Below are 57,671 nucleotides of genomic sequence, written 5' to 3'. Positions count from 1 at the left end.
CGGGGATTATCCCCTTGTAGCAAGGGCCTGTTTTTATCATTGCGAGTGCGTAACCATAACTCATGCACATTGGCGCGCAAATAAATCACGATACCATTTTGTTTGAGGTTTTCCCGGTTTTCAGGCAATAAGACGGCGCCACCACCTGTTGCCAGGACGATATCAGGCATGGCAACAAGCTCTTCAATCACGCCTGCTTCCCGCCTGCGGAAACCATCTTCCTTTTCCACTTCAAAGATGACGGGGATATTCACACCGGTACGACGTTCAATCTCATGATCAGTGTCATAAAATGCTTTATCCAGGTGCTTGGCAATAATACGGCCTATCGTCGTCTTTCCTGCCCCCATCAACCCTACAAAAAAAATATTTCCTGCCATAAAAAATGCCCACCATTCGCATGGTGAGCATTTTAAGTGAATCCAGCGCTTATGTCAGATATGACTAGCGCACTGAAAGATTCTCATCCATTACTTTAGGCGTAATAAAGATCAGCAGTTCAGTTTTATCGCTTTGTTTCGTTCTGCGCTTGAAGACATTTCCAATAAAAGGAAGATCACCAAAAAAGGGCACCTTGTCTACGTCATTCCGCTCTGTCTGCTCATAAATACCACCCAGCACTGCGGTTTCACCATTAGCAACCAACACCTGGGTCTGCACGCGCTGCGTATCAATCGACGGTACATTGGCAAAGATTTGCCCGACTTTATCTTTTTTCACTTCCAGATCCATGATGATTTTTTCATCCGGCGTGATTTGAGGCGTGACTTCAAGACTAAGTGATGCATTCTTGAACTGAACCGCCGTGGCACCACTGCTGGTAGCTTGCTGGAACGGAATTTGTGTCCCTTGCTCAATAATTGCTTTTTGCTGGTTAGCGGTTGTCACGCGTGGGCTTGAAACAATTTTGCCGCGCTGATCGGTTTCCAAGGCCGAGAGCTCGAGGTTAAGCAAGAAGCCAGCGGGCAAGCGAAACAAGCTGAAAGCAAAGTTACCAAATGCATTGGCTACCGGCAGGTTCACGTTCAAGTCCTGCGCGCCATCAGCGCTGACACCCACCCCCACGGTCCCCGGAATAGAGGTGGTTGCCAATGTGGAAGAACCAACTCGATTGGCAATGGTTTCAGTGATCACGCCCGTGGTTGGATCTGTGGTCCGCTGCGTAATGGTATTGCCCAGGGTACCACTACTGCCGTAACGGGTATCGCCACTGGCCTGTTGCTTTTGTACCCCAAAGCGAGCGCCCAGGCTTCTGCCGAATTTTTCATCAGCAATCACCAACCGCGACTCAATCATGACTTGCTTGATGGGAATATCAATCTTGTTGATGATGTGCTGGATTTCTGCCAGATGCTTGACGGTATCCTGTACAAACACGGTGTTGGTTCTGGCATCCACCACTGCACTGCCACGCTTTGAAAGAATCTTTTGTTTGCTATCGCTAATAATGTTCTTGAACACTTCCGCCTTTTGGTAGCGCAAGGTGAACACTTCTGTCCGCATAGGCTCCAGCTCTTCAATTTGCTGACTCGCCTCCAGCATGAGCTTCTCCTTGGCCGCTACTTCATCAGAAGGAGCCACCCAGATGACGTTGCCCGTTTTACGCTGGGTCAGTCCTTTGCTGGACATAATGATATCGAGCGCCTGATCCCAGGGGACATCCTTCAAGCGTAATGTAAGGTTGCCAGTCACGGTATCGCTGGTGACAATATTCAGGCCGGTGAAGTCTGCGATCACCTGAAGCACGGAACGCACATCGATATTCTGGAAATTCAATGACAGCTTCTCACCAGCATATCCAGGTTTTGAGCCCTGCACCAACTTGTTGGGATCTTCAACCACAGGCCTGATATCAATAATAAAGCGTCTGTCAGCCTGATAGGCAGACTGCTCCCACAAGCCCTGCGGCTCAATAATCAAGCGTGTATTGTTGCCCTGCTTCATCGCATCGACATAAAGGACTGGTGTATTGAAGTTGATCACATTGAGGCGACGCTGCAACTTGGCTGGCAACTCAGTGTTGATAAAATCGACCACCACTGTTTTTCCTTGCTGGCGTATATCAATGCCAGCCGAGGCATCAGACAGATCGACCATGATCCGGCCTTCGCCATTTTTGCCACGCACAAAATCAATGTTGTTGAGGGTATGTAACTGTTCACCTGCCCTGGCTTCTGCAAAGCGCGATACTGCCCCGCTCGCAAGTCCATTCACCTCATTGGCCTGCAGGATAATGGTGGTTTCCTTGCCGTGCGTCGTGGTGTTATAGGCCACCATCTTGGCAAGGCTCAGCACCAGTCGTGTTCTATCCTTAGCCTGGGCAAGATTGACTCCCTTCAACACCCCCTGGCCTGCTTGCAGACTGTTCTTGCCCAGACCGTTACCGACAGCAGGAAAGTCGAGCGCTATTCTGGACGGGTTATTCAAGGTGAATCCGGCAGGTGGATTAGGAATGGGGTTTGTAGTCTGAATCTGAACCGCTACGCGCCCCCCAGACATTGCCACGAAGTCGATTTTTTCTATCTTATTGGCAAACTCTGTCTGATCATCCGCATATCCCGTCGACATCGATGTCATCAACGCCAGCACAACGGAAGAGAGGCTTGTGACCCATTTTATGATATTCATTTTTTCACCCTTATTCCTGCAACTCAATGCTGGAAGTACGCTCTGTCCAGTCACCACTTAATTCATCCTGAATGATTTCCTTCAGCGTCACGCCACCTTCGGTGATGTCTGTAACTACGCCGAAATTCTGCCCCATATACCCGCCAATTTTGACCTGCTGTACCGTATTTTCTGGCGTCTGGATCAAGGCATACTTCAACTTCTCCTTTGACAAGGAACCTACAAACTTGAGACTTTCAAGCGGAAAACCTTCTAAGGGCTCGCGCGGCCGATTGATATTGGGCTGCAAGTTGCTACTACGATTCGTCGCTGCTTTTCTTGCCTTGAATGGATCATTCAGCAGGCCATCTTCGTTATAGACCGCTGAAGAATAAGGTTGCACCTCAGGTAAGGGCTCAATGCGCACATTCATCTCCTTGCCAGCTTCCTGAATAAAATGATCCAGATCATCTCCCTGACCATCGCCGCAAGCAGTCAATAACAAGCACACTATCAACATCCCATATCTTGCTTGCGCAAGCACCTGGGTATTCCCTATCAGCTTAAATCCGGCCAGTATCATTTTTTGGCCTCTTTTTTCTCTGCCTGTTTCTTGCTTGCAATTTCATTGGCATCCAGATAACGATAGGTTTTCGCTACCGCCTCGATCACCAGTCGACCATCTTTACTATCCTTGGCTGGGGCATTAATCACAATATCATTGAGGGTCACAATACGTGGCAACCTGGCAATATCCGTCGCAAAGGCTCCCAGATCATGATAAGAACCGGTGACCTTGATAGAGATCGGCATTTCCGCATAGAAGTCGGCAATGACTTCATGCCCAGGCTTGAATAACTCAAACTCCAAGCCTTGCTCTAGGCCTGCCTGATTGATATCTGTCAGCAAGCCATCCATTTGCGAACGATCCGGCAATTGCTTAACAAGCGCACCGAACGTACGCTCAATTTCCACCATCTGCTGTTTATAACCCTCAAGATTAATCGCCTGCCTTTTCTTGGCTAAGAATGTCCCACGCAACTCCACTTCCTTGGCTTTCGCCTGATCCAGTTCATCAAGTGACGGGCTCCAGAAGAACCAGTAGCCTCCAATCACCAGCACCAGCAACAAAATCCCCAGCAATAACGCTTTGACTGGTAACGGCAGACTGCCCGTATTATTGAGGTCAATATTATTTAACTCTTGCAGGTTCATGCTGGCCTGCCTTTCGTGGCAGGGGCTTCATCTTCAAGCGATTTAGGGGCCTTCAACTGTACCGTCAATGTAAAATTATTTTGCTTGAGTCCATTTAGTGCAGTTGACTTGATCTCGACCAAGCTGGGTGTTTCCAGCCATGCAGATCCTGAAAGATTGCGCACCAAAGTAGCAACCCGGGCATTGGTATCTGCCACGCCTTCCAGCGTAATGATTCTACCTTGTTGTTTAACCGCCCGCAGATACATGCCTTCTGGCATTTGCCGGCTCACCTCATCCAGCAGCATCACGGCCTGGCTGCGGTTTAACTGCAGATTCTCAACCACCTGCTTGCGCTCAAGTACGTTGCGTATCTGGCTTTTGAGTTCCTTGATTTCCTCGATCTGCTTGTCGAGGTTTGCACTAGCTGCCTCCAGGCGGGCATTGCGGTTCACCTGCTCGTCAAGCTTGCTACCGATAATGGTAATGCCCATAAAGACAATCGCGACGCCAGCCACGGCTGTCACTGCGAGCATCAAATTAAACTGGCGCTGCCGCTCTGCACGCTTGATCTGGCGATGCGGTAACAGGTTAATGCGGACCATTAATCAAACCTCCTCAATGCCAATCCGCAGGCATTCATCAATGCGGGCGCATCCAGCGCTACCTGTTGTTGCTTCAGCCTGGGATTAATCGACATATGATTGAAGGGGTTGGCCACGACGGTATTGACCTGGGTCTTTTCCTGAATCGCAGCGGCAACGCCAGGAATGGCAGCACAGCCACCAGCCAGTAAAATCTGGTCAACCTTGTTGTACTGGGTGGAGTTGGTAAAAAACTGTAGTCCTCGTGCCACTTCTTGCGCCAGGGACTGGACAAAAGGTTGCAATACTTCTGCCTCATAACTATCCGGCAAGCCGCCATTACGTTTGGCCAACTCTGCCTCTTCAGGTGAAATACCGAAACGACGCTGGATTTCCAGTGACAGCTGATAGCCACCAAACGCCTGCTCACGGCTATGGACTGCCTGATTGTCATGCAATACATGAACGTGCATGATCAAGGCACCCACGTCCACCACCATGACCGTTTGTTCTTTGCCCGCCTTGGGTAAAGCACTGGCAGCAAGCTCATACGCGGCTTCAGTGGCATAGGTTTCCACATCAACAATCACTACCTTGAGACCAGCGCCTTCAGCAGCGGCAACCCTGTCTTCAATTTTTTCTTTACGCGCAGCCGCAATCAGGACTTCAACTTCATTGGGATTATTCGCAGCAGGCCCTAGCTCCTGAAAGTCGATATTCACTTCATCCAGGGAAAAGGGAATGTACTGATTGGCTTCCGCTTCAACCTGGAACTCCATATCCTCTTCACGCAGACCTGCCTGCATCAGCACTTTTTTGCTAATCACGGCCGCAGCTGGCAAAGCGACTGCCACCCGCCGCTCACGTGTCGCCAGCAACTTCCACGCGCGCTTGACTGCATCTGCCACCAGATCCAGCCCCACAATATTGCCATCGACAACAGCATCCTTGGCAATCGGCGCGATAGCATAACCCTGCAGGTGATAAGCCCCTTTGCTCCCCTGCGCCAGTTCGACCATCTTGACCGACGTGGAACTGATATCCACACCAATCAGAGGCGTTGCGCGCTCTGTAAAAAAGTCGAATTTCAAACGAAATTCCCTTTCTATTGCGGTTAGTTACAAACGTTTTTAATAATTTACTTTAGATGCTAACAACAACTATAAATGGAGTAAAGCAGATTATTGTTTTTAAATTAGCGGCAATGCCACTTATAATAACGACGTCTGTTTCCAATACTGAACCCTATCAATGCTCCCTAAAAAATGGTGGCAGTTCCTGATCCTGACCGGCCTGATCCTGGGATTGGTGGCAACTGCACTGGTTGGCCTCGCTGCCACGCTGATTTATCCTGAACTTCCCTCACTAGAAGCCCTCACTGACTACAAGCCCAAAGTCCCCATGCGGGTCTACTCCGAAGAAGGTCAGTTGATCGGTGAGTTCGGCGAAGAACGTCGCGCATTCATCAGCATTGATGCTGTCCCTAAAAAACTAAAAGAAGCCATTCTTGCCGCTGAAGATGAGCGTTTCTACAAGCATGGCGGGGTCGACACCCTGGGCATACTGAGAGCCGCAATCTCCAACGTAACGTCTGGCAGCTTCAAGGAAGGCGCAAGCACCATCACCATGCAGGTTGCGCGTAACTTCTTCCTGTCGAGCGAGAAAACCGCCACACGAAAACTGAGCGAAGCGCTGTTATCCATCAAGATTGAGCACAGCCTGACCAAGGATCAGATTCTTGAGCTGTATATCAACCAGATTTATCTGGGCCAGCGCTCCTACGGCTTTGCCGCTGCCTCGCAAGTCTATTATGGCAAGCCTTTAGATCAGCTAAGTGTGGCCGAAGTAGCCATGCTGGCAGGCTTACCTAAAGCTCCTTCGCGTTACAATCCATTTGCCAATCCAAAACGAGCCGAGGCGCGCCAGCATTATGTATTGCGTCGCATGAAGGACTTGCACTTTATTGAAGACAAGCAATACCAAGCCGCACTTGAAGAACCTCATCGCTTCCGCAAGTCACGCAAAATGCGTGACCTATCCGCAGATTACGTGGCGGAAATCGTACGTCAGGCGATGTACGAACGGTACAAAGATGATATCTACAGTAGCGGTCTCAAAATCTATACCACTATCCGCAAAAGCAACCAGGAAGCCGCCAATCGCGCCGTCCTGCAAGGCATTATCGATTACGACAGACGCCATGGTTATCGTGGGCCTGAAAAACTGGTCAAGCCAGGTAATGTCCCCGCCAATGGCAGTAGCTGGCTGGATAGTGCGCTGGATGACATTGAAGAATTCCAGGGCATGATGCCCGCGGTTGTTACTCAAGCCAGTGCAAAAACTGTCAGCGTTTATGCCAAAAATGGCATCAATCTTGATATCAGCGGAGAGGGATTGGCGCTGGTACAAAAGCTGCTGTCCGAGAAAGATCCGGCAAAACGCAGCATCAAGCCAGGTGCCGTGGTCCGCATCATGCGCCAGGGAGAAAACTGGCATATCGTGCAACTGCCCCAGGTGGAATCAGGCCTGGTATCGATTGATCCTGAAAATGGTGCCGTGCGTGCATTGGTTGGCGGGTTTGACTTCAACCGCAACAAATTCAACCATGTAACCCAGGCGTGGCGACAACCAGGCTCAAGTTTCAAGCCGTTTATTTACTCAGCCTCTCTGGAAAAAGGCTTTACGCCAGCCAGCATGATAGAGGACGAACCTATCTCGATTTCTGCACGGGAAACCGGCAGTGGCTCCGCGTGGGAGCCCAAGAATTATGACCGCAAGTACGATGGTCCAATGCGCATGCGCACCGCCCTGACCAAATCCAAGAACATGGTCTCCATCCGCATTCTGGAAGGCATAGGCGTCAACTACGCGCAGGATTACATCACCCGCTTCGGATTTTCACCCAAGGATCACCCGCCCTATCTGGCAATGGCGCTGGGCTCTGGCTCTGTGACTGCATGGCAAATGGCGGGGGCCTACTCTGTATTGGCCAATGGCGGCTATCGGGTCAAGCCTTACATTATTGCCAAAATTGTTGACAGTCGCGGCAATGTATTAGAACAGTCCAAGCCTCAACTAGCGGGCAAGGATGCGCCTCGAGTGATTGATGGCCGTAATGCCTTCATCATGACCTCCATGCTGCAGGATGTAGTGCGCATAGGGACTGCCACTCGCGCCCGGCAACTTGGCCGCTCCGATCTTGCAGGCAAAACCGGTACCACCAACAATCAGATTGATGCCTGGTTTGCAGGCTACAACCCCAAACAAGTAGCGATTGTCTGGATAGGCTTCGACAAACCGAAGTCACTGGGTAGCGTAGAAACCGGCGGCAAGGCAGCCCTGCCGATCTGGATAGACTATATGAGCTCCGCACTGCGCGGCATCCCGGATGTTCCACTTGAGGTTCCAACGGGTGTGACACCTATACTGATAGACCCGGCCACTGGCATGCGTGCTACCGGTGAACACAGCATGATCGAATATTTCTATCATGAATTCCCACCACCAGAGGTGGAAGAACCAGCTTCCCTGATCCCGGGATTCCCTATTCCAGGACATGGTCAGCCTGCCCCCACAGAGAGACAGGACAATACGCCGCCACGGGCCGACCAGCTGTTCTAACTATTTTAATATTGAAGCCGCTTGCATCATGGCAAAAGAAAATAGCAATCGACAATCCCATTTGCGCCAGCTGATTGCACAGCAGGCTGCGCGCATGATGGCGGAAGAAGGTATTTCAGACTATGCCTATGCCAAGCGCAAGGCCGGACGCCAGCTGGGCGTGACCGATACCCACTGCATGCCTACCAATAGTGAGATTGAGGAGGAAATCCGGCTATATCACGAGATATACAGTAGTGAAGAACAGCCTGAAGCCTTGCTGCAATTACGCAAGGATGCCCTGGTGGTCATGCAGTTATTGCAGCGCTTCAATCCTCACCTGACGGGATCAGTCTTGGATGGCACGGCGGGAAAATATGCTGAAACGCATATTCACCTGTTTGCAGATAGCCTGAAAGAGGTCGAGATTTATCTGCTCAATCAGCAAATCCCGTATGAAACCAACGAGAAATCCTATCGGGTCAGTGACAGGCGCAACACGGATAGAAAGAAAGTGCCGGTATTTTCGCTCGATGGCCCCAACGGTATAATCCGACTCAGCGTGTTCGAGATTGATGATATGCGTACCCCGACCAAAAGCCCGGTCAACGGTAGCAATGCGAGCAAAGCCAATATTGATGCACTACAAAACCTGATCAAGCAATCAGGCATAGATCAAGCGCCGACAATCTCATCACAAGGCGAGTAGTACTAGCTACTCTTCAACCAGCGTGCGATATCCATCGCATAGTAGGTCAGGATGCCATCTGCACCCGCACGCTTGAATCCCAGCATGGCCTCCATGACGACAGCCGGCTCATCAAGCCAGCCATTGAGCACAGCGGCTTTCAGCATGGCATATTCACCACTGACATGATAAGCATAAGTCGGCACGCCAAACTCCTGCTTCACACGCCTGACAATATCAAGATAAGGCATGCCTGGCTTCACCATGACCATATCGGCACCCTGCTCCAGATCCAGCGCGACCTCTCGAATCGCTTCATCGCTATTAGCCGGATCCATCTGGTAATTGTATTTATTGCTCTTACCCAGATTGGCCGAGGAGCCGACAGCATCGCGGAAAGGCCCGTAAAAAGCCGACGCGTATTTAGCTGAGTAAGCCAGAATGCGTGTGTAGATATGTCCTGCTTCTTCTAGCGCATCCCGTATCGCGCCTATGCGCCCATCCATCATGTCCGAGGGCGCCACAACATCTGCGCCGGCATCGGCATGACATAATGCCTGTTTCACCAGTATGGCTACAGTTTCATCATTCAGCACATAGCCGGTTTCATCAATCACGCCATCCTGGCCATGCGTGGTATACGGATCCAGGGCCACATCAGTAATAACGCCCAATTCAGGAAATGCCGCCTTTAGCGCGCGTACGGCACGCGGCACCAAGCCTTGTGGATTCCAAGCCTCACTGGCGTCAAGACTTTTGTATTGCTGATCCACCACAGGGAACAAAGCCAATGCCGGAATCCCCAACTCGACGCACTCACCTGCAGTTTCCAGCAAGTTATCTATGCTTTGCCTTTGCACCCCGGGCATAGAAGCAACATCCTCAATCCGGCTTTCTCCTTCAAGAACAAATACCGGATAGATCAAGTCGTTACTTGTCAGTACATGCTCGCGCATCAAGCGACGCGAGAATTCATCGCGCCTCATCCGGCGCGGGCGGGTAGCAAGAAATTGTCGATTGTGGTCCGTCATGAATCTTCCTTATGCAAATACTTTTGCCAGCTCGGCGCCTGGGTCAGGTTGACGCATGAATGCTTCCCCAACCAGGAAAGTATGCACATCATGGCTGCGCATCAGTGCAACATCTTCCTGCGTAAAAATACCGGATTCAGTGACGATGGTTTTAGTCTGTGGGATACGCGCCAGCAGATCCAAGGTGGTATCCAGCGTCACTTCAAACGTGCGCAGGTTACGGTTATTGATGCCCAGCAAGTCCGTTTCCAGCTGTAGCGCAACATCCAGCTCTTCCCCATTATGCACTTCCACCAGCACGTTCATTCCAAGCTCATGAGCAATACTTTCCAGCTCACGCATGCGGGATAAATCAATGGCGGCTGCGATCAACAAGATGCAATCTGCGCCCATGGCACGCGCCTCAAACACCTGATAGGGATCTATCATAAAATCTTTGCGCAATATGGGAATATCACAGGCAGCCCGTGCCTGTTTCAAATAATCCGCGTTACCCTGGAAAAACTGCTCATCGGTCAATACAGACAAGCAGGCTGCCCCATGCTGGGCATAACTGGCAGCAATCGCTGCCGGCTGGAAGTCTTCGCGAATAACTCCTTTGGAAGGGCTCGCTTTCTTGATTTCAGCAATCACCGCAGATCGACCTGCAGCAATCTTGCGGCGTATGGCCTCAAGAAAAGGGCGTGGCGCAGCATGCTGTGCAATCTCATCCTGCAATTGCGCCAGTGATCGCTTTGCCTTGGCAGCACTCACCTCGGCCTGTTTGACATCAAGTATCTTGTTGAGAATATCGGACATGGTTCTGTTGATGATCCTGATTGATTAAAGCCAGCGGCTTATAACTATTGATAAACCCGCCCATTGTGACGCAACCAACCGCCCGTATGGCGGCCTTGGGGGTCGTGATGGGTCCAGTGAATGACACCGCCTTTGTGGCCCCATTCATATACCCCATAAAAATCGACTTCATCGCCCAGTTTGATCTCCGGGATACGTGGTGCCAGATCAATATTATGGGCGACCAGCAAGGTCATATCGTTATTCAGTTTTAGAATAAACCGCTGGTGGCGTGCGCCTTCCTCATCGTCAGGCAACACCTTGGCGACCAGGCCTCTGGATTGTACTTGCACACCACCCTCATGCTGTTCAAATGCCTGCTTGATACGTGCATCTGCCGCCGAGGACTGTTCCAGCGCAATGACATGCTCGCCCGCAGGCAATGCGGATGCCGTGTCCGGCTGACTGAAATGATAGACGGTATAAAACAGCGCTATCGCAATGATCAAGAGCAAACGCATCATAGCTGCTGGCTCAGTACTTTCAATCGTTCCAGCTTTGCCGCCGCCGCACCAGAATCCAATGACTCTGCCGCTTTATGGATGCCTGTCTGGATATCTGGAGCAAGCCCAGACACATAGATGGCCGCACCAGCGTTCAGCAAGACAATATCCCGTGCCGGACCCTTTGCCCCAGCAAACACACTGAGAATGATTTCGCTGGATTCCTGTGCATTTTCTACATGAATACTATCAATATCATGCAGAGGCATATCAAACTGCTTGGGGTTCAATACAAACTCTCGCACTTCCCCATCCTTGAGCTCAGCAACATAGGTATCCGCCGCAAAGGAAATCTCGTCCATCTCGTCCGCGCTATGGACCACCATCACATGCTGGCTTCCCAGCTGCCTCAGGGTCAATGCCAGCAAAGGCACCAGGTCGCGGTGAAACACACCCATAACCTGCCGCCTGGCGCCAGCAGGGTTGGTCAAAGGCCCCAGTAGATTGAACAGGGTCCGCACCCCGAGCTCACGTCGCACGGGAGCAGCATACTTCATCGCGCTATGGTGATTGGGGGCAAACATAAAACCAATACCAGCCTGGTTTACACATTGCGCAACTTGTTCAGGACTCAGCCCTATATTCACACCCAAGGCTTCAAGCACATCCGCAGAACCGGTTTGGGATGAAGCGGCGCGGCCACCATGCTTAGCAATGGTGGCCCCAGCGCCAGCTGCGACAAAAGCCGATGCAGTGGACACATTAAAGGCCTTATTGGCAGCGCCCCCTGTCCCACAGGTATCTATCAGGTGCAGATCATCAGCGACCACCACTTTCGCTGAAAGCTCACGCATGACATGAGCTGCTGCCGCAATCTCAGTCACGGTTTCGCCCTTCACGCGAAAACCGGCCAGAACCCCGGCGATCTGCACTGGTGTGAAAGCGCCTGCCATAATCTGCTGCATCACATCCAGCATTTCCTCATGCGAAAAATCAACGTGATCTATCAATTTCTGCAAAGCAATTTTCGGCGTGATACTCATCAATACGCCTTCAGGAAATTATTCAGCAGTTCATGTCCATATTGCGTCAATATGGATTCAGGATGAAATTGCACCCCTTCGATCGGCAATGTCTTGTGACGCACGCCCATAATTTCACCGTCCTCAGTCCAGGCGGTAATTTCAAGACAGTCTGGTATGGTTTCACGCTCTATCACCAGCGAGTGATACCGTGTAGCGGTATAAGGGTTGGGCAGATCCCTGAAAACACCAATATTGGCATGATGGATCTGTGAGGTCTTACCGTGCATCAATTGCTTGGCATGGATAATATTGCCGCCAAATGCCTGGCCTATGCTTTGATGGCCGAGGCAGACTCCCAGAATAGGAATCTTGCCGGCAAACTCATGAATCAAGGGAACCGAGATGCCGGCTTCATTCGGTGTACATGGCCCAGGGGAAATCACAATATGGCACGGATTCAGTGCAGCGACCTGCTCCAGGCTGATTTCATCATTGCGGTATACCTGTACCTCTTGCCCCAACTCTCCCAGATATTGCACAAGGTTGTAGGTAAAAGAGTCATAGTTATCGAGCATTAACAGCATGTTCTGCTTCCTTCGTCATCGCGCATCTAAGCCAACCCGTCATTTTGGCTGGAATTTTTTATAAACAAAAGCCCATTAGCTTCCAACACCCGCTCAAATTCATGCATATGCAAGGGCTGGGAAAACAGATAGCCCTGGAAATAGCGGCAGCCATATTGCTCCAGCAGTTCAACCTGCGCTTCAGTTTCCACACCTTCTGCAATCACATTCAGACCCAGGGTATTACTCATGGCGATAATCGCCTGCACAATCGCAGCATCACTCTGATCTTCTGCGATGTCCCGGACAAATGACCGGTCAATTTTAACTTGCGACAAAGGCAATCGCTTGAGATAAGCCAGGGAGGAATACCCGGTGCCAAAATCATCCATGGCAAAGCGCACGCCTGTCGTACGTAATGCATTCATTTTCTCAATGGCATCGGCAATATTATCCAGCACCACGCTTTCGGTCAGCTCAAGCTTGAGCAGTGAGGGGTTAGCCCCCGTGGTTTCCAGAATCTTCAATACATCATCAACAAAATCTGCATGACGGAACTGCCTGGCACTGACATTCACGGCCAGTTGCAAACTGTTCAGACCTGGCCGCGTTTCCCACAGCTTTAGTTGCTGGCAGGCACTGTAAAGCACCCAGCGCCCGATGGAAACAATCAAGCCGCTATCCTCGGCAATGCCGACAAACTCATTGGGTGGCAACAAGCCATGCTCAGGATGTTGCCAGCGTAACAACACTTCCGCACCGAAAGCACGACGGTTGGAATCCACCTGCACCTGGCAATACATCCGCAGTTGGTTCTGTACCAGCGCAAGCCTTAACTGCAGTTCCAGATCAACGCGTTTTTCCAGTGCCGCCTGCATGGCAGGATCAAAAAACCTCAAGGTATTACGTCCACCCGCCTTGGCCTGATACATGGCAGTATCAGAGCGTTTGAGCAATTCTTCCATACTGACAAAATTGCCAGTAAACAGCGCAATGCCCATGCTGGATGAATTATGGTGTTCGATTTCGCCCAAGAGATAAGGCTGATTGACCGTATCCAGTATTTTCTGCGCTATCTGCCTGGTCTGTACCAGCGCATGTTCCATATCCGCACTGAGATCCTCAAGAATGATCACAAACTCGTCGCCCCCCAGGCGGGCTACCGTATCCTCAGCACGCACACATTCACGCAAACGTTTGGCCACCTCAATCAGCAGCAAATCGCCGACATCATGACCACGTGAATCATTCAAGGCTTTGAAATCATCCAGGTCAATAAACATGACCGCACCATGCTTGTATTGCCGCACGCTGGCGGCAATCGCTTGCTGCAAGCGATCCACCAGCAAGCGCCGGTTGGGCAGGCCAGTGAGCACGTCAAAAAAGGCCAGATTACGAATTTCCTGTTCAACCTTCCTGCGCTCAGTGAGATCACGGAAGAAACCGGTAATCAGCGGCACGCCTTTATCCAGTAATGAAGTGATAGTCAGCTCGACGGGAAACTCCGTGCCATCTGCCCGCATCGCCATGAGTTCAAGACGGCGATCAAACATGGTGGCCTGGTTGGTATCCATAAAATGCTGATGCCCTTTTAAGTGGGCAGCGCGCAACGAGGGCGGAATAATTTTATCCACCATGGGCTGGCCAATCACATCGGCTCGACTATAGCCAAACATACGCTCGGCAGCCTGGTTAAACTCAACCAGATTTCCTTTTTCATCAATACTGACAATCCCGTCCTGTGCATTGTCTACTACCGCCCGCAGCTTGGTTTCACTGCTGCGCAGTGCCCTATCTGTAGTTTCACGGGACGACTGCAATGCCGTAATCAGCAGCACGACCATGGACAAGGTACTGGTAAACACCCATAGCGCCCATGCGGGCTGGTAACCAAGCTCCCATTCATCACTTGGCTCAATATTCACCATGGAGAACATGGCAATCAAGGACAACACCAGCACAATAAAGGAGGCACCCGTCACGCCTGTACGCATGGCAACCAGCACCACAAAAGGGATAGCCAGAAATGCCAGCACCATGTATTGATCTGCATAATCAATGACATATCGAAAAACCAACGATTCCAGCACAAACACTACCAGGGCTAATCCGACATAACGCTTGCGCTGCTTCCACAGCACCTTCACTTCATCCCATGAAATATTGAGCAAAAGCGGCAAGAGCACTAGCACACCCACCACGTGGGCTGTCCACCATAAGAACAGGGAGTTCAAAAACAGAGCGGCATCCAGCATACCGGCATAGCGCATGGCTAGTGCAGCAGCCACGGCTGAAACCAGCATGCCGCTGGCAGCCGCGAGGACCATCAGAGGAATATCACGTATTCTGTTCAAAGAAGTGTGGAAAAAGGTACGGCGCAGTATCGACGTCGTCAGCACAGCCGCCAGCGTATCGGCAGCAGCCACAAAGAATGCCAGCGCCAGGCTATCATTGCCATGCAAAGGATAAAGATAGGTCAAACTATCGAGAAAGGCGCCTGCATAAATCGCAGGCCAGTAGCGCATGCCCCAGCGTACCAGGGCGGCAACCGCAATGCCCGCAGGTAACCAGACCAACACCACATGAGATACGAGGAATGGCAAGCATTGACTGACTCTGCCAATGGCAAAGTAGGCAAGTGCAAGAATAATAAGCCGACTTAACTGCCGGCTTGTCTCTATGGTCATGCTCAACCCTCGCTGTTATCGAGCCCTGATTGCACCATTTCAGCAGCACGCAATACCGCTCGCGCCTTGTTTTGAGTTTCTATCCATTCATTTTCAGGCACAGAGTCAGCCACAATACCTGCCCCAGCCTGTGAATAGAGCATACCATCCTTGATCACACCGGTACGGATAGCAATGGCCAGGTCCATATCCCCATTAAAACCGAGATAACCCACCGCACCACCGTAGATGCCGCGCTTGCTCGGTTCCAGCTCATCGATGATCTCCATCGCACGCACTTTGGGGGCCCCGCTCAAGGTACCCGCAGGGAAGGTTGCCTTCAGCACATCAATCGCACTCATGCCTGGCTTAAGCTTGCCTTCGACATTAGACACAATGTGCATGACGTGAGAGTAGCGCTCTATCAGCATATTATCGGTGACACGCACACTGCCAACCTCAGCCACACGGCCCACATCATTACGCCCTAGATCCATCAACTGCACATGCTCCGCGATTTCCTTGGGATCAGCGAGCAACTCTTCCGCCAGGGCGATGTCCTCTTCACGCGTCTTGCCGCGATGACGGGTACCGGCTATGGGACGGGAAGTGACAATATCATCCTCGAGTCGCACCAGAATCTCTGGTGAAGCCCCCACCACGTGGTGATCGCCCATGTCGTAATAAAACATATAGGGTGAGGGATTCAGGCTACGCAATGCACGATACAACGAAAGTGGTGGCGCACTGAAAGGCTGGGCCATGCGCTGTGACAGCACTACCTGCATGATATCGCCATCAAAAATATACTGCTTGGACTGTGCCACCGCCTGTTTGAAGCTGTCTTCACCAAATTCAGATCGCGCCTCAGTCGTATCCATGGCGGATGCTTCTGGAATCTGCACTGGCTGACGCAAGCGACGCACCAGCTCATGCAAGCGCGCAATGCCGTGCGCATAGGCCATGGATTGGGCAGGATCGGCATAGACGATGAAGTAAAGCTTGCCAGACAGATTATCCACCACTGCCAGCTCTTCCGAGACCATCAGCAGGATATCGGGCACCCCCAAGGCATCTGGCTTGACGGTGTGAGCCAGGCGACGCTCTATATAGCGTATGGTGTCATAGCCAAAATAACCCGCCAGACCACCGGTAAAACGTGGCAAGCCTTGATATGGCGGGATGCGGAAGCGGGCCTGATACTGCTGGATAAAATCCAGCGGATTGATATCTGCAACCGACTCGATAACCGCGTTATCTTGCAGTACCTTCAGTGTTCGACCATGGGCTTCGATACGCGTCTTGGCGGGCAGGCCTATGATGGAATAGCGACCAAAACGCTCACCGCCCTGCACCGACTCCAGCAAATAGGAGTAAGGCTGGTTAGCCAATTTCAGATAGAGCGAAAGAGGGGTATCAAGGTCGACAAAGGTTTCTACGACCAGTGGAATACGATTGAAACCCTCACTCGCGAGGGCATCAAACGCTTGTTGATTGATAGTGTGCAACATAAAAACTCCCGAATCCTGAATATAGACGATGACGCTGGCATTGACCTTGCCAGAAGGTGGCTAAATCAGCGCCACCATCGCCAGTTGCTCTGGGGGTTCAGGGTTCGGGGATTCATGTTAATGACTAGACCTTTGCCAATTCAGCACGCAATGCGCTGACGACAGTGTCGTAACGGTTAGGATCGGTGTCCTTGCCAGCGCCAAACAGGGCAGACCCTGCCACGAAAGTATCAGCACCCGCACGGGCAATATCCGCAATATTGGATGGATTAACACCACCGTCGACTTCCAGCCAGATTTCACGGCCAGTTTTCTCAGTGTAGGCATCGATACGGGCACGAGCTTCACGCAGCTTGTCCAGTGTGCCTGGAATGAATTTCTGACCGCCAAAACCCGGGTTGACCGACATCAGCAGGATCATGTCCACTTTGTCCATGACGTAATCCAGGTAGCTCAGTGGAGTCGCGGGATTGAACACCAGGCCTGATTTACAGCCATGCTCGCGTACCAGTGACAGACTGCGATCAATATGATCAGAAGCTTCTGGGTGGAAAGTGATGATGTTGGCGCCAGCCTTGGCAAAGTCAGGAATGATGCGATCGACAGGCTTCACCATCAAATGCACATCAATAATTGCATCAGTCACCGGGCGAATCGCCTCACAGACCAAAGGCCCAATCGTCAGGTTGGGAACATAATGGTTATCCATGACGTCAAAGTGAACAATATCAGCACCAGAAGTGATGACATCGGTAATTTCCTGGCCTAGTTTGGCAAAGTTGGCGGAAAGGATACTAGGTGCAATTCTGAATGGTTTAGCCATGATATGGGTCGTGTTAGCGTAAAAAATGAATATTTTAACCGAAAAAGCGGATAAAGCACTTTGTACAACAGGGATATGTGACAAAAATCCCTGATCAACATCGGATTTATATAGCGGCACCGCTCAGTTGGCAAGATTAAACCCCAAGCTTACGCTTTGGCGCAAACGGAGTATGATAGCGGCCTGCCATGCAGAATCAACGGCTTAATGACTTGAAATTGTTGCTTAAGTTGCCGCGATACAGGAAAATTGCAGGATGCATTTATTTACCGTCGGCGTGAATCACACGACCGCACCGATTTCCATACGTGAGAATGTCGCCTTCCAGAACGAGCATCTCGGCGATGCCTTGCGTGACCTCAACTCATTTGGCATCAATGAAGCCGCAATCCTCTCCACCTGCAATCGCACCGAACTTTACTGCAACACAGATAACCCACAAAAAGCCCTGGATTGGCTGGCGCATTACCACCAATTGCAACCACAGGCGATAGAGCCTTATATGTACACCCTGCCGCAGCAGGATGCGGTCAAACACGCTTTCCGCGTCGCTTCCGGCCTGGATTCCATGGTGCTGGGTGAAGCCCAGATCCTGGGACAGATGAAACAGGCAGTGCGGATTGCTGAAAATGCCGGCACCCTGGGAACGCTATTACACAAACTGTTCCAGCGCACCTTCTCAGTCGCAAAGGAAGTACGTACCAATACCAATATAGGTGCCAATTCAGTCTCTCTGGCTGCCGCTTCAACCCGCCTGGCACAGAGAATTTTCGGCGACCTGTCCTCCCAGCATGTGCTGTTTATCGGCGCGGGTGAAATGATAGAACTATGTGCCGAGTATTTTGCTGCACAGCGCCCCGCTTCGCTCACTGTCGCAAACCGCACACTGGAGCGCGGCGAGGATCTGGCTCTGAGAATAGGCGGCAACAGCATGTTGCTGGCGGATCTGCCTGATCGCCTGGCTGAATTCGATATTGTCATCACCTCTACCGCCAGTCAGTTGCCAATTGTGGGTCTGGGCATGGTGGAACGGGCGATCCGTATTCGCAAACACAAGCCCATGTTCATGGTCGACCTGGCTGTGCCTCGGGATATTGAGGCCGAAGCCAGCGAACTGGATGACGTTTTCCTCTACACCGTGGACGATCTTGCCCAGGTAGTACAGGAAGGCATGGAAAACCGCCAGGAAGCTGCTGCAGAGGCTGAAGCCATTATTGATATTCGCGTGGATAACTTTATGCACTGGCTGAAAACCCGTAGTGCGGTGCCCACTATCCGGGCATTACGCGACCAGGCTGAAAACTACCGCCTGACCGAGCTGGAAAAAGCACAAAAACTCCTCGCTCGCGGCGAAAATCCGGCACTGGTGATGGAGGCCCTCAGCAGCGCATTGACCAATAAACTACTGCACGGCCCCAGCCACGCACTGAACACTGCATCCGGTGAAGACAGGGATCAGCTTGAAGCCATGCTGCGCCAGCTCTACCAGATTCAACATTAACTCCCGTTTTGACGATGTGAAGCAATGAAACCCTCAATGATAAAAAAACTCGCCACCCTGAGCGAGCGCCTAGATGAACTGAACCGCCTGTTAAGCAGCGAAGATGCCACCAGCGACATGGACAACTACCGCAAGATCACGCGTGAGCATGCCGAAATCACCCCCATCGTTGAACAATTCCGCGCCTACGAGCAAGCTGAAGCCGATATCAGGGAAGCCCAGGCCATGCTGGCTGATCCTGAGATGAAGGACTTCGCTCAGGATGAAATCGAGAACGGCAAGGACAAGCTGGAAGTCATTGCCGCAGAACTGCAAAGGCTGCTACTACCCAAAGATCCCAATGATGAACGCAACATCTTCCTGGAAATCCGCGCAGGTACCGGTGGTGACGAATCTGCGCTGTTTGCTGGCGACCTGTTCCGTATGTACTCCCGTTTTGCAGAACGTCAGCGCTGGAGAGTGGAAGTCGTATCCGCCAGTGAGTCCGACATCGGCGGATACAAGGAAATTATTGCCAAGATCGAAGGCTTTGGGGCGTATTCCAAGCTCAAGTTCGAGTCCGGTGGCCATCGAGTACAACGCGTTCCTGACACAGAAACCCAGGGCCGCATTCATACTTCCGCCTGTACAGTTGCCATCCTGCCCGAAGTCGACGAAATCAGCGATATCACGATCAATCCGGCAGATATCCGCCTCGACACTTTCCGTGCATCAGGGGCCGGCGGTCAGCACATTAACAAGACCGACTCGGCTGTGCGTATCACCCACTTCCCAACTGGCATCGTGGTGGAGTGTCAGGATGGCCGCAGCCAACACGCCAACAAGGCACAAGCCATGCAAGTGCTGGTAGCGCGCATCAAGGCCAAACAGGTCAATGAGCAACAAAGCAAGATAGCCAGTGAACGCCGCAGCCTGATTGGCTCCGGTGATCGCTCCGAGCGCATCCGCACCTATAACTATCCACAGGGCCGAATTACTGACCACCGCATCAATCTGACCCTATACAAGATTGATGCCATCACCGAAGGTGACATGGACGAGCTGATCAACACCCTCGCCTCAGAACATCAGGCAGATCTGCTTGCCACGCTGGGTGAAGACAACTAAATCACTTCACGGATGCGCATGAACAGCAGACAAACCAGCCTGCGCAGCATTGCCCTGCTGGAAGCAGCAAAGGGCCTGCTGGTCCTCACTGCTGCCCTTGCCCTGTTCCGGCACCTGAGTGCACACTGGCAAACCAATGTCGAAGCCCTCATCGCCCACTTTCACCTCAACCCTGCCAGCAAGTATCCACGCATACTGCTGGGACTCAGCACTAAGCTCACTGAGCCGCGCGTGCTTGCGCTTGCATTTGGCGCCCTGTTCTACTCCACCATTCGACTGCTGGAAGCCTACGGGCTATGGAAAAACAAATCCTGGGCACTGGTCTTGGGCATGGCCAGTGCAGGCTTGTATCTGCCGGTTGAGATACTGGAAATGATAGATCACTTCAGCTGGCTTGCGGTCGGCGTGTTCTGTTCCAATCTTGTGATCATCACCATCCTCTGGTGCCACCATCGCGGGACAGCATAAGCATGGCAAAAATACGTAATCTCGCCGCCTGCGCACTCAATCGTTTACAGGAAACATCAGAACTGGAGCTGCCCGAAGCACGTATTGAGGTGCGTACCCTGCTGCGCCATGCATTGGGTGACGTATCCTCCGCATGGCTGATTGCGCATGGTGAGGACGCTATAGAAGACGATATGCGCCAGCGTTTTGAATCTTTGCTGGCGCGCCGTATGCAAGGTGAGCCCGTCGCCCACATCCTGGGCCAGCGTGAATTTTACGGACGTGATTTTACAGTCACGCCAGATACGCTGATTCCCCGCCCGGATACTGAAACCCTGGTCGAAGCCGCATTAGAAAAAATTCCGCAGGCAAAAGAATTTCAGGTGCTGGACTTGGGCACCGGCAGTGGTGCCATTGCCATCAGCATTGCGCTAGAGCGACCCCATGCGAACGTCATTGCCGTTGATCGCTCTCTTCCCGCACTGACCTTGGCCCACCACAATGGCACCCGACTCCAGGCTCATAACCTCAGCTTTGTAGAAAGCGACTGGTTTTCAGCGCTGGACCATCAATCATTTGACCTGATCGTCAGCAACCCACCTTATATTGAGCAGGATGATATCCATCTGCAACAGGGCGACCTGCGCTTTGAGCCATATTCTGCGCTAGCTTCCGGTGCCGATGGGCTGGACGATATACGCCAGATATCAGCCTCCGCCCATCAACATCTCCAGCCGCAAGGATGGCTGATGCTGGAACACGGCTACAATCAGGCTAGCCAAGTCACAGAGATATTGCAGCAGCACCAATACCAGCACATAGAGACTATCGCCGATCTGGCTGGCCATGGTCGTGTCACCATCGGCCAAAAACGCTAGTTCTTTTGCTGGCGCAAGCTGATCATCAACACTCCGGCCAAGACCAGCACTGAGCCAGCAAACTGAATAAGTGACAAGGTTTCACCAAGAAACCAGTACGCCAGATAAATAGTCGCTACCGGGCCAATAGCGCCAATCAGCGAGGTTTGCATGGAACCTATCCTGCGCATGGCGGCTGCTAGTGCAAAAGCAGGTAGCACCGTTGAAAACAGCGCCATCGCCAGGCTTAACCCATATACGCGGCCGGACTGCACCATCAAGCCATCCAGAGAGTGGGTCAGCACAAACTGCAGCAAGGCCGCCAGGCAAGCCACGGTCATGGCATAGGCGGTGAATCGCATCGCACCTATCCTGGCAATCGTATGTCCAGCCCCCACAAGATAGACCGCATACGCCAATGCACTTGCAAACACCAGGGAACTGCCCATGAGCACTCCATCCTCTGGCTGCACGTTAAAATCATGTAGAAACACCAGCACAATCCCCGCATAACTCAATAACAGCGCCAATATCACGGTTCTGCCTATGCGCTGCCGGAACACCATGGCGGAAATCAACACCACCATGGTCGGATACAGAAACAGGATGAGCCGCTCAAGACCGGCGCTGATATATTGCAAGCCGAGAAAGTCCAGGAAACTGGCAAGATAATAACCAATAAATCCCAGCACCAGCACCGCCAGCCAATCCCTTTGCTGCATGGGTACCCGCTGACTATTGCGGCTTCCAAACCAGATAGCCAGCACAAAAAAAGGCACAGCAAAAGCCATGCGCAATGCCAGCAAGGTAATGGCATCCACGCTTTCCAGATAGGCCAGCTTGACGAAAATAGCCTTGGCAGAAAATCCGATGGCAGACAGCAATGCGAACATGACGCCATAGACATGTTGGCGCGTAAAGGAAAAACCAGAGAAAAATTGATTCATTGTGAACTTTGATAAGGACTTAAAAAGAGGCCTTATCAGGATGGCAAGCATTCGAGACAAGGCCCGCGCTGCCAGAAGAAACTTCAGACGAGCAAGGGTCGCACTGTGGCAGGTCGCCACAGTCGTTTGCTTGGTAGATTATTCCTGATATTCATGTCTTCAACTTTACGTGATAGAGCCAATAGTGTCTATCCTCAATATGCTTATGCGCCTGCGCAGGCATAGACAACGCCCTCTGGATTTCAGCCCAGATAATGACTCTTCAAGCGCATATAGTGATTGGCTGAATAGATAAAGTGGGCAATTTCCTGCTCGGTCAGTGCGCGCACCTTGCGGGCCGGGCTACCCAGATATAGATGACCACTTTCCAGCACCTTGCCTTCAGGTACCAGACTGCCAGCTCCCAGCAACACATGCTTCTGCACCACCACTTTATCCATGACGATGCTGCCCATACCGATCAGGCACTCATCCTCAAGGGTGCATCCGTGCAGTATGACCTTGTGTCCCACTGTGACGTGATTGCCGATCAATAAGGGGCAACCCTGTGGCTCCCAGCTGGACCGATGACTGACATGCAGGATGGAACCATCCTGGATATTGCTGCCATGCCCAATCCGGATATGATTCACATCGCCACGTATCACGGTCGCAGGCCAGATTGAGGCATCATCACCCAGCACTACATCGCCAATTACCGTGGCAGAGGGATGAATGTAAACCCCTTCCCCCACGCTCGGAGCAATGCCCTGGTAGGCAGCCAGATTACCCGTCATATTGCTCTCCATCCATGCAGTCTGTTGAGAAGAATTATCGCCTTGCATCAGGCATAGTATAATCGCCCCCATGCAAGATTCTCCATCCGTAGGCTTAGTTGCCCCGCAAACTGCGCACTTCAAAGACCCTTTGACGCTCAAGAGCGGCGAGATATTGCCGCAATTCGATATCGTCTATGAAACCTACGGGACATTGAACAGCAGCAAATCCAACGCTGTGCTGATTTGCCATGCCCTGTCTGGCAACCATCATGCTGCCGGCAAACATGCCGACACAGACAAGCATCCGGGCTGGTGGGATAACCTCATCGGTCCCGGAAAACCACTGGATACCAACCGCTTTTTTGTCATCGCCCTGAACAATCTGGGCGGTTGCCATGGCAGCACCGGCCCCGCGAGCATCAACCCGGCAACAGGCAAACCCTGGGGCTCCAAGTTTCCCATGTTAACGGTAGAAGACTGGGTGGCCTCACAGGCAGGCCTTGCCGACCATCTCGGTATCGAGCAATTGGCTGCCGTGGTGGGGGGTAGCCTGGGTGGCATGCAAGCCTTGCAATGGACACTGGCTTATCCGGACCGCGTACGTCATGCCCTGGTGATTGCTTCCGCTCCCAACCTGACAGCACAGAATCTGGCGTTCAACGAGGTCGCCCGCCAGGCCATCATGACGGATCCTGAATTTTATGATGGTGACTATTACGAAAAAGAAACCGTACCGCGCCGAGGCTTGCGTATTGCCCGCATGCTGGGCCATATCACCTACCTTTCAGATGATGCCATGGGCGCAAAATTTGGCCGCAAGCTGCGAGACGGTAATTTCAAATACAACTTTGACGTCGAATTTGAAATGGAGTCCTATCTACGCTATCAGGGTGACAAATTTGCTACAGCTTTCGATGCCAACAGTTACTTGCGCATGACCAAGGCACTGGACTACTTTGATCCGGCATTTACCTATCACGGCGATCTTTCGCTGGCACTCGCCAAGGCAAAAGCCAAATTCCTGGTGGTGTCCTTCACCAGCGACTGGCGCTTTTCACCCGCACGTTCCAAGGAAATCGTCAAAGCTCTGCTGGATAACGAGCTATCCGTCAGCTATGCCGAGGTCACGGCGGCCCATGGCCATGATGCTTTTCTGATGCCGGATGCTCATTATCACCAGATACTGCGCGCCTATATCAACAACATCAGTACCGGAGCTAGCGCATGAGCACAAAATTTGCACGGGCCGCAGAACAGCGCCATGATTTTGCTTTAATTGCAAATTGGATACAACCCAAGTCCAAGGTACTTGATTTAGGTTGCGGCGACGGTGCCTTACTTGGCTACCTGCGTGACAAGCTAGAAATCAAAGCCTATGGCGTGGAAAATGATGATACCAATCTGCTGGACTGCATCAGCAATGGCATCAGTGTGATCCAGATGGACCTGGAGGCTGGACTGGCAGGATTCGACTCCCTGTCTTTCGACTACGTCATCCTGTCGCAAACCTTGCAAGCCATGGTTAACACCGAGGGCGTATTGCGCGAAATGCTGCGCGTTGGTAAACAGGGCATCATCACCTTCCCGAATTTTGGCTACTGGCGCCACCGCATCCAGTTGATGGCAGGCCACATGCCGGTCTCAGACCGCCTGCCCCATCAATGGTACAACACCCCCAACCTGCATCTATGCACCATAGACGACTTTGAGTCACTATGCGACAAGATGGGCATACGCATCACTGACCGCATCATCATCAACGAAGGCAATACGGTCAACTTCATGCCCAACCTGCTGGGCAGCCTCGCCATTTATCGCTTTGAACAGGCCTGGCCGATTACCTACTGAACTCAATAAAGCTGTAACAGGCCGATCAAGCCAAATAACACTACTACTACTCCACTTACACGGCGTATCCAGATATTCTGCAAAAACTGTTTAAGCCTGAGTGCTGCCAAACCCATCACCAACAACGTTGGCAAAGTACCCAGACCAAACGCCAGCATGAGCAAACCACCATGCAGAGGATCGGCTGTCGCAATCGCAGCGACCAATACGCTGTAAACCAGGCCGCAGGGCAACCAGCCCCAAATCGCTCCGAGCATCAACGCCTGCGGTAAGGATCGCACTGGCAACCAATTCTTGCCCAGCGGTTGTAGCATTTTCCAAAACCTGCTGCCCAGGCGCTCCAGATAGACCACGCCGTGCCAGATTCCCGCCAGATACAAGCCCAGGACAATCAGCATGATATTCGCCACGGCATAGAGGATTTTTTCAATGGGGATCACTTGCTGCAGGAAAAAGCTGGTGGCACCCAGTGCACCAGCTACCACCCCCGCCAAGGTATAACTGCCAATACGTCCCAGGTTATATCCCAACAGCAGTGATAGTCTGGGTTTGCTGCCTGGCATGCTCAGGCTAACTGCCCCGACGATACCTCCACACATTCCCGCACAATGGCCACCACCGAGCAAGCCAACCAGAAAGGCCGCCACTAGGCTTAGCTCAGGCATTGCGTTCCCAGCCACGGAAGCGGCGTATCATGAACAAGCCAGGGATGGCCAGCACCGTGCACAGGATAAAAAAGGTAGACCAGCCCATTTGCCCCACCATCCAGCCAGTCGGGGTAGACAGAATCACGCGCGGCACTCCCATCAGGCTGGAAAGCAATGCATATTGGGTGGCGGTGAAGCGACGATCCGTCATTGCCCCCATGAAGCCGACAAACGCCGCCGTCCCCAGGCCACCAGTAAAGTTTTCCACCGCAATCACGCCCGTCAGCATCGGCAGGTTATAGCCAATATTCGCCAGCAAGACAAAACCAAATGTGGACGCCATTTGCAGAAAGCCAAAGATCCAGAGCGAACGATACAGTCCTATCCGCAAGATCCAGATGCCGCCCAATGTGCCACCAATCAGCGTGGCCCAGAAACCAAACAGTTTGGCGATGGCCCCGATCTCACTCTTGCTAAAACCAAGATCCAGGTAAAACGGCACATTGATGGCCGAGGCCAATGTATCCCCCAGCTTGTAAAGCAAAATAAAGGTCAGGATGGAAATGGCCTCTGGCCGCTTGAAAAACTCGATAAATGGCTCGATCACAGCCTGCTGCAAGGTACGAGGACTGCCTCTTGCTTCAACAGGCTCAGGTGAAAATAGGGTAACCAGGATACTGATACCCATGAACATCGCCATCAGCTGGTACATCTGCGGAAATGAAAACAGGTCTGCGAGAATGAGGCCACCGCCGCCTGCCAGCAACATGCCTACCCGGTAGCCATTGACGAACATGGCAGCACCCAGGCCCAACTCCTGGTCGGTCAAGCTTTCACGGCGATAGGCATCCACCACAATATCTTGCGAAGCAGAGAAAAATGTCACCAATAGCGCGGCCAAAGCAACACCCCACAAATTACTCGCAGGATCACTGATACTAAGACCTAGCAGCGCCAGCACCAGTGCCACCTGACTCATTGCCAGCCAACCACGTCGCCTGCCAAGCAAAGGGAAGGTGTACCGATCAAACAATGGTGCCCATAAGAACTTCAGCGTGTAAGGCAGGCCAATCAAGGCGGCAGCCCCGATCAGGGTGAGATCGGCACCGGAATCCTTGAGCCAGGCTTGCAAGGTAGACCCGGTGAGCAATAGAGGCAGTCCTGAAGAAAATCCCATCATCAGGGCCACCAGCATGCGGCCGCTTACAATCGCCTTGAGGGTTTCCACCCAGCCCTGCTTTATCATTTATAGATCCTGCTGTGTAGATTGGTAATCTACGGTCAATGGCGCATGATCGCTAAAGCGCTCATCCTTATAGATCGTGGCTGCCACGGCCTGCGATGCAAAACCAGGGGTGGCAATCTGGTAATCAATCCGCCAGCCCACGTTCTTGGCCCAAGCCTGGCCGCGATTGCTCCACCAAGTGTAACAGGCATCCGTGGTATCAGGATGCAGCAAGCGATACACGTCGACCCAGCCGACACGGCCAAATAAATCAGTCAACCAGGCACGCTCTTCTGGCAGAAAACCAGAGTTCTTGCGATTGCCTTTATAGTTCTTCAGATCCGCCTCCTGGTGCGCAATATTCCAGTCTCCGCAAATCACTACTTCACGCCCATCCCGGATCAACGATTCCAGATGCGGCATAAATCTTTCCATAACGCTGAACTTGAATGCCTGGCGCTCTTCACCACTTGAGCCTGAAGGCAGATAAAGCGAGACCACGCTAAGATTGCCAAAACGCGCTTCGAGGTAACGTCCTTCGCTGTCGATATCCACAATCCCCAAGCCAACAATCACGGCATCTGCCTTTTGACGCGAATAAATACCGACGCCGCTGTAGCCTTTCTTCTCGGCATAATGAAAGTAGCCGTAATAGCCTTCTGGCTGCAGCATTTCGGCGGTCATGTCTGCTTCCTGGGCTTTCAATTCCTGCATACAGACAATATCGGCTTCCTGTTTCTGCAGCCAGGGATAGAAGCCCTTATTGCTTGCAGAGCGGATGCCATTCAAATTCGCGGATATAATACGCAACACATTTACCTTTCTTTTCTCGCCATGTCAGATTCCACGCAAGATTTTATCCAATTCGCCATCCAAAAACAGGTATTACGTTTTGGTGAGTTCAAAACCAAGGCAGGTCGCCTCAGCCCATATTTCTTTAATGCCGGCTTATTCTACGATGGTGAAAGCCTGATGAAGCTGGGTGAGTTCTATGCTGCCGCCATTATCCGCTCTGGCGTGCAATTTGACATGTTATTTGGTCCTGCCTACAAAGGTATCACCTTGGCAGCCAGCATTGTGATTGCCTTGGCCAGGCAGGGTCACAACATTCCATTTGCCTTCAATCGCAAGGAAGCCAAGGATCACGGCGAGGGTGGCACCATCGTCGGCGCACCGCTGCAAGGCCGGGTGCTCATCGTGGATGATGTCATTTCCGCCGGTACCTCAGTGCGTGAATCCGTCAACCTGATCAAAGCTAGTGGCGCTACCCCCTGCGGTGTCGCAATTGCCCTGGATAGGCAAGAGCGCGGCCTCGGGGCACTGTCTGCAGTGCAGGAAGTGCAGGAGCAACACCAGCTTCCAGTGGTCAGTATCGCCAACCTTCATGATCTGATCCAATTCCTGGAAAACAGCGCGGAGCTGGCCGAGTTCAAGCCAGCTATCGCGGCTTATCGCGCCAGTTACGGCGTTTAAATAAACACATTCAGATGGCATGGCAATAGTTCACAGCTTTACGCCGGTAGCAGATCCAGGCTGCCGGGTGCTCATTCTGGGCTCAATGCCAGGCAAGCTTTCACTCGAACAGCAGCAGTATTACGCACATCCGCAAAACCTGTTCTGGCCCTTTATGGGAGAGCTGTTTGGCATCCTCCCATCCCTGCCTTATGAACAAAGACGCTCGCAATTAATCATGCATCAAGTTGCGGTGTGGGATGTTTTACAGGAATGTTTTCGCAGTAGTAGTCTGGATGGGGATATTGAAGAGGCAAGTATTATCGCCAATGATTTCACGCTGTTTTTCAGCGCCCATCCCAATCTCCAATATGTATTTTTCAATGGCAGCAAGGCAGAACAGGCTTATCAACGCCATGTTCTAAAAAAACAACGTATCCCTGCCACCTTGCAATATAAAAAACTACCTTCGACCAGCCCTGCCAACGCCTCGATTCCGCGCGCGATCAAACTGGCACAATGGCAGGCCGTGCGCCAAGCAGTAGACAGCCTGTGAAAACGGCTTGCAGCCTTGGGGCGAGTTGGCGCAGAATTCGTAAAAAAATGTTAACAATACATCGAATGACCGCTACGGGAGAAGTCATGCATCGTTCGCTCCACCTATTCACTCTTGCCTTCGCGCTGGCCATCACCAGCAGCCTCTTATGCGCGGCTGAAAACAAGCCCGCTGGCAAGATCATCAAGTGGGTAGATGAAAATGGCGTCACGCATTATGGCGATACCATTCCACCGCAATATGCAGGCAAACCCAGCACCAATATCAATTCACGGGGCATGCCACAACGTGAGCAGGCAGACAAGTCCACCAATAACGAGCTACCCGCCAACAAGGAAACCGAACAAAGTCGTCGGGACCGCACCCTTCAGTCTGTCTATTCATCTGAACAGGAAATCGATCTCGCACGTGACCGCAATCTACAAATGGACCAAGTCATGCTGGAAGGTCTGGAGCAAAGGAAACTCGGTGCCACCACCCGCCTGCAAGGACTCAAGCAATCAGCAGCCGATCTGGGTAAGCGCAACAAACCAGTGTCTGCCGATCTGAACAAGGATATCAAGGATGCTACCCTGGAGATCGGCAAGATTGATGAGCAGATGGTGGAAAGAAAACAGCACATGGACGCCACCCGTCAGCGTTTTGACAATGACAGGCGACGTTTTACCGAGCTGAAAACCGGGGTACCGGCTGGCGCAGAGAGCCCCAGTCAGCAACACCCGCAAAAAACCAACTAGCTTCCCAGCTTGCGCTTGAGAATCTCGTTGACCTGGGCTGGATTGGCTTTGCCCTTGGAAGCCTTCATGGCCTGGCCCACCAACGCATTGAAAGCTTTTTCCTTACCCGCCTTGAATTCCTCAACCATGGCCGGATTAGCTGCCAGCACTTCATCAACAATGGTCTCGATCGCCCCGCTGTCGGTGACCTGCTTCAGGCCCTTCTTGTCGATAATCTGGTCCGCAGTTCCTTCCCCGGCCCACATCGCCTCAAATACTTCCTTGGCCATCTTGCTGGAAATGGTGTTATCGGCAATGCGCTTGATTAAACCGGCAAGCAATTCAGGTGATACTGGCGAGTCAGCAATATTCTTGTCTTCTTCATTCAACTTGGCACTGACACCCCCCATCACCCAGTTTGCCGCCAGCTTGGCTTCTCCACCAAAAGCCTGCAAAGTGGCAGTGAAGTAATCAGCCACATTGCGTGAAGCCGTAAGCGCAGAGGCATCATAAGCAGACAAGCTGTAAGCCTCTTCAAAGCGAGACTTCATCGCGGCTGGAAGTTCAGGCATTTCGCTTCTGATCGATTCAATTTCTTCTGCTGAAATGGCCAGCGGCAACAAATCCGGATCAGGGAAGTAGCGGTAATCATTGGCCTCTTCCTTGCTCCGCATGGCACGGGTCTCACCCGTATCGGGGTTGAACAGCACCGTAGCCTGCTCTATCTTGCCGCCATCTTCCAGTGTTTCTATCTGCCAGCGAGTTTCATACTCAATCGCCTGCTGCATAAAGCGGAAGGAGTTGAGGTTCTTGATTTCGCGACGCGTACCCAGCTTCTCATCACCCTTGCGCCGCACGGACACATTGACGTCACAGCGGAAGCTGCCTTCCTGCATGTTACCGTCACAGATATTGATCCATTGCACCAGATCATGCAGTTTGCGCGCATAGGCCACAGCCTCTGCAGCAGAGCGCATGTCTGGTTCGGTCACGATTTCCAGCAAAGGCGTACCGGCACGGTTCAAGTCGATGCCTGATTGGCCAGGACTAGCGCCATGCATAGACTTGCCTGCATCTTCCTCAAGGTGCGCACGGGTAATGCGTATGGTTTTTTCCTGCTCCCCCACCTGGATGGTGAGAGCACCCTTGCCCACCACCGGCAGCTCGTATTGGCTGATCTGGTAGCCCTTGGGCAAATCAGGATAAAAATAATTCTTGCGCGCAAACACCGAACGCGAGGCAATTTCAGCATCCACCGCCAAGCCAAAACGGATGGCACAACGCACGGCTTCCTTGTTCAGCACAGGCAACACACCCGGCATAGCAATATCCACCACATTCGCCTGGGTGTTTGGCTCTGCACCAAAGGCAATACTGCTGCCAGAGAAAATCTTGGATTTAGTGTTGAGCTGGGTATGGGTTTCCAGCCCGATGACGACTTCCCAATCGCTCATGATGTAACTCCTTCAGGCATGCGGGTATGCCAATCAGTGACCTGTTGATAGGCATGCCCGGCATTGAGCATGCGTGCTTCATCAAAATAATTGCCTATGATCTGCAAGCCCACCGGCAACTCTTTGCCATCGTCGGCAGGAGCAAATCCAGCGGGGATGCTCATGCCGGGCAAACCTGCCAGATTAACGGCAATGGTGTAGATATCCTGCAAATACATGGCAACCGGATCATCGGCTTTTTCACCTGCCTTGAAAGCGGTGGAAGGTGCGGTAGGGCCGAGGATGATGTCGCACTGCTCGAAAGCACGCTCAAAATCCTGTGCAATCAGACGACGGATCTGCTGTGCCTTGAGGTAATAAGCATCATAGTAACCAGCGCTCAAGACATAAGTGCCAATCAGGATACGGCGTTTCACTTCAGCGCCAAAACCTTCAGCACGGCTCTTGCAATACATCTCCATCAGATCGTCATACTCTGCAGCACGATGACCAAAACGCACACCGTCATAGCGTGAGAGGTTGCTGGATGCTTCAGCTGGTGCCAGCACGTAGTAGACCGGGATGGAAAGCATGGTGTTGGGCAGGCTGATATCGACGATTTCAGCACCCAATTGACGATATTCGTCTATGGCTGCTTCAATCACCTTGGCAACGCCTGCTTCCAGGCCTTCGGCAAAATATTCTTTTGGCAAGCCAACCCTGAGGCCAGCCAATGGCTTGCCCAGATCGCGCGCGTAGTCCTCTTTCTCACGGTTGAGACTGGTGGAGTCACGTTCGTCAAAGCCCGTCATCACATTCATCATCAGCGCCATGTCTTCACAGGACTTGGCCATGGGGCCTGCCTGGTCCAGGCTGGATGCAAAGGCAATCATGCCATAGCGTGAAGCAAGGCCATAGGTAGGCTTGAGGCCAGACAAACCACAGAGGGAAGCAGGCTGACGGATGGACCCACCAGTATCGGTACCAGTGGCCGCCGCACAGAGGCGCGCCGCCACCGCAGCAGCACTGCCACCGGAGCTGCCACCCGGCACACGACTACGATCCCAGGGATTCTGCACCTTGCCGTAATAAGATGTCTCATTGGAAGAACCCATGGCAAACTCATCCATATTGGTCTTGCCCAGATTGACTGAACCTACTGCATTGAAACGTTCAATAACACCCGCGTCATAAGGCGCGATGAAATTCTCCAGCATTTTGGAGCCACAGGTAGTCTGCCAGCCCTTGGCACAGAAAATATCTTTCTGCGCAATCGGAATGCCCGTCAGCGCAGAAGCCTTGCCCTGCGCCAGCATCTGGTCGGCGGCAGTAGCCTGTGCCAGGGTTTTCTCCTGATCCAGTGCAATATAGGCATTGATCTCAGGATTGTAGCGATCGATGCGGTTTAAATATTCCTGCGTCAGTTCAACGCTGGAAATATCCTTGCTGGCAAGCATGGCGGCCAGCTGTTTGAGGCTTTTATTTATCATGATCCAGGGAAACTATTCGATAACTTTGGGAACAAGGTAGAGACCATTTTCCACTGCCGGGGCAATGGACTGCAGCAGCTCGCGCTGGTTTGATTCGGTCACCACATCGGTACGCAGGCGTTGTGTAACATCCTGCGAATGCGACATGGGGGCAATACCGGTGGTGTCTACAGCCTGCATCTGCTCGATCAGACCGAGAATGCCGGAAAGCTTTTGCAAGGTCTGTTCGGCTTCAGCCTCGCTGACTGCGATGCGTGCCAGATGGGCAATCCGTTTCACGTCAGTTGTACTCAGTGACATTTATCAATCCAAATCTTAAATTTCTATGAGATATCGGGTATTATAACTTGATTTTACGCACATCTTCAGCCGCGAACTCATGCCTGCATGACCTGCGGCAGCTCGCTCAGGATACAAACAATGTTCGGTCTTTTAAATAGTTATTTTTCCAACGATCTTGCCATCGACCTTGGCACCGCAAACACCCTCATCTATGTCCGTGGCAAGGGTATTGTCCTAGACGAGCCATCTGTAGTTGCAATCCGCCAGGAAGGCGGCCCCACAGGCAAGAAAACCCTGCTGGCAGTTGGCCTTGAAGCCAAGCGCATGCTGGGCCGCGCACCAGCTAACATCACGGCAATCCGCCCGATGAAGGACGGCGTGATTGCTGACTTCACGATCACCGAGCAGATGCTCAAGTATTTTATCCGCAAGATTCACGAATCTCGCTTGTTCAGCCCCAACCCTCGCATCATCATCTGTGTCCCGGTAGGTTCTACTCAAGTGGAACGCCGTGCGATCAAGGAATCTGCCGAGATGGCGGGTGCAAGACAGGTTTACCTGATTGAAGAACCAATGGCAGCCGCAATTGGCGCCAACCTCCCGGTTGCAGAGGCCACCGGCTCCATGGTGGTCGATATTGGTGGCGGCACCACAGAAGTAGGCGTGATCTCCCTGGGCGGTATCGTCTATGCCAAGTCAGAGCGCGTAGGTGGCGACAAATTTGACCAGGCCATTATCGACTATATCCGCCGTAACTACGGCATGCAGATTTCCGAGCCCACTGCTGAGTTGATCAAGAAACAGATCGGCTCCGCATTCCCAGGTTCAGAAGTCCTGGAAATGGAAGTCACCGGCCGTAATCTGGCTGAAGGCCTGCCACGCAAATTCACCATCTCCAGCAATGAAATTCTCGAAGCACTGACAGAGCCGCTGAATGCTATCGTCGGGGCAGTGAAGTCTGCACTGGAACAAACTCCCCCTGAGCTAGGTGCCGATATTGCCGAAAAAGGCATGGTACTGACTGGCGGCGGCGCATTGCTACGTGATCTTGATCGCTTGCTACTGGAAGAAACCGGTCTGCCTGTGATCGTGGCTGAAGACCCATTGAGCTGTGTTGCGAGAGGCTGTGGTCGCGCGCTGGAAGAAATGGACAAACTGGGCAATGTGTTTGCCTACGAATAAACACAGACACAATTGCTTTAACACAGGCCATGTCACAATGGCCTGTTTTTTATCGGCCGGTTTTTTCATTATCCCAATGGCCACTAGCGAATTGACCGACACACGCGGCAGGAAAAGCGCCTGATGGCACGCGCCTTAGAACATCAACACCATAGTGGATTTTTCATCCGTGGCCCGAGTGCCACTGCTCGGCTGTTTTTCTTTGCCGTACTGTCACTCGTGCTGATCGCCACCGATGCCAGGCTGCATTACCTGGTGGAAGTACGTCAAGGTTTCATCGCGCTGCTACACCCATTGCAAGTGATTGCCAATGCGCCGCTGAGCCTCGCCGAGAATACCGGTGAGTACCTGCACACCCAATCCACGGTAGTGAAGGAAAATATCCAGCTAAAAACACAATCCCTGGAACACGCTGCCGAATTGCAACGTTTTCGGGCACTGGAAACAGAAAATGAGCGTTTGCGCAACTTGCTAGGGGCAGCCCAGAGCTCTAACCAACCGGCACGGCTGGCAGAAATACTGCACATGGGGCGCGACCCTTTTTCGCACAAGGTCGTGGTCAATTTAGGCACGCGCCAAGGCATTATCGCCGGTCAGGCTGCGATTGATGAAACAGGGGTGGTTGGCCAGGTCACTCGCGTCTATCCATTCAGCAGCGAAGTCACGCTGGTCACCGACAAAGATCTGGCGGTACCCGTACAGGTCGAACGCAACGGCCTGCGTGCGATTGCCTTTGGTCAAGGCCGAGACTCCACCATGATGCTGCCATCGTTACCTGCCAATGTAGATATTCGCAAGGGCGACAAACTGATTACCTCAGGAATTGATGGCGTATATCCGCCTGGCCTGGCAGTCGCAGAGGTCGTGTTGATGGATACGACACCTGACTCCCCGTTTGCCCATATCGTGTGTAAACCGCTGGCAGGCATAGAAAAGCACAGGCAGTTGCTGCTGGTCAGCATCCCCAAGACTGAACGTCCGCTCAGCAATAACGCTATGGAAAGTCCAGCAGCCACTCGTACCAAGAAAGTCGCCCCGGCGAAGCGTCATGCGAACCAATAGCCTGAAACCTGTTTATTTCTCCCTCGGAGTCGCATTGCTGCTGCAGATGCTGCCATGGTCTGGGGTAGGCCTGGTGATACGGCCAGAGTTCATTCTCCTAACCTTGCTCTACTGGGCATTACGCGCACCGCATTTATGTAATATTGGTACTGCTTGGTTTGCTGGACTGGTGGTAGACCTGATTACGGGCGGACTGTTTGGTCAATATGCGCTGGCATTCGCCTTGACCGCATTTTTTGCCGTGTCCTACCAACGGCGTCTGGCACTGTTCAATATATGGCAGCAGGCAGGCTACGTTTTCCTGCTGCTGGTCTTCACCCAGATCATCGTGTTGATCCTCAAGTTGTTCTCTGGTGGCGAGATTCCGGGCTGGGAATATTTCTTTCCCAGCATCAGCGGCATCCTGCTGTGGCAGTTTGTCATTTTCTCGCGCATCAATATTGATGGCCGCTCCAATAAAGCCTGAGACTGGCAGTCAGCCGAGATAACCCGCCAGTGATGAACCCGCGCTCAGAACTCAAGAACTACAAAAAAGAACAGTACGACTTTCGTATCCGACTGGCGACTGGTGCCGCTCTGGTCTTGGTCTGCTTTGGCATCCTGGCCAGTCGCTTCGTGTTCCTGCAGTTCTCGAAGTACGACTACTTCCAGACCATGGCGGAGAACAACCGCATCTCGCTGGTGCCTATTGTGCCCAATCGCGGCCTGATCATGGATCGCAACGGCGTGGTGTTGGCCCAGAATTCCTTTGTCTACACACTGGAAATAACCCCGGCCAAAGTGGAACACAATGTCGAGGAAACCATTGATGAGCTGGCCAAGCTGATCGAGGTGAGCAATATAGACCGCAAGCGTTTCAAGAAATTACGCTCGCAGACTCACAGCTTTGAGAGCGTGCCTATCCGCATCCACCTGAACGAGGAAGAGGCCGCCAAAATCGCGGTCAACCGCTATCGTTTCCCTGGGGTGGAAATCCACTCGCGCCTGTTTCGCCAATACCCGCAAGGAGAACTAGGCTCTCACCTGGTGGGCTATATCGGGCGTATCAATGACCGCGATCTGGAGCAGTTGAAAGAGTCGGGCGATCTTTCCAATTACAAAGGCTCAGACCATATTGGCAAAAGCGGACTGGAACAATATTATGAGTCACAGTTACACGGCATCACCGGCTTCCAGCAGGTGGAAATTGATGCTGGCGGCCACGCTGTCCGCGTGCTATCGAGCACCCCCCCGACTCCGGGCAATAACCTGATTCTCTCCATAGACAGCAAGCTGCAACATATAGCCGAAGAGGCCTTTGGCAATTACCGCGGCGCGCTGGTCGCGATTGAGCCCAGCACGGGAGAGGTGCTGGCTTACGTCAGCAAACCTAATTTCGACCCCAACTTGTTTGTTGATGGCATAGACAGCGAAAGCTGGAAAGAACTGAATGAATCACTGGACAAGCCCTTGATCAATCGCCCGCTGCGGGGCATTTATCCACCCGGCTCCACTTTCAAGCCTTTTGTTGCGCTGGCAGGACTGGAAGCAGGCAAGCGCGCGCCCCCTTTCAGCATCAGCGATCCCGGTTATTTCACCCTACCCGGCAATACACATCGCTACCGTGACTGGAAAGCAGGCGGGCATGGCATGGTGGATATTCGCCGAGCGATTGCGGTCTCCTGTGATACCTTCTTCTATGGCCTGGCAGTTGAGCTTGGTATTGAAAAACTGGCGGCCTTTGTGCGTCATTTCGGCTTTGGCAAACCCTCAGGCATAGACCTTAAAGGCGAAATGGGTGGCTTGCTGCCCACTCCGGAATGGAAAGGGCGCCGTTTCAAGCAGAAGTGGTATCCCGGGGAAACCGTGATTGTCGGTATCGGCCAGGGCTACACGCTGGTCACCCCTATGCAGCTGGCGCAAGCCACGGCCATTCTTGCCAACAATGGCAAAGCCATGCGGCCCCATCTGGTGAGCAGCATTCAGGAAAACAAGGGCGGCCGCATACACGCGGTGCCGCTGGTCGTCGCTGACCAGATCGCGCTTAACCCAAAGAACGTGGAGCTGGTCAAACAAGGCATGATGGATGTCACGCTACCAGGCGGCACGGCAGCACGACTGGGAGCAGATGCTGAATACCTGATGGCGTCCAAGACCGGAACAGCACAAGTGATCGGCATCAAGCAGAACGAGAAATACAACGAAAGCAAGGTTGCTGAACGCCACCTGGATCATGCCTTGTTTATTACCTACGCGCCCGCTGAAGACCCCAAGATAGCGATTGCGGTCATCGTGGAAAACGGCAAGCATGGTGGCTCTACCGCAGGCCCGATCGCCCGCCGCGTCATGGATTATTACTTGCTGGGCAAGGAACCCAAACCCACGCAACCACCCATCGAAGCGCCCAGCGCTGAGAGCCCACAGACTACGGAAGAACATGTCCATGTTGAATAAGCTGCTCAAGCGTGTCGTCCGGCATATCGATGGCTTCCTGATGGGCAGCCTCATCGTGACCATTCTGGTGGCCCTGTGTGTGCTTTACAGCGCTTCCGGGCAAAGCATGGACAAGATTATCTCCCAACTCATCAACATCACGGTTGCCCTGAGCCTGATGTGGCTAGCCGCCAATGTACCGCCCAAACACCTGGAGCGCATTGCATTACCCGCCTATATCATAGGTGTGCTGTTACTGGTTGGTGTAGCGCTGTTTGGTGAAATCAGCCATGGCGCACGTCGCTGGCTGCATATCGGCGTGGCCAAGATCCAGCCTTCCGAATTGCTGAAAATTGCCATGCCCATGTTACTGGCATGGTACTTCTCACGCCGTGACTCCATGCCTGCCATGAAGGACCACCTGATAGGCGCCATATTACTGGCAGTCCCGGTCGGGCTTATCATGAAGCAACCAGACCTTGGGACCTCACTCATGATTTGCGCATCCGGTTTTTATGTATTGTTCCTGGCAGGCCTGAGCTGGCGCCTTCTTATTGGCGCTGCGGTCAGTTTTGGCGTGATGGCGCCCATACTCTGGAGCATGCTGCATGATTATCAGCGCAAGCGGATTGAAATCCTGTTTGACCCCTACCAAGATCCGCTTGGCGCAGGCTACCACACCATACAGGCCAGCATTGCATTAGGCTCTGGCGGGCTGGCGGGCAAAGGCTGGCTCAATGGCACACAATCCCAACTGGACTTTCTGCCTGAGCGTACCACCGACTTCATCTTTGCCGTGTTCGGCGAGGAGTTCGGCTTGCTCGGCAATCTGTTGCTGCTGATGCTATTCACCCTCATCATTGCGCGTGGGCTGGTGATTGCCGCGCAGGCACAAAACACCTTCAGTCGCCTGCTGGCTGGCAGCATCACACTGACTTTCTTTACCTATGTGTTTGTTAACATAGGCATGGTCAGCGGCATTTTGCCGGTGGTAGGTGTTCCATTACCCCTGATCAGCTACGGCGGCACCTCATTGGTGACCCTGTTGGTGGGATTTGGTATTTTGATGAGTATTCACACCCACAAGAAACTCGTCACCTCATGACATGAAAGGAGAAACGCAAAATGCGCTTTCTGCATTTTGCATCACATCCATGAATTCAGCTCGTTACGTTTTACCCGCTATCCTGAGTGTGCTACTGGTCGCCTGTGGCGGCGGCACGGCTGTCAAACCTGAAACTGGCAAGGCGCAACCCCCCAGTACCCAGAAAGCCCCTTCAAAAAAAGGAGGCTATTATCTGGATGACGGTCCGGGCGATAACCCGCCTGGCGATATCGACAACATTCCTGATGCAGTGCCACGCGCAGAAACACCTTTGCCCCGTGCCAACCGGCCTTACAGCGCACTAGGCCACCGCTACACCCCCATGACCGAGCACAGCCCATACAAACAACGCGGCGTGGCTTCCTGGTATGGCAAGCGTTATCACGGGCAAAAAACCTCCAGCGGTGAAATTTACGACATGTATGGCATGACAGGCGCGCATACCATATTGCCTCTCCCTAGCTATGTCCGCGTCACCAACCCTGAAAATGGTCGCTCCGTGGTCGTCCGCATCAATGACCGCGGCCCATTTCACGACGACAGACTGATTGATCTCTCTTATGCCGCCGCTTACAAACTACGCCTGATAGAGAAAGGCAGCGGCATTGTGGATGTTGAAGCCCTGGATGCCAACGGCAAGGTGATACCGCTGCCGCAAAGTGCACCACCTGCACAGCAGAGTGCCAAGCCATTGCCTGCACCTCCTGCAGAGCGCAATGCGCCCACCAGCACCAACGCCATGAACGAACCCGCTGTCAACCAGGCAGTGTCTGGCGATTATGTTCAAGTGGGAGCCTTCTCCCTCAAGGCCAATGGCGATCGCCTGGTGGAAACGCTGCAACAGCAAAAGCTGGCAGACAACGTTCAGGTTGAGAATTGGTATAATGCCGGAACTTATCGCGTGCGCCTGGGGCCATATAGCAGCCGTCAGCAGGCCGAAGCCGCTGCGGCAAAAATCAAGCAGGCACTGAATACCAATGCCATTGTGATCCGGCAATAACGTGTATGTTGATGAACAACACCCCCTCCTTAAGTTTGAGTAAAAGAAGATATGTCTGACCTATTTAATTGCTATGCCAGGCCCGTGACGGCCCTGATTTCCTCCGCTATTTTCAGCATGGTATCGCTGAGCGTTCAAGCCGCGGATATTCCACCGCCACCAGCCCTCGCCGTCAAGTCTTACCAGCTCTACGACTTCAACAGTGACCGTGTCATTGCCGAACAAGATGGTAGCTCCCGGGTAGAGCCAGCCTCACTGACAAAAATCATGACGGCCTACCTCGCATTCAAGGCATTGAAGAATGGCCATCTGTCCCCCACGCAAACCCTGCCGGTCAGCGTCAAGGCCTGGAAAGTGGAAGGCTCAAAGATGTTTATCGAGCCCAATAAGCCGGTGACCGTGGATGAACTGCTGCATGGCACCATTATTCAATCAGGCAATGATTCATCGATTGCACTGGCTGAAGGCATTGCTGGCTCTGAAGAAGGCTTTGCCGACCTCATGAACAAGGAAGCTGCAAGACTGGGCATGCGTGATACGCATTACGTCAACTCCACCGGTCTGCCAGACCCCCAACACTACACCACGGCACATGATCTGGCCTTGCTGGCAACGGCACTGATCCGCGATTACCCGGACCAGTACAAACGCCTCTATTCCATGAAGGAATACACCTATAACAAGATCAGCCAGCCTAATCGCAACCGCTTGCTGTGGTTGGATCCATACGTTGACGGCATGAAAACCGGCCATACCAAGTCCGCTGGCTATTGCCTGGTGACCTCCGCCAAGCGCGGTGATACCCGCCTGGTCTCTGTGGTACTGGGCGCGCCTTCCGACTCTGCCCGTGCCACCGAGAGTCAAAAACTGCTCAATTACGGCTTCCAGTTCTATGAATCCAAACTGGTTTACAAACGCGGTACCGTGGTGAGCACGCTTAAAGTCTGGAAAGGCGCAGAAAATACGGTGGTCGCCACCGTGGCGAAGGATGTATCCATCACCCTGCCTAAAGGCGAATATGCCCGTGTAAAAGCCAAGGTCACCAGCCAGCAACCGCTGGTTGCACCTATCAGTGCTGGGCAGCAAGTAGGCAAGATCGAATTCACCCTGGATGACAAAGTGATTGCTGAACAGAAGCTGGTTGCTGCCAAGGGAGTGGAAGTTGCAGGTATCTTTGGTCGCATGCTGGATAGCATTAAATTGCTGTTTGAATAATCCAATGGCTAAGGACAGCAGGCAGGGATGAGCCAGACCGTTTACCTGAACGGCACATTCCTGCCTCTAGACCAAGCCACGATCCCGGTATTGGATCGTGGCTTTATCTTTGGTGACGGTGTGTATGAGGTCATCCCGGTATATTCCGGCCAGCCATTCCGCCTGGATGAACACTTGCAGCGCCTGCAACAAAGCTTGCAGGCTGTGCGCATTCGCAACCCGTTACTCCTGGAACAATGGCACGAAATCACACTCAGCATCGTCAAGGCCAATGCAGAATTGACGGACCAATCCCTCTATCTGCATATCACGCGTGGCGTCGCACCGCGTGATCAGGCATTTCCGCCTGCAGAGCTTGCTCCTACGGTGTTGGTGATGAGCCTGCCACTGGAGACTCCAGCAAAATCCCTGGTAGCACAAGGTGTAGAGGCCATCAGTGCACTTGATATCCGCTGGGACAGGTGCCATATAAAAGCCATATCGCTGCTGGCCAATGTTTTACTCAAGCAGCAAGCCGTGGATGCGGGTGTGGCTGAGACCATCATGTTCCGTGAGGGCATGCTGACAGAAGGCACCAGCAGCAATATTTTCGCTGTGGAACAGGGCGTGCTGCTGGCACCGCCGAAAGATCAGCACATGTTGCCAGGCATTACCTACGATGTGGTGCTGGAACTGGCTGCGACCAACGGCATCGAGGTCAGCATAGGCCCGGTCAGCGAAGCACGAATACGTACTGCAGATGAATTATGGATGACATCATCCACCAAGGAAGTACTTGCCATCATCAGCCTGGATAACCAGCCGATTGGCACCGGACAGCCGGGCCCGCTATTCAAGCGAATGTACACGCTGTACCAGAATTTCAAGAACACAGTAATGAGACAACAGGTGCCCCATGGCTGAAGACATAGAAACACTTTTAGAATTCCCCTGCGACTTTCCGATCAAGATCATGGGCGAAACTCATGATGAATTCGCCAACATCATATTGGTACTGATCCAGCAGCATCTGCCGGCTTTCGACGCCAGCCGCATCGACATGCGCACCAGCAGTGGTGGCAAGTATGTCAGCCTCACCTGCACGGTTGAAGTGCACTCCAAGCCACAACTGGATGATATTTATCGCACGCTGACCTCGCATCCCAAGGTTAAATACGTCCTCTAACCATGCTATCCCGTGCGCTCGCCAATGCATTATTGATAGATCGACTTGCCGCCATGATTGAGCATTCTCCTAGTCATGGCACACCCATAGCCTCTGTCATAAATGCATGTAGGTACGCTGGATAGAACCTCATCCATGTCCCCATCCTTGATCATTCGCCATCTAGGGCGCTCGGATTATGCTGCCACCTGGCATGCCATGCAGGCATTCACCGCCAGCCGTCACGGCCAAACACCGGATGAGATTTGGCTGACAGAGCACGCACCGGTCTATACGCTAGGCCTGAACCGCAAGGATGTGCGGCTGCCCACCCGCAGTGACATCCCACTCGTTCCAGTGGATCGCGGTGGCAAGATCACGTATCACGGCCCCGGCCAAGTCGTGATCTACCTGCTGATAGATCTCAAGCGTCAAGGCATCAATGTACGACAGCTGGTCAGTGCCATGGAAAATGCAATCATTGCATTGCTGGCTGAAGAAGGCGTCATAGCCTTGGCCCGTGCGGATGCACCTGGCGTTTATGTACAAGGCGCCAAGATTGCATCACTGGGCTTACGTTTGAAGAACCAGTGCAGTTACCACGGCCTGGCGCTCAATATCGACATGGATATCACACCTTTCCTCGCAATTGACCCTTGCGGATATCAAGGACTGCAAGTCACCCAGACCATCAATCTGGGCCTGCGGTTAACACTGGCTAGCGCAGGTGAGCGCCTGCTTGAGAAATTGTCACAGCAGTTAGGCTATACTGACTGCTTGCACGAGAAGAATTTATGACAGAAACAGCCGATAGAATTGCCCCCGCCCGCAAGGTAGCCGGAGTCAAGGAAACTAGCGCCGAAAAAATGGCGCGCATCCCGATCAAGATTATTCCTATGCCTGCCATGCGCAAGCCGGAATGGATACGTATGAAGGTGCCCGATAGCGCGCGCTTTCAGGAGATCAAGCAAATTCTCCGCAACAATAACCTGCACACGGTATGTGAAGAAGCCTCCTGCCCCAATATTGGGGAATGTTTTAGCGGTGGCACTGCCACATTCATGATCCTGGGTGACATCTGCACCCGTCGCTGCCCGTTCTGTGATGTCTCTCACGGCAAACCCCTGGCACCAGATGTGAACGAGCCAGAAAACCTGGGCCGCACCATTGCCCAGATGCGACTCAAATATGTAGTGATTACCAGTGTAGACCGGGATGACCTGCGGGATGGTGGTGCCCAGCATTTTGTCGATTGTATTGCATCAGTGCGCACTCACTCGCCCACTATCAAGGTAGAGATTCTGGTGCCGGATTTCCGTGGTCGCCTGGATAGAGCCATAGAAATTCTCACCGCAGCGCCTCCTGATGTGATGAATCACAACCTGGAAACTGTGCCACGCCTGTATAAGGAAGCGCGTCCCGGCTCTGACTATCAGAACTCGTTGACCCTGCTCAAGGAATTCGGTGCCATGCATCCTGATGTTCCCACCAAGTCCGGCCTCATGCTGGGCCTGGGGGAAACCGATGAAGAAATCCTCGAAGTCATGCAGGACTTACGCAGGCACAATGTCACCATGCTGACCCTGGGCCAGTATTTACAGCCCAGCCCTCATCATTTACCGGTCAAGCGCTTCGTCACGCCTGCGGTATTTGCCGAGTTTGAAAAACAAGCACTGGCCATGGGCTTTACCCATGCAGCATGCGGCCCCATGGTACGCTCTTCCTATCATGCCGATAACCAGGCACAACAAGCGGGGATCAAGCTCTGACCGCCTGACCGCGGCTAACCATCATGGAAAGCAACTTTTTACTCATACTTCTCGCATTCTTCCTTGTTCTTCTTAACGGCTTCTTTGTGGCGGCTGAATTTAGCCTGGTCAAGCTCAGGCAAACCCGCGTCAAAGCCATTGCCAAAACTTACGGCTGGCGTGGCCGCATCCTGGCCAAAGTCCATGCCCAACTTGACGCCTATCTTTCTGCCTGTCAATTAGGCATTACCCTGGCCTCACTGGGGCTGGGCTGGGTAGGTGAACCTGCATTTGCAGAATTACTGGAGCCCTTGCTGCATCGCATAGGTGTCGATTCCCCGGAGATTCTGCATGGCGCCTCCTTCATCATTGCGTTTTTCACCATATCCTATCTGCATATCGTGCTGGGCGAACTGGCACCAAAATCCATTGCCATCCGCCAGGCAGAACGCGTGGGCTTATGGACGGGCGCCCCGCTCTATGCGTTTTACTGGATCATGTATCCCGCTATCTGGATGCTGAACACCAGTTCCAACTGGATACTGCAGAAAGCCGGGCTCAGCACTGGCCATGCTGCCGATGCGCAGTATTCCGCTGACGAGCTGAAACTCATCCTGCGCAGCAGTCGCGCTTCAGAAGAGCTGACCAAGGATGAATGGAATATCCTGGCGCACACGCTGGATTTCAGTGATCTTGAAGTCGCTGACCTGATGCGCCCGTTCAATGAAGCGATTTCACTCTCGGCAGATAACACTTTCGAGCAGAATCTGGAGATCATTTCCCAGCATCGTTATAGCCGCTATCCTTTTGTTGAAAAGAACGGCAAGGTCAAAGGCGTGATCCACCTGAAAAGCCTGTTCCTGGCAAAATTTGAAGCAGAGGAACTGCAAGACCTCAGTGGTTTTGTCCATCCTGCTCCATTTGTCCTGCCTGATATGCCCGCCATAGAGCTATTCCGCCGCTTCCGTGAAGGCAAGGCCACACACTTTGCCATTGTAGGACGCAAAGGTCAGGAGCCAGTTGGCTTCATTACCTTAGATAACATGCTGGGCGCATTGGTGGGTGAAATCCGTGATGAATTCCGCCAGAGCCAGAACGACTGGACCAAGCTGGACGATGGCACCCTGATCGGCAAGGGCAGCCTGCCCATCTTCACGCTGGAACGCGCACTGGGTGTGGAAATAGACAATGATGATGAAGTCGACTCCGTAGGCGGCCTGGTGCTTTCCAAGCTGGGCGACATTCCCAATGAAGGTGACAGTATCCATTTCAACGAGTTTGATATCGTCGTCAAGAAAATGAACGGTCCGCGTATCATCCTGGTGCGCATACACCCCAAACCACATCATGACTAAAGTAACAGCTGTCGATATTTTCATCGTAGGTGGTGGCATGGTAGGGAGTGCGCTGGCAGCGAGACTGGCCCCAAGTGGTATGCGCATTGCCCTACTGGAAAACCACGTACCAGCGGATTTTGACCCAAGCAGCACGCCCGATCTGCGTGTGTCTGCCTTGAGTCCAGCCTCCATCGACTTTCTTGAGTCCGCAAATGCCTGGACTGCGATTACCACGATGCGCAGTGCTCCTTTCAAGCGTATGCATGTATGGGAAAACCGACCGGATCAAGGCACCCTGTTTGATGCAGGTGAAATTGGTGCACCATGGCTGGGCCATATCGTGGAAAACCGCCTGGTGCAACTCGCCTGTCTAGAATCACTTAAATCCTACGACAACGCCACCGTACTCTGCCCTGACGACATCAGCCAGATTAGCTATCAGCCTGAAAGCAGTCATATCCAACTGAAAAGCGGACAAACGTTTGAGACAGCCTTATTGATAGGGGCAGACGGAGCAAACTCCCAAGTGCGTAAGGCCGCCAGTATTGCACTCGATAGCCAGCAATACCCCATGCATGCCTTGGTGGCGACAGTCAGCATTCATGGTGGCGAACGCGATATCACCTGGCAGCGCTTCACCCCAGATGGCCCGCAATCCCTGCTGCCACTCCCGGGAGACTATGCCTCATTGGTCTGGTATCACCGCCCGAGTGAGGTGCGACGCCTGCTCGCGCTTGATGATACCGCTTTACTGGATGCATTCCGCCAGCACTTCCCCAAGGCCTTACCTGAGATTACCGGATTGGTGCACCGCGGCAGTTTCGCACTCACACGTAGCCATGCCACCCACTATGTCCGCCAGGGCGTGGCACTGATTGGGGATGCCGCTCACACCATCCATCCGCTGGCTGGCCAGGGAGTCAACCTGGGATTCCAGGATGCTGAGGCACTGAGTCAGTTATTGCTCAACGCTTGGCAGGAACACCATCCCATCAATGCTTTAAGCCTCCTGAGACAATACGAACGGCAGCGCAAACTCGCGAATCATCTGATGCAACGAGCTATGGATGCCTTCAGTTATGGCTTCAGCAATGACATAGCACCCCTGCGATTTGTACGTAACCTTGGGCTGAGACTTGCCAATCATCAGAGCCCAATCAAGCATCAGGTAATTCGTTACGCTTTGGGCTTATTGCCACTACCTGGCAGAAAGTAATTCCCCTTTTTTCAACTGCGGCTCTGCACTAAATCCAGCCGATAAATCCATCGATAGAGGAGTGGCAACACTACCAAGGTCAACAGGGTTGAGGACACAATACCGCCTATCACGACCGTGGCGAGCGGCCGCTGCACCTCAGCACCAGTACCCGTTGCAATGGCCATGGGAATGAAGCCTAGGGAGGCAACGAGTGCGGTCATAAGGACGGGGCGTAATCGGGTGACAGCCCCTTCAATAATCGCCAACTCCAGCGGATTCCCTTCGTCGCGCAATTGCCGGATGAAGCTCAACATGACCAGCCCATTCAGCACTGCCACGCCAGACAGCGCAATAAAACCAACGCCGGCAGAAATAGAAAGCGGGATATCCCTTAGCCAGAGCGAAAGTATGCCGCCGGTGAGAGCGAAAGGTATTCCGGAGAACACCAGCAGACCGTCCTTTAACTTGCCAAACATGGCATACAACAAGATAAACACCAGCATCAGCGCCAGCGGCACCACAACTAGCAGGCGTTTGCTGGCGGATTGCAGTTGTTCGAATATGCCGCCCCAACCTACCCAATATCCAGGCGGCAACTGCACTTGCTGTTCCACCTTGAGTTGAGCCTCTGCCACGAAGGAACCGAGATCACGCCCGCGGATATTGGCTGTCACTACAACACGGCGTTTGCCATTCTCACGACTGAACTGATTGGGACCAGGCGCAATCACTAATGTAGCCAGCTCACCCAGCGGCATAAAGCTGGCCTGCATATTGTTTCCCGCAGGTAACCGCACCGGAATGCGCCGCATGGCATTGAGGTCGGCTCGGACCTCATCCGGCAGGCGCACCACAATGTCAAAGCGCCGGTCACCATTGAACAGCGTGCCAGCGACACGCCCCCCCACCGCAATAGAGATCGCCTCCTGCACGTCATTCACATTCAACCCAAGGCGAGAGATTAATTGACGATCTGGCTGTATCGTCAGCACTGGCAGCCCGGTTACCTGCTCCACCTTGACGTCCTCTCCTCCCTCTACCGTGGACAATATCTGCGCAATCCGTTGTGCAGCCTCCTCCATCACAGCCATATCATCACCAAACACCTTGACTGCCACATCACTGCGCACGCCGGAAATCAACTCGTTAAACCGCATCTGGATTGGCTGGGTGAACTCATAATTATTACCTGGCACTTCGCCAATAGCCTGTTGAATACTATCCACCAGCACGTGCTTGGGCAATGCAGGGTCTGGCCATTCAGACCTGGGTTTCAGCATGATGAAATTATCAGCAACACTGGGTGGCATAGGATCCGTCGCAATTTCAGAGGTACCTATTTTGGAAAAGATGCGTTCCACCTGGGGAAACTCACGCACGGTATGCTCCAGCTCATGTTGCATCTCCACGGCTTGGGTCAGGCTGGTGCCGGGAATACGCAGTGCATGCAATGCAATGTCCCCTTCATCCAGATTGGGAATGAATTCACTACCCATTCTGGTGAGCAGCAACAACCCCAATACCACACTGGTGATGGCTATGGTGAACAGGACAGCGCTATAGTGAAATGCCTGTTGCAGCCATCGCTGGTATAACTTTGCCAAATGCCCCATTACGCCATTCGACTTTTCGTGGATGTTGCCTTTGAGAAACAGTGATATCGCCGCCGGGATAAAGGTCAGCGAGAGCAGCATGGCAGCCAGTAAAGCGGCCACCACAGTAAAGGCCATGGGGTGGAACATTTTGCCTTCGATGCCGCTCAGCGCAAAAATCGGCAAGTACACCACCATGATAATAAGCTGGCCATATAGCAATGGCCGTCTGGCTTCGCTTGCAGCCAATAATATTTCCTGCCGCCTTTCTTCCAGCGTAAGCATCCGCCCATGCCGGGTTTGTGCATGAGCCAGCCTGCGTATGCAGTTTTCCACAATCACCACTGCCCCATCCACGATAATGCCAAAATCCAGTGCCCCCAGACTCATGAGGTTGGCACTCACTTTACTCCCCAGCATGCCGCTAAAGGTGAACAGCATGGATAACGGGATCACCAGCATCGTGATCAGGGCCGCACGTATATTGCCCAGAAAAGCAAACAGGACAGCCACCACCAGCAAAGCACCCTCAAGCAGATTGCCTTTCACCGTGCTCATGACTTTTTCTATGAGCACGGTACGGTCATACACCGTCCGCACTATCACACCTGGCGGCAAGGTCTGGTTAATTGCATGCAGCTTCTGCTCCACAGCCCTGGCGACCTCCCGGCTGTTCTCTCCCATGAGCATGAAGACAGTGCCAAGCACAATTTCTTCGCCATTTTCGGTCGCCGCGCCATTACGCAGTTCCTTGCCGATATACACATCCGCCAGATCTTTCACCCGCAAAGGCACGCCACTTCTGGTGGCCACCACAATCGCGGCAATATCTTCCTCGGAAGATACTTGGCCAGGCACACGTATCAGGTATTGCTCGCCGGATTTTTCAATATAGCCTGCACCTATATTGCTGTTGTTGCGCTCTAGGGCCTCCACCAGATCAGTCAACGCCAACCCATGTGCCACCAGGCGCTCGGGATAGGGCGCTACCTGGTATTCCTTGCTGTATCCGCCAACGGTATTGATTTCGTTGACACCAGGCACCGTCCGCAACTGCGGCTTGATGATCCAGTCCTGGATTTCACGCAGATCCGTCGGGCTATAAGGGCTACCATCAATTTTCAACGCGCCCTCCCTGGCCTCTACCGCCCACATGTAAATTTCACCCAGGCCCGTAGAGGTGGGGCCTAGCATAGGGGTGATACCTGCAGGCAAACGCTCACGCGCCAATTGCATCCGCTCATTGACCAGTTGGCGGGCAAAATAGATATCTGTGCCCTCCTTGAACACCACAGTCACCTGCGACAGGCCATAACGCGAAATGGAACGGGTCTGTTCCAAATGCGGCAACCCGGCCATGACGGTTTCCAGCGGAAAGGTAATGCGCTGCTCCGCTTCCAGTGGCGAATAGCCTGGGGCCTCTGCATTAATCTGCACCTGAACATTGGTAATGTCCGGCACTGCATCTATCGGCAGCTTCTGATAACTGAACAAGCCAATCGCTGCCAATAACAATACCAGCAGCATAATCAACCAGGGCTGGTAAACAGAAAATCGTATCAGCCGATCAAACCATGTGTCATAGGTGGTCATGATCGCTCCTAATGGTCATGCACGGCGCTGGATTTCCCCAGCTCGGCCTTGATGAGAAAGCTGTTTTTGGCTGCGTACTGCTCACCCTCGGACAAACCTTCCAGCACCTCGACATATTTATCATCACTACGCCCCAGCTTCAGCGGCCTTGCCTCAAACAGATCACCATAGCGCCCAAACACCACGGTCCAGTCTCGCAGGGTTTGTAGCCCCTCCAGTGAAACTGCAAGCGGTACCTCAATCTCCTCGGTGACCAGGTCAATATCGGCTGGAACGCCTGGCCGCCATTGCCCATTTGCATTCGGCAAGACAATACGTGCCATGGCCGTACGTGATTGCTCACCAAGCTGCGCCTGGATGTAAGCTACTTTGCCAATAGCTTGCTGCTTGAGTGCGGACGATCTGACCGTGACCTGCTGCCCAGGCAGTATCAGGTTAAGATCACGTGCATATACCGTAGCCTCTACCCAGACAGTAGACAGATCCGCCACCTGGTAAATATTGGTGTCTTCACGCAACACCTGGCCGACCGCAATCTGTTTGTCCGTCACGACACCATCGATAGGAGACCGTATTTCATAGCTAGTCAGATCATGGTTATTGGACACAGGGTTGATGCCCAAGACTGCCAGCTTCTGCTGGGTGCTGCGTAACACAATCTCCTGTTCCTGCATCGATTGTTTGGCCTGGAGGTAATCCTGTTTGGCAGATATCTTGTCCTCCCACAACTGCTTCTCGCGTTCATATGTAATACGAGCCAGCGCCACTCGCTCACGCGCAGCAAGCATTTCACTGCGTTGGTCCGCCAGTTGCTGGCTGGATACGATAGCGAGTAGTTGCCCCTTGCGCACCTGATCCCCGGCATTGGCAGCGACAGACTGCACCACGCCCCCCAGACGTGGCACGATGAGCACTGTGCGGTCAGCATTCAACCTGACTTCTCCAATCAGCTTGAGATTCGCCTTGATACGGGCTGGTGCTGCCGTCAGTATCTCAATGCCATTCATGGCCAGCTGGTGATCGCTGAACTGTACCCGGGCCTCCTGCTGCGCATAGCCAAAGCGGTATTGTTTGCCGGCATATTGGGCTAGCAACTTCACTTCAAATGAATGGGGCTCCACAATCTCGGTATCACTGGTCAAATACCCTTGTTCTGCATGCAGACGGAGGATCTGTACGGGCTGCCCCAATCGCTGAATTTCCATTGTGAGCTGGACTTTGGCCGGATCAAGCGGCTGAGTCCCGTCATAGGCATAGACACGAAAAACGGGTGCATTGCCCTGCTCATAGATAGTGGCCTCCAATGCCAAGCCGTCTTGCTTGAGCCATTTACCCGCATGTGGCCCTTTGGGTGTTTCAGTGTTCGCCTCTTCATGAGAATGAGGATGGCGGCCATGCTCATCTTGCCTATCGCTGTCAGCTTTTCCGCTGCTCAATATCCACACAGCAAGCACGATACCTAGCAGGAGAATGATCAACACGATCAACCACTGGCCTTTATTTACAATAGTCTTATTCATAGTAAGTACTTTCTCACTGACTTTTAATTTGGCTCTGCCGCTGGCAGGAAGTGGCCCAGCAAACGTCCAATTTCGGCATGAGCCCTATGCACGCCAAGCAGGGCGTTCAGGTATTGTGATTGCGCCTGGAACAAGGTCCGCTGGGCATCCAGCACTTCGAGAAAGTTGAATTTCCCCATTTCGAATCCCTTGCTCGCCGCATTAAATGCGCTACGCGCCCCTGGCAATATGTCCTGCTTCAGAGCCTCTGCTTCCTGGCTGCTCGCCAGCCACTGCTCATAAGCAGTTGATAGATTGGTACGGATATTGAGCTGCAAGGCCAGCAGTTCATCACGTGCCTTGTCAGCGCGACTGATAGCCTCATGGATATTGCCCTGATTACGGTCAAATACAGGGATAGGAATGGACAACCCCAGTACGGCCTGATTAATGCCTAGTTCCTGGTTGCGCTGCGCGCCCAAACTGACGGTCAGGTCAGGCACACGTTTACTGGTTTCCAGGCGCGTAATGGCTTCTCGACGCTCTATTTCCAGGCGCGCACGTTTCATCATGGGGGATTGCAGCAGATCATCCTGCAGGCTTGTATTCTCTGGCAGCAAGGGTAAAGACTCAAGATTGCCCTCGGCCTCCCCGATATCCATTGCACTACCACCCCAAAGCGCTGCCAAACGCTGGCGTGCCATGTTCAAAGCACGTCCTGCCTGGTTTTGCTCGATACGCACCGATGATTCTGCGACGCGTGACTTGGTTTCCTCGACTGGTGAGACTTTACCCGCCTCGACGCGCCGCACCGCTATTCGAGTGGCGCCTTCTGCCAGGCTGACAAATGAAGCGGCCAATTGCATGCGTTCCTGTGCCGCCAACACCTCATAAAAAGCCATGGTGACGGCAGCCGCAATCTCTGCCTTACGTGTCACGATATCGCTCTCTGCCGCACTCAACCCAGCACTGGCAGCTTCCATCCTGGCTTGGCGCTTGCCGCCTAACTCCAGTGGCTGGTCTATCTGTATGGTGGTGAGACGGTTAGCATTGCGCGTATCCTCAATGGAAGAGGAAATCAACGGATTGCGCCGCGTTGCCGCCTGCATCTGCATGCCCTCATTGGCCTCACGCTCACGCTCCGCTATTGAGATAGCCGGATTGGCCGCCAATGCCATCATCAGGGCATCATGTAGATTCAATGTATTATTTGTGGCCTTGCTGACGGAAAAGCCGCTGTCAGCAGCCATCACCATCAAAGGCAGAGCCAGCAACATGCTGGTAAAACAATAGATAATTCGCATCACGTTCTCCCAAAAATCCAAGAAGAATCCAGCGGTGCGATCAAGATGACAGGTTCAGGATCTGATGACCCTGAGGTTGGCACAGCGCCGCTGGATCAGGCAGCGGATTGCCAGTTGGGGCGGTCTATGCGTCCGGGAAAGATAAAATGGTAGGCGGGGAAATCAGAAAGAAAAGCCGAACCTGCGTGGATGTCCAACAGCTCCAGCAATTGCCAACTCAACATGTGGATATTACAGTCATGATGAACGCCTGCTGTGAGGGAACTGCCATCAGGACTGTCATTATCAGCGCTATTATCCGCATCCATCTGGTGCGTATGATGGCCAAAGTGTGCCTGGCTATCTGCTGCATCATGCTGACAATAGCCAGCCGCGATCGACCACACAGAGTGTAGTGGCAGCAGCAGAATCATCAATGTCAGCAAAAGTTTTTTCAATTTTCCGGGCTTGGCTGAAACAACAGAAGGCCATATCTTAGCCTTAATTGCCCGCGATTCCAACGTCATGATTGACGATGCCCCGCGCTTGTCACTACCATGTGCTGATAAAAACAATACAACTATCCCTTTCAATAACCCGGTCAATCACCGGTCAACCACACTGGGCAGGAGCGCGAGATGAGTGAGATATTGAGTGAAATCTATGGAGAGCAACATCGTGCATGGCAACGGCATTTTGACAGCGTCAATATGGCAGACCGGGTACGAGACCTGATCGTTACCCCTACCATTGCAGAAGAACATGCAGGCTTTATCAGCAGTCGGGATTTTTTCTTCCTTTCCACCATTGACCATCGTGGCTTCCCTACGTGCTCATACAAGGGCGGGCAACCTGGCTTTGTGAAGATAGTAGACGACAAGACGCTGGCATTCCCCAGCCTTGATGGCAACAGCATGTATCTATCCATGGGCAATATCACCCTCAATCACAAAATAGGCATGTTGTTCATTGATTTTGAAACCCCACACCGCGTCCGTGTACATGGGACAGCCAGCATAGACCAGCACGACCCGCTACTCTCCGAATTTCCGGAAGCGGAATTGGTAGTAAGGGTCAATATAGAAGAAATATTTATCAATTGCCCACGCTACATTCACAAACATGCACGTGTAGCAGCTTCAAAATATGTACCACAATCCGGCTGTGAAACTCCCACACCACAATGGAAACGCCTGGATAGCGTGCAGGATGTGCTGCCCAGCGATGAGAAACAATTGGTGGATGCCATGGGCGGCACCATCACCTTTGAACAATATGCGGAACTCGTCATGAAAGGTGATGCCTGACCCTATCATCAGCCATCCAAAGGAACATCGCTCATGACTACATTGCTAGGTATATCGGGCAGTCTGCGCAAGCAGTCCTACAACACCGCGCTCTTGCATGCAGCCAGTGCATTGGCACCAGCCGGGGTCACCATTGAGGTAGTCACCCTGCATGGCATACCGCTTTACGACGGCGACCTTGAAGAACAGGAAGGGATTCCGCCAGCTGTGCAGGCACTCAAGCAGAAAATCATTGGTAGTGATGGCGTCATATTGGCCACGCCGGAATATAACAACAGTATTCCTGGCGTCTTCAAGAATGCCATTGACTGGCTGTCCCGGCCATCTGCGGATATCCAGCAAGTGTTCGGCCAGCGTGCATTTGCCCTGGTGGGTGCCACACCCTCAGGGTTTGGCACCCTGCTGTCGCAGAATGCATGGCTCTCTGTACTGAGGCAACTCGGCGCCTATCACTGGACCTCTGGGCGCCTGCTGGTGTCGCGCGCTCATGAGGTGTTTGACAGCGAGGGGCAATTGCAGGACAAACGCATCAAGCAAGAACTACAGCACTTTATTCAGGAATTTACCAAGTTCACTGACAAGGTGTAGCGGGGGTTCAGCTTGCCAGGGCAGGTTTGAACACATAAAACAGGTTGGGCTCACTAATCACATAAATACGTTTGTCCGGGCCGATGGCCAGTCCTTCGGCTTGAGGTACATTGCGCTTCAGCCCCTGAAAATCACGCCAAAGTGCCAGCGTTCCCAGCATATTTCCCTGATCATCGTATTCGGCCACCATGCGTGACTCGTCACTTAATAACAGTACATTGCCGCTGACATGGTCATAACTGACGGCTGACAGATCACGTAAGCCGCAGGACGCAGTCTGCGCCAGTTTTTCGATGCGTAGCTGTATGGGCTGGTGAGGCAATGCATCGGCAAAGCCATGAATCGCTATCACACGCTTGGGTGAACGCTCTTTCACCAAGAGCAGTCGGTGGTGATCCGCATCCCAGACCACGCCTTCGAATCCCTTGTTATCCACGGCATACATGGCCAGTGTCAGTTCTGGGTCATGACTCACATCTATCTCAGCCACGCCATCCTTGATGCTGGTCAAAATCAACTTATGTTCCCGTTCATTCAACAGGACAAATTGATTTCCCCGGATATGGGCAATCCCCTCCATATCCTTGATGCCCTTGACATTGATCTTGCGTAATACCCTGCCATCCAGCCCCAGTTCGACAATCCAGGGCTGGGCATTCGAAACAGTGAACAAGGTATTGGTTTCACGGTTATAACTTAAATCGGACAGGTCAGCCCCTACCCCTGGAATCTTGACCGCCTCCCGCTCAACCACGTAGTCTTTGAGGTTGAGGCCAGACTGGGAATGCGGAGAAGTACTGCTCCAGAAGTGCAAGGCAATCGCTTCCAGCCTGAAGAAGTAAGCAGTAGTCAGCACCAGCAACAGACTGATGAATAGCCAGGTGGCACGCCGGCCTGGAAGATATTGAGCAATAGTAATTTATAATCCTTTGGGTGGAGTGCAGGCCTATGCGCTTTAACAGACGATATGGACTTACAAGCTTGCATCAGGCACATAAAAGACTGGGCTGAAGCATGCAGAGTTCCAGCAATGCTGGAAACTTTCAGCCATATATTATGCCAATAAATAAAATAAGGCGTTATCAGAGAGATGAATATATGAAGAATTGCGAATTATGCTCCACTCCTGGCGGTGAGCTTATCTGGCAGAGTGCGCTCTGTCGCGTGGTTCGCATTGAAGATGCAGACTATCCCGGCTTTTGCCGCGTCATTCTTAACCGCCACATCAAGGAACTGAGCGACTTATTACCGGCCGATCGTGAACACTTGATGACCGTGGTATTTGCCGTTGAGGAAGCCATCCGTGAAGTGATGCGTCCAGATAAGATCAATCTGGCAAGCTTGGGCAACATGACCCCCCATGTACATTGGCATGTGATCCCGCGTTTCAAACGTGATCGCCACTTTCCCAACCCGATCTGGGGCCAGAGTCGCCGCGAATCACTGCCGCAGGTGCTTGACCCATCTGTGGCGAGTGCATTGAAAACAGCCGTTCAGCGCAGATTGAATCAGGGTGAACAGGTATTCGCACTATGATCAGCCAGCCAGGGCCTCACAAAGCGCATGACATTCCAGCTGGGTAGGGCTAACAAAGTTAAACTTGGCTACACCACAAGGCGCTCAACGATCCGGCCCTGCTGGATATGACTGTCAATAATCTCGTCAATATCGTGATTATCGCGGAACTGATACCAAATGGCTTCCGGATAAATTACCAGCAAGGGTCCAACACTGCACCGATCCAAGCAACCTGCCCGGTTGATGCGCACTTTCCCCTTGCCACTCAGCTTAAGCTGCTTGATGCGTGACTTCATGTGATTAAAAGCCTCTTCCGCACCCAGGTTGCCGCAACAGCTCTTGCCGTCCTCACGCTGGTTCAAGCAGAAAAATACATGATGTTCAAAATGATGGCTCATTGGGTTGCCAGACTATCTTCTCGAGTGAAACTCCAGGTACGGGTAATCCCGATGATATCGAAATCCTTGCGGATATCCTCAGGGAAAGCCGCATAAGGTGCCGCCATTTCCACAATGCGCTTGGCAGCATCATCAAGCACTTTATGTCCAGAACTCTTGGTGATAGTGATTTTTTCGATGGATCCATCCGCGCGGATATCCACCGAAAGTTGGAGGCTACCGTATAACTTTTGTGCCTTGGCAACCTCGGGATAATTGAGATTGCCTATTTTCTCCACCTTTTGCCGCCAGGATTCCACATAGGTTGCAAAACGGTATTCCTGGGTTCGCCCCCCTAGCTCCTTGCGCTTGGGACGCTTCTGGTACTCATCCTGCTGCTTGGCAATCTGCGCCTCCAGTCGGGCAATATCCAGACTGCTAGCCAGTAAATCCCTCGCATTCAGGTTCTTTGGCGCATCCTGCTGTTGGCCATTATCTGGCGTGGAAGTGGTGGTGCTCTGTGCCGGTGCAGACTCCAGCTTCTTCTTGGCATTGAGCTGCGTCATCAGCTCTTGCGCCTGGCGCTCCAGCTCTGCCACTTTATCCTGTTGTTTCTGCTCTTTTTGCTCCCTTCCAGGGCGTGAAGCCGCAGAAGCTTCTGCGGCTTGCTTGGGTGCCACTTCCGTCTTTTTCTTTTGCGGCGGGGGCAGGGCTGTCTTCATCTGGCGGTCCGCATCGGTATTGCCGCCACGGTCTAGATTAGCCTGTGCCAGTGCATCTGCCTTTTTGGGCTTGGTGGTTGTCTTGGCATTGACCAGTACCACATCCAGCGGAGGAATCTTGTCCTTGATGAATTTCAGTGCAGGGACTTCAAAATTGACTGCCAGGATCAGGATGAGATGAAAGACGGCTGACAATGCCAAAGTCCAGCCTAGCACTCCCATGCTTTTCAGGCTGGCAAAGGTCACTGCGCCAGCCTTGTCAGCAGCTTCTCATGAATGCCGCCAAAGCCCCCATTGCTCATCACCAGGATATGATCCCCGGGCTGGGTTTCTGCAACTATGGCCTCAACCAACACTGACAAATCGTCGAAAGTGGTGGCTTTGTGCTGGATAGGCTGTAAAGCTTGTGCGGCATCCCATCCCAGATTGGCGCCATAGCAAAACACCTGGTCAGCCTGATGCAGGCTATCAGGCAAGGCATTTTTCATGACTCCCAGCTTCATCGTATTGGAACGTGGCTCCAATACTGCGAGGATTCTGGCCTTCCCCACTTTTGCCCGCAAGCCTGCAACTGTCGTGGCAATCGCGGTTGGATGATGGGCAAAATCATCATATACCGTCACGTCACTCACTATTCCACGCACTTCCATGCGCCGCTTGACGTTCCTGAATTCAGTCAGGGCAGCAATGCCCGTTGCCACGGCAACACCGGCATGACGTGCGGCTGCCAGCGCGGCCAGGGCATTCATGCGGTTATGCTCCCCCAGCAAGTCCCACCCCACCCGGCCTTGCGGTTCACCCTTGAGGCTCACGCTGAAACTACCCGCCGCATCCACCTCATACGCCTTCCAGTCACTGCCAAAAAACTCCACCGGGGTCCAGCAGCCACGGTCTATCACCCGCCTGAGGCTATCTTCCTTGCCATTGGCTACCACCAGCCCATTCTGCGGC

At 52.7% G+C, this 57,671-nt stretch carries 57 protein-coding genes (2 of these 57 cut by a window edge); 27 read left to right on the top strand and 30 right to left on the bottom strand.

Annotated elements, in window-relative coordinates:
- The 6 genes from LG201_RS12420 to LG201_RS12395 form a co-directional block, all read right to left on the bottom strand.
- Window positions 1-380 carry the 5' portion of a shikimate kinase gene (locus LG201_RS12420; RefSeq protein WP_226772519.1) on the bottom strand. The gene continues 133 nt to the left of window position 1, outside the view, so 380 of the gene's 513 nt are visible here — the first part of the coding sequence; its start codon is at window positions 378-380; the stop codon falls past the left edge of the window.
- A 64-nt stretch (window positions 381-444) separates the two neighbouring features.
- Window positions 445-2,628, bottom strand: a complete 2,184-nt coding sequence (pilQ, locus tag LG201_RS12415; RefSeq protein ID WP_226772518.1) for a type IV pilus secretin PilQ — start codon at window positions 2,626-2,628, stop codon at window positions 445-447.
- Between the two features lie 10 nt (window positions 2,629-2,638).
- Complete coding sequence (locus LG201_RS12410; RefSeq protein ID WP_226772891.1) at window positions 2,639-3,127, bottom strand: pilus assembly protein PilP; 489 nt, start codon at window positions 3,125-3,127, stop codon at window positions 2,639-2,641.
- A 59-nt stretch (window positions 3,128-3,186) separates the two neighbouring features.
- Window positions 3,187-3,822 carry a type IV pilus inner membrane component PilO gene (pilO, locus tag LG201_RS12405; RefSeq protein WP_226772517.1) on the bottom strand — a complete coding sequence of 212 codons (636 nt, stop codon included), beginning with the start codon at window positions 3,820-3,822 and terminating at the stop codon, window positions 3,187-3,189.
- Entirely contained in the window at window positions 3,819-4,406 is a 588-nt protein-coding gene (locus tag LG201_RS12400) for a PilN domain-containing protein (RefSeq protein ID WP_226772516.1), read from the bottom strand. The genes pilO and LG201_RS12400 overlap by 4 nt, the downstream gene beginning before the upstream one ends.
- On the bottom strand, window positions 4,406-5,476 hold the full coding sequence (locus tag LG201_RS12395; RefSeq protein WP_226772515.1) for a pilus assembly protein PilM: 1,071 nt from the start codon (window positions 5,474-5,476) through the stop codon (window positions 4,406-4,408). The genes LG201_RS12400 and LG201_RS12395 overlap by 1 nt, the downstream gene beginning before the upstream one ends.
- A 160-nt stretch (window positions 5,477-5,636) precedes the next feature.
- On the opposite strand from LG201_RS12395, the gene LG201_RS12390 reads away from it, so the two are divergent.
- Together LG201_RS12390 and LG201_RS12385 are read left to right on the top strand one after the other, a co-directional pair.
- Window positions 5,637-8,006 carry a penicillin-binding protein 1A gene (locus tag LG201_RS12390; RefSeq protein ID WP_226772514.1) on the top strand — a complete coding sequence of 790 codons (2,370 nt, stop codon included), beginning with the start codon at window positions 5,637-5,639 and terminating at the stop codon, window positions 8,004-8,006.
- A 28-nt stretch (window positions 8,007-8,034) separates the two neighbouring features.
- Complete coding sequence (locus LG201_RS12385) at window positions 8,035-8,694, top strand: hypothetical protein (RefSeq protein ID WP_226772513.1); 660 nt, start codon at window positions 8,035-8,037, stop codon at window positions 8,692-8,694.
- A gap of 2 nt (window positions 8,695-8,696) precedes the next feature.
- On the opposite strand, the gene hemB is transcribed toward LG201_RS12385, so the two are convergent.
- From hemB to rpe, 8 genes are all read right to left on the bottom strand, one after another.
- A complete protein-coding gene (gene hemB, locus LG201_RS12380; RefSeq protein ID WP_226772512.1) occupies window positions 8,697-9,704 on the bottom strand; it encodes a porphobilinogen synthase in 1,008 nt (335 codons plus the stop codon).
- Between the two features lie 9 nt (window positions 9,705-9,713).
- Window positions 9,714-10,502, bottom strand: a complete 789-nt coding sequence (trpC, locus tag LG201_RS12375; protein WP_226772511.1) for an indole-3-glycerol phosphate synthase TrpC — start codon at window positions 10,500-10,502, stop codon at window positions 9,714-9,716.
- 44 nt (window positions 10,503-10,546) lie between these two features.
- A complete protein-coding gene (locus tag LG201_RS12370; protein WP_226772510.1) occupies window positions 10,547-11,005 on the bottom strand; it encodes a DUF3465 domain-containing protein in 459 nt (152 codons plus the stop codon).
- Window positions 11,002-12,027, bottom strand: coding sequence for an anthranilate phosphoribosyltransferase (gene trpD / locus LG201_RS12365; RefSeq protein WP_226772509.1), 1,026 nt, complete (start codon window positions 12,025-12,027; stop codon window positions 11,002-11,004). The genes LG201_RS12370 and trpD overlap by 4 nt, the downstream gene beginning before the upstream one ends.
- Window positions 12,027-12,593 carry an aminodeoxychorismate/anthranilate synthase component II gene (locus LG201_RS12360; RefSeq protein ID WP_226772508.1) on the bottom strand — a complete coding sequence of 189 codons (567 nt, stop codon included), beginning with the start codon at window positions 12,591-12,593 and terminating at the stop codon, window positions 12,027-12,029. The genes trpD and LG201_RS12360 overlap by 1 nt, the downstream gene beginning before the upstream one ends.
- Before the next feature lie 26 nt (window positions 12,594-12,619).
- Window positions 12,620-15,259, bottom strand: coding sequence for a bifunctional diguanylate cyclase/phosphodiesterase (locus LG201_RS12355; RefSeq protein WP_226772507.1), 2,640 nt, complete (start codon window positions 15,257-15,259; stop codon window positions 12,620-12,622).
- A 2-nt stretch (window positions 15,260-15,261) separates the two neighbouring features.
- A complete protein-coding gene (gene trpE, locus LG201_RS12350) occupies window positions 15,262-16,749 on the bottom strand; it encodes an anthranilate synthase component I (protein ID WP_226772506.1) in 1,488 nt (495 codons plus the stop codon).
- Between the two features lie 124 nt (window positions 16,750-16,873).
- On the bottom strand, window positions 16,874-17,572 hold the full coding sequence (rpe, locus tag LG201_RS12345) for a ribulose-phosphate 3-epimerase (RefSeq protein ID WP_226772505.1): 699 nt from the start codon (window positions 17,570-17,572) through the stop codon (window positions 16,874-16,876).
- Window positions 17,573-17,828: 256 nt separating this feature from the next.
- Between rpe and hemA the strand changes: the two genes are divergently transcribed.
- Genes hemA through prmC form a run of 4 tightly spaced genes read left to right on the top strand, consistent with a single transcriptional unit; the run spans window position 17,829 to window position 21,505 of the window.
- Complete coding sequence (hemA, locus tag LG201_RS12340; protein ID WP_226772504.1) at window positions 17,829-19,073, top strand: glutamyl-tRNA reductase; 1,245 nt, start codon at window positions 17,829-17,831, stop codon at window positions 19,071-19,073.
- 24 nt (window positions 19,074-19,097) lie between these two features.
- Window positions 19,098-20,180 (top strand): peptide chain release factor 1, encoded by a 1,083-nt coding sequence (prfA, locus tag LG201_RS12335; protein ID WP_226772503.1) that lies wholly within the window; start codon window positions 19,098-19,100, stop codon window positions 20,178-20,180.
- 18 nt (window positions 20,181-20,198) lie between these two features.
- Window positions 20,199-20,648, top strand: a complete 450-nt coding sequence (locus tag LG201_RS12330) for a DUF2127 domain-containing protein (protein ID WP_226772502.1) — start codon at window positions 20,199-20,201, stop codon at window positions 20,646-20,648.
- A gap of 2 nt (window positions 20,649-20,650) precedes the next feature.
- Window positions 20,651-21,505, top strand: a complete 855-nt coding sequence (gene prmC, locus LG201_RS12325) for a peptide chain release factor N(5)-glutamine methyltransferase (RefSeq protein WP_226772501.1) — start codon at window positions 20,651-20,653, stop codon at window positions 21,503-21,505.
- Here prmC and LG201_RS12320 read toward each other — a convergent pair.
- Both LG201_RS12320 and LG201_RS12315 read right to left on the bottom strand, forming a co-directional pair.
- Window positions 21,502-22,431, bottom strand: coding sequence for a DMT family transporter (locus LG201_RS12320; protein WP_226772500.1), 930 nt, complete (start codon window positions 22,429-22,431; stop codon window positions 21,502-21,504). The two genes, prmC and LG201_RS12320, sit on opposite strands and share 4 nt — an antisense overlap.
- A 242-nt stretch (window positions 22,432-22,673) precedes the next feature.
- On the bottom strand, window positions 22,674-23,207 hold the full coding sequence (locus LG201_RS12315) for a gamma carbonic anhydrase family protein (protein ID WP_226772890.1): 534 nt from the start codon (window positions 23,205-23,207) through the stop codon (window positions 22,674-22,676).
- 70 nt (window positions 23,208-23,277) lie between these two features.
- Here LG201_RS12315 and metX point away from each other — a divergent pair, with 70 nt between their 5' ends.
- Window positions 23,278-24,417 (top strand): homoserine O-succinyltransferase MetX, encoded by a 1,140-nt coding sequence (gene metX, locus LG201_RS12310; RefSeq protein WP_226772499.1) that lies wholly within the window; start codon window positions 23,278-23,280, stop codon window positions 24,415-24,417.
- The gene (gene metW / locus LG201_RS12305; protein WP_226772498.1) at window positions 24,414-25,037 is read left to right on the top strand and encodes a methionine biosynthesis protein MetW; all 624 of its coding nucleotides are present in this window, start codon (window positions 24,414-24,416) and stop codon (window positions 25,035-25,037) included. The genes metX and metW overlap by 4 nt, the downstream gene beginning before the upstream one ends.
- 2 nt (window positions 25,038-25,039) lie before the next feature.
- Here metW and LG201_RS12300 read toward each other — a convergent pair whose 3' ends face one another.
- Genes LG201_RS12300 through LG201_RS12290 form a run of 3 tightly spaced genes read right to left on the bottom strand, consistent with a single transcriptional unit; the run spans window position 25,040 to window position 27,719 of the window.
- Entirely contained in the window at window positions 25,040-25,702 is a 663-nt protein-coding gene (locus tag LG201_RS12300; protein ID WP_226772497.1) for a sulfite exporter TauE/SafE family protein, read from the bottom strand.
- The gene (locus LG201_RS12295; RefSeq protein WP_226772496.1) at window positions 25,695-26,930 is read right to left on the bottom strand and encodes an AmpG family muropeptide MFS transporter; all 1,236 of its coding nucleotides are present in this window, start codon (window positions 26,928-26,930) and stop codon (window positions 25,695-25,697) included. Before LG201_RS12295 ends, LG201_RS12300 begins: the two co-directional genes overlap by 8 nt.
- Window positions 26,931-27,719, bottom strand: a complete 789-nt coding sequence (locus tag LG201_RS12290; RefSeq protein WP_226772495.1) for an exodeoxyribonuclease III — start codon at window positions 27,717-27,719, stop codon at window positions 26,931-26,933. It abuts the gene before it with no gap.
- A gap of 24 nt (window positions 27,720-27,743) precedes the next feature.
- Here LG201_RS12290 and pyrE point away from each other — a divergent pair, with 24 nt between their 5' ends.
- The 3 genes from pyrE (at window position 27,744) to LG201_RS12275 (ending at window position 29,654) form a co-directional block, all read left to right on the top strand.
- On the top strand, window positions 27,744-28,382 hold the full coding sequence (gene pyrE / locus LG201_RS12285; protein WP_226772494.1) for an orotate phosphoribosyltransferase: 639 nt from the start codon (window positions 27,744-27,746) through the stop codon (window positions 28,380-28,382).
- Window positions 28,383-28,401: 19 nt separating this feature from the next.
- On the top strand, window positions 28,402-28,917 hold the full coding sequence (locus tag LG201_RS12280) for a DNA-deoxyinosine glycosylase (RefSeq protein ID WP_226772493.1): 516 nt from the start codon (window positions 28,402-28,404) through the stop codon (window positions 28,915-28,917).
- An 86-nt stretch (window positions 28,918-29,003) separates the two neighbouring features.
- On the top strand, window positions 29,004-29,654 hold the full coding sequence (locus LG201_RS12275; protein WP_226772492.1) for a DUF4124 domain-containing protein: 651 nt from the start codon (window positions 29,004-29,006) through the stop codon (window positions 29,652-29,654).
- Here LG201_RS12275 and gatB read toward each other — a convergent pair.
- The 3 genes from gatB to gatC are packed head-to-tail and all read right to left on the bottom strand — an operon-like array spanning window position 29,651 to window position 32,856.
- Window positions 29,651-31,087, bottom strand: coding sequence for an Asp-tRNA(Asn)/Glu-tRNA(Gln) amidotransferase subunit GatB (gene gatB, locus LG201_RS12270; RefSeq protein WP_226772491.1), 1,437 nt, complete (start codon window positions 31,085-31,087; stop codon window positions 29,651-29,653). The genes LG201_RS12275 and gatB overlap by 4 nt on opposite strands.
- Entirely contained in the window at window positions 31,084-32,556 is a 1,473-nt protein-coding gene (gene gatA / locus LG201_RS12265) for an Asp-tRNA(Asn)/Glu-tRNA(Gln) amidotransferase subunit GatA (RefSeq protein ID WP_226772490.1), read from the bottom strand. The genes gatB and gatA overlap by 4 nt, the downstream gene beginning before the upstream one ends.
- 12 nt (window positions 32,557-32,568) lie before the next feature.
- A complete protein-coding gene (gene gatC, locus LG201_RS12260) occupies window positions 32,569-32,856 on the bottom strand; it encodes an Asp-tRNA(Asn)/Glu-tRNA(Gln) amidotransferase subunit GatC (protein WP_226772489.1) in 288 nt (95 codons plus the stop codon).
- Window positions 32,857-32,976: 120 nt separating this feature from the next.
- Here gatC and LG201_RS12255 point away from each other — a divergent pair, with 120 nt between their 5' ends.
- The 13 genes from LG201_RS12255 (at window position 32,977) to LG201_RS12195 (ending at window position 46,259) form a co-directional block, all read left to right on the top strand.
- Complete coding sequence (locus LG201_RS12255; protein ID WP_226772488.1) at window positions 32,977-34,020, top strand: rod shape-determining protein; 1,044 nt, start codon at window positions 32,977-32,979, stop codon at window positions 34,018-34,020.
- Between the two features lie 123 nt (window positions 34,021-34,143).
- Window positions 34,144-35,082, top strand: a complete 939-nt coding sequence (gene mreC / locus LG201_RS12250; RefSeq protein WP_226772487.1) for a rod shape-determining protein MreC — start codon at window positions 34,144-34,146, stop codon at window positions 35,080-35,082.
- Window positions 35,069-35,548, top strand: a complete 480-nt coding sequence (gene mreD, locus LG201_RS12245) for a rod shape-determining protein MreD (RefSeq protein ID WP_226772486.1) — start codon at window positions 35,069-35,071, stop codon at window positions 35,546-35,548. Before mreC ends, mreD begins: the two co-directional genes overlap by 14 nt.
- A 32-nt stretch (window positions 35,549-35,580) precedes the next feature.
- Window positions 35,581-37,515: a penicillin-binding protein 2 gene (mrdA, locus tag LG201_RS12240; protein WP_226772485.1), complete on the top strand. Its 1,935-nt coding sequence runs from the start codon at window positions 35,581-35,583 to the stop codon at window positions 37,513-37,515.
- Window positions 37,505-38,599 carry a rod shape-determining protein RodA gene (gene rodA / locus LG201_RS12235; protein WP_226772484.1) on the top strand — a complete coding sequence of 365 codons (1,095 nt, stop codon included), beginning with the start codon at window positions 37,505-37,507 and terminating at the stop codon, window positions 38,597-38,599. Before mrdA ends, rodA begins: the two co-directional genes overlap by 11 nt.
- 49 nt (window positions 38,600-38,648) lie before the next feature.
- Window positions 38,649-39,599 carry a septal ring lytic transglycosylase RlpA family protein gene (locus tag LG201_RS12230; protein WP_226772483.1) on the top strand — a complete coding sequence of 317 codons (951 nt, stop codon included), beginning with the start codon at window positions 38,649-38,651 and terminating at the stop codon, window positions 39,597-39,599.
- Between the two features lie 117 nt (window positions 39,600-39,716).
- Window positions 39,717-40,814 carry a D-alanyl-D-alanine carboxypeptidase family protein gene (locus tag LG201_RS12225; RefSeq protein WP_404809753.1) on the top strand — a complete coding sequence of 366 codons (1,098 nt, stop codon included), beginning with the start codon at window positions 39,717-39,719 and terminating at the stop codon, window positions 40,812-40,814.
- 27 nt (window positions 40,815-40,841) lie between these two features.
- The gene (locus LG201_RS12220; RefSeq protein ID WP_226772481.1) at window positions 40,842-41,717 is read left to right on the top strand and encodes a D-amino acid aminotransferase; all 876 of its coding nucleotides are present in this window, start codon (window positions 40,842-40,844) and stop codon (window positions 41,715-41,717) included.
- Entirely contained in the window at window positions 41,710-41,979 is a 270-nt protein-coding gene (locus LG201_RS12215) for an HP0495 family protein (protein ID WP_226772480.1), read from the top strand. Before LG201_RS12220 ends, LG201_RS12215 begins: the two co-directional genes overlap by 8 nt.
- A 135-nt stretch (window positions 41,980-42,114) precedes the next feature.
- Window positions 42,115-42,756 (top strand): lipoyl(octanoyl) transferase LipB, encoded by a 642-nt coding sequence (lipB, locus tag LG201_RS12210; RefSeq protein WP_226772479.1) that lies wholly within the window; start codon window positions 42,115-42,117, stop codon window positions 42,754-42,756.
- On the top strand, window positions 42,753-43,727 hold the full coding sequence (lipA, locus tag LG201_RS12205; RefSeq protein ID WP_226772478.1) for a lipoyl synthase: 975 nt from the start codon (window positions 42,753-42,755) through the stop codon (window positions 43,725-43,727). Before lipB ends, lipA begins: the two co-directional genes overlap by 4 nt.
- A 23-nt stretch (window positions 43,728-43,750) precedes the next feature.
- Window positions 43,751-45,061: a hemolysin family protein gene (locus LG201_RS12200; protein ID WP_226772477.1), complete on the top strand. Its 1,311-nt coding sequence runs from the start codon at window positions 43,751-43,753 to the stop codon at window positions 45,059-45,061.
- A complete protein-coding gene (locus LG201_RS12195; RefSeq protein WP_226772476.1) occupies window positions 45,054-46,259 on the top strand; it encodes an FAD-dependent monooxygenase in 1,206 nt (401 codons plus the stop codon). The genes LG201_RS12200 and LG201_RS12195 overlap by 8 nt, the downstream gene beginning before the upstream one ends.
- Before the next feature lie 11 nt (window positions 46,260-46,270).
- Here LG201_RS12195 and LG201_RS12190 read toward each other — a convergent pair whose 3' ends face one another.
- From LG201_RS12190 to LG201_RS12175, 4 genes are all read right to left on the bottom strand, one after another.
- A complete protein-coding gene (locus LG201_RS12190) occupies window positions 46,271-49,426 on the bottom strand; it encodes an efflux RND transporter permease subunit (RefSeq protein ID WP_226772475.1) in 3,156 nt (1,051 codons plus the stop codon).
- A gap of 8 nt (window positions 49,427-49,434) precedes the next feature.
- Entirely contained in the window at window positions 49,435-50,946 is a 1,512-nt protein-coding gene (locus LG201_RS12185) for an efflux RND transporter periplasmic adaptor subunit (protein WP_226772474.1), read from the bottom strand.
- A 23-nt stretch (window positions 50,947-50,969) separates the two neighbouring features.
- Window positions 50,970-52,229 carry a TolC family protein gene (locus tag LG201_RS12180; RefSeq protein ID WP_226772473.1) on the bottom strand — a complete coding sequence of 420 codons (1,260 nt, stop codon included), beginning with the start codon at window positions 52,227-52,229 and terminating at the stop codon, window positions 50,970-50,972.
- A 95-nt stretch (window positions 52,230-52,324) separates the two neighbouring features.
- Window positions 52,325-52,666, bottom strand: a complete 342-nt coding sequence (locus tag LG201_RS12175) for a hypothetical protein (RefSeq protein WP_226772472.1) — start codon at window positions 52,664-52,666, stop codon at window positions 52,325-52,327.
- A 192-nt stretch (window positions 52,667-52,858) separates the two neighbouring features.
- Here LG201_RS12175 and LG201_RS12170 point away from each other — a divergent pair, with 192 nt between their 5' ends.
- The gene (locus LG201_RS12170) at window positions 52,859-53,515 is read left to right on the top strand and encodes a pyridoxamine 5'-phosphate oxidase family protein (protein WP_226772889.1); all 657 of its coding nucleotides are present in this window, start codon (window positions 52,859-52,861) and stop codon (window positions 53,513-53,515) included.
- A gap of 33 nt (window positions 53,516-53,548) precedes the next feature.
- On the top strand, window positions 53,549-54,103 hold the full coding sequence (locus tag LG201_RS12165) for an NADPH-dependent FMN reductase (RefSeq protein WP_226772471.1): 555 nt from the start codon (window positions 53,549-53,551) through the stop codon (window positions 54,101-54,103).
- A gap of 7 nt (window positions 54,104-54,110) precedes the next feature.
- Here the strand turns inward: LG201_RS12165 and LG201_RS12160 are convergent, their stop codons facing one another.
- The gene (locus tag LG201_RS12160; protein WP_226772470.1) at window positions 54,111-54,959 is read right to left on the bottom strand and encodes an SdiA-regulated domain-containing protein; all 849 of its coding nucleotides are present in this window, start codon (window positions 54,957-54,959) and stop codon (window positions 54,111-54,113) included.
- A gap of 242 nt (window positions 54,960-55,201) precedes the next feature.
- On the opposite strand from LG201_RS12160, the gene LG201_RS12155 reads away from it, so the two are divergent.
- On the top strand, window positions 55,202-55,639 hold the full coding sequence (locus LG201_RS12155) for an HIT family protein (protein WP_226772469.1): 438 nt from the start codon (window positions 55,202-55,204) through the stop codon (window positions 55,637-55,639).
- Window positions 55,640-55,707: 68 nt separating this feature from the next.
- On the opposite strand, the gene LG201_RS12150 is transcribed toward LG201_RS12155, so the two are convergent.
- The 3 genes in view from LG201_RS12150 to mpl are tightly spaced (at most 20 nt apart) and all read right to left on the bottom strand, a layout consistent with a single transcriptional unit that may run on beyond the window.
- Entirely contained in the window at window positions 55,708-56,019 is a 312-nt protein-coding gene (locus tag LG201_RS12150; protein ID WP_226772468.1) for a (2Fe-2S) ferredoxin domain-containing protein, read from the bottom strand.
- Window positions 56,016-56,942: a TonB family protein gene (locus tag LG201_RS12145; protein ID WP_226772888.1), complete on the bottom strand. Its 927-nt coding sequence runs from the start codon at window positions 56,940-56,942 to the stop codon at window positions 56,016-56,018. Before LG201_RS12145 ends, LG201_RS12150 begins: the two co-directional genes overlap by 4 nt.
- Before the next feature lie 20 nt (window positions 56,943-56,962).
- Window positions 56,963-57,671, bottom strand: partial view of a UDP-N-acetylmuramate:L-alanyl-gamma-D-glutamyl-meso-diaminopimelate ligase gene (gene mpl, locus LG201_RS12140; protein WP_226772467.1) — the 3' portion only. 677 nt of this gene lie beyond the right edge of the window; 709 of the gene's 1,386 nt are visible here — the last part of the coding sequence; its start codon lies off the right edge, out of view — the gene reads right to left on this strand; it ends in the stop codon at window positions 56,963-56,965.

The sequence above is a fragment of the Methylobacillus gramineus genome, assembly GCF_020532675.1.
GTDB lineage: Bacteria > Pseudomonadota > Gammaproteobacteria > Burkholderiales > Methylophilaceae > Methylobacillus > Methylobacillus gramineus.
This window is presented reverse-complemented; position numbering and strand designations above follow the sequence as displayed.

Coding starts and splice junctions, on each gene's coding strand:
- pilQ (WP_226772518.1), bottom strand. CDS start 2,628: ATGAATATCATAAAATGGGTCACAAGCCTCTCTTCCGTTGTGCTGGCG.
- LG201_RS12410 (WP_226772891.1), bottom strand. CDS start 3,127: ATGTTGATAGTGTGCTTGTTATTGACTGCTTGCGGCGATGGTCAGGGA.
- pilO (WP_226772517.1), bottom strand. CDS start 3,822: ATGAACCTGCAAGAGTTAAATAATATTGACCTCAATAATACGGGCAGT.
- LG201_RS12400 (WP_226772516.1), bottom strand. CDS start 4,406: ATGGTCCGCATTAACCTGTTACCGCATCGCCAGATCAAGCGTGCAGAG.
- LG201_RS12390 (WP_226772514.1), top strand. CDS start 5,637: ATGCTCCCTAAAAAATGGTGGCAGTTCCTGATCCTGACCGGCCTGATC.
- LG201_RS12385 (WP_226772513.1), top strand. CDS start 8,035: ATGGCAAAAGAAAATAGCAATCGACAATCCCATTTGCGCCAGCTGATT.
- hemB (WP_226772512.1), bottom strand. CDS start 9,704: ATGACGGACCACAATCGACAATTTCTTGCTACCCGCCCGCGCCGGATG.
- trpC (WP_226772511.1), bottom strand. CDS start 10,502: ATGTCCGATATTCTCAACAAGATACTTGATGTCAAACAGGCCGAGGTG.
- LG201_RS12370 (WP_226772510.1), bottom strand. CDS start 11,005: ATGATGCGTTTGCTCTTGATCATTGCGATAGCGCTGTTTTATACCGTC.
- trpD (WP_226772509.1), bottom strand. CDS start 12,027: ATGAGTATCACGCCGAAAATTGCTTTGCAGAAATTGATAGATCACGTT.
- LG201_RS12360 (WP_226772508.1), bottom strand. CDS start 12,593: ATGCTGTTAATGCTCGATAACTATGACTCTTTTACCTACAACCTTGTG.
- LG201_RS12355 (WP_226772507.1), bottom strand. CDS start 15,259: ATGACCATAGAGACAAGCCGGCAGTTAAGTCGGCTTATTATTCTTGCA.
- trpE (WP_226772506.1), bottom strand. CDS start 16,749: ATGTTGCACACTATCAATCAACAAGCGTTTGATGCCCTCGCGAGTGAG.
- rpe (WP_226772505.1), bottom strand. CDS start 17,572: ATGGCTAAACCATTCAGAATTGCACCTAGTATCCTTTCCGCCAACTTT.
- hemA (WP_226772504.1), top strand. CDS start 17,829: ATGCATTTATTTACCGTCGGCGTGAATCACACGACCGCACCGATTTCC.
- prfA (WP_226772503.1), top strand. CDS start 19,098: ATGAAACCCTCAATGATAAAAAAACTCGCCACCCTGAGCGAGCGCCTA.
- LG201_RS12330 (WP_226772502.1), top strand. CDS start 20,199: ATGAACAGCAGACAAACCAGCCTGCGCAGCATTGCCCTGCTGGAAGCA.
- prmC (WP_226772501.1), top strand. CDS start 20,651: ATGGCAAAAATACGTAATCTCGCCGCCTGCGCACTCAATCGTTTACAG.
- LG201_RS12320 (WP_226772500.1), bottom strand. CDS start 22,431: ATGAATCAATTTTTCTCTGGTTTTTCCTTTACGCGCCAACATGTCTAT.
- LG201_RS12315 (WP_226772890.1), bottom strand. CDS start 23,207: ATGACGGGTAATCTGGCTGCCTACCAGGGCATTGCTCCGAGCGTGGGG.
- metX (WP_226772499.1), top strand. CDS start 23,278: ATGCAAGATTCTCCATCCGTAGGCTTAGTTGCCCCGCAAACTGCGCAC.
- metW (WP_226772498.1), top strand. CDS start 24,414: ATGAGCACAAAATTTGCACGGGCCGCAGAACAGCGCCATGATTTTGCT.
- LG201_RS12300 (WP_226772497.1), bottom strand. CDS start 25,702: ATGCCTGAGCTAAGCCTAGTGGCGGCCTTTCTGGTTGGCTTGCTCGGT.
- LG201_RS12295 (WP_226772496.1), bottom strand. CDS start 26,930: ATGATAAAGCAGGGCTGGGTGGAAACCCTCAAGGCGATTGTAAGCGGC.
- pyrE (WP_226772494.1), top strand. CDS start 27,744: ATGTCAGATTCCACGCAAGATTTTATCCAATTCGCCATCCAAAAACAG.
- LG201_RS12280 (WP_226772493.1), top strand. CDS start 28,402: ATGGCAATAGTTCACAGCTTTACGCCGGTAGCAGATCCAGGCTGCCGG.
- LG201_RS12275 (WP_226772492.1), top strand. CDS start 29,004: ATGCATCGTTCGCTCCACCTATTCACTCTTGCCTTCGCGCTGGCCATC.
- gatB (WP_226772491.1), bottom strand. CDS start 31,087: ATGAGCGATTGGGAAGTCGTCATCGGGCTGGAAACCCATACCCAGCTC.
- gatA (WP_226772490.1), bottom strand. CDS start 32,556: ATGATAAATAAAAGCCTCAAACAGCTGGCCGCCATGCTTGCCAGCAAG.
- gatC (WP_226772489.1), bottom strand. CDS start 32,856: ATGTCACTGAGTACAACTGACGTGAAACGGATTGCCCATCTGGCACGC.
- LG201_RS12255 (WP_226772488.1), top strand. CDS start 32,977: ATGTTCGGTCTTTTAAATAGTTATTTTTCCAACGATCTTGCCATCGAC.
- mreC (WP_226772487.1), top strand. CDS start 34,144: ATGGCACGCGCCTTAGAACATCAACACCATAGTGGATTTTTCATCCGT.
- mreD (WP_226772486.1), top strand. CDS start 35,069: ATGCGAACCAATAGCCTGAAACCTGTTTATTTCTCCCTCGGAGTCGCA.
- mrdA (WP_226772485.1), top strand. CDS start 35,581: ATGAACCCGCGCTCAGAACTCAAGAACTACAAAAAAGAACAGTACGAC.
- rodA (WP_226772484.1), top strand. CDS start 37,505: ATGTTGAATAAGCTGCTCAAGCGTGTCGTCCGGCATATCGATGGCTTC.
- LG201_RS12230 (WP_226772483.1), top strand. CDS start 38,649: ATGAATTCAGCTCGTTACGTTTTACCCGCTATCCTGAGTGTGCTACTG.
- LG201_RS12225 (WP_404809753.1), top strand. CDS start 39,717: ATGGTATCGCTGAGCGTTCAAGCCGCGGATATTCCACCGCCACCAGCC.
- LG201_RS12220 (WP_226772481.1), top strand. CDS start 40,842: ATGAGCCAGACCGTTTACCTGAACGGCACATTCCTGCCTCTAGACCAA.
- LG201_RS12215 (WP_226772480.1), top strand. CDS start 41,710: ATGGCTGAAGACATAGAAACACTTTTAGAATTCCCCTGCGACTTTCCG.
- lipB (WP_226772479.1), top strand. CDS start 42,115: ATGTCCCCATCCTTGATCATTCGCCATCTAGGGCGCTCGGATTATGCT.
- lipA (WP_226772478.1), top strand. CDS start 42,753: ATGACAGAAACAGCCGATAGAATTGCCCCCGCCCGCAAGGTAGCCGGA.
- LG201_RS12200 (WP_226772477.1), top strand. CDS start 43,751: ATGGAAAGCAACTTTTTACTCATACTTCTCGCATTCTTCCTTGTTCTT.
- LG201_RS12195 (WP_226772476.1), top strand. CDS start 45,054: ATGACTAAAGTAACAGCTGTCGATATTTTCATCGTAGGTGGTGGCATG.
- LG201_RS12190 (WP_226772475.1), bottom strand. CDS start 49,426: ATGACCACCTATGACACATGGTTTGATCGGCTGATACGATTTTCTGTT.
- LG201_RS12185 (WP_226772474.1), bottom strand. CDS start 50,946: ATGAATAAGACTATTGTAAATAAAGGCCAGTGGTTGATCGTGTTGATC.
- LG201_RS12180 (WP_226772473.1), bottom strand. CDS start 52,229: ATGCGAATTATCTATTGTTTTACCAGCATGTTGCTGGCTCTGCCTTTG.
- LG201_RS12165 (WP_226772471.1), top strand. CDS start 53,549: ATGACTACATTGCTAGGTATATCGGGCAGTCTGCGCAAGCAGTCCTAC.
- LG201_RS12155 (WP_226772469.1), top strand. CDS start 55,202: ATGAAGAATTGCGAATTATGCTCCACTCCTGGCGGTGAGCTTATCTGG.
- LG201_RS12150 (WP_226772468.1), bottom strand. CDS start 56,019: ATGAGCCATCATTTTGAACATCATGTATTTTTCTGCTTGAACCAGCGT.
- LG201_RS12145 (WP_226772888.1), bottom strand. CDS start 56,942: ATGGGAGTGCTAGGCTGGACTTTGGCATTGTCAGCCGTCTTTCATCTC.